This is a genomic window from Anaerococcus sp. HMSC065G05, assembly GCF_001812365.1.
Taxonomy (GTDB): Bacteria; Bacillota; Clostridia; order Tissierellales; family Peptoniphilaceae; genus Anaerococcus; species Anaerococcus vaginalis.
Window position 1 is genome coordinate 27,352 of the sequence record NZ_KV808719.1, and the last position, 53,687, is coordinate 81,038.

Sequence of the window (53,687 nt, forward strand, 5' to 3'; positions counted from 1 at the left end):
CAAAACATAAGCCATAGGACTTGCTCCCATTGGAAGACCTGGATGGCCACTATTTGCTTTTTCAATTTGTGCTATTGATAAACATCTTATTGCATTTACTGCTTTTAAATCTTTTTTATCAAACATTAATTATTCTCCTCAATTTCTTTGATTTTATTTACTCTTTTAAGATGACGCCCGCCTTCAAATTCTGTTGTAGCAAAAATCTCTACAATCATTTTTGCAACTTCTGAGCCAATTACTCTTGAACCTATGCACAAAACATTACTATTATTGTGCGCTCTGGACATTTTTGCAGAATATGTCTCAGACACGCAAGCTGCTCTTATGCCTTTAAATTTATTGGCAGCAAGGCTCATTCCTATTCCTGTACCACAAATTAAAACAGCAAAATCAGCTTCTTTGTTTAAAACTTTTTCGCATGCAATTTTTGCAAAATCTGAATAATCACAAGATTCTTTTGTAAATGTTCCAACTTTTTCAACCTCGTGTCCAAGCTCTAAAAGTTTTTCTTTTACGCTATCAACTAGATCAATACCGCCATGATCATTTCCTATTATATATTTCATTAAAAACCTCTCTAACTATTTGCTTATAAATAAAGATTATCATTTTATGACTTTACTGTCAATTTAGTAAAAGTTGTTAGAATTATCAAATTAATGGTCTTTGTATAAATTTTATGGTATAATAGTTAGGCAAAAAATATAAAAACAAAGGAGCATCAATGTTCGAATTTAATATAAATGATTATAAATATAAAAATATACATATGATAGGAATTGGTGGAATTTCCATGAGTGGTATTGCTATTTTATTAAATAATAATGGCTATAAGGTTACAGGATCTGACATTTCAATTTCTGAAACAAGCAAACATTTAGATAAAAATGGAATTAAATATACAATTGGACAAAAAAAAGAAAATATTAAAAATCCAGATTTAGTTATATATACAGATGCAATCGCCGAAAATAATGAAGAATTAGTTGCAGCTAGAAAACTTGATATTCCTGTAGTAAGTCGTGGAGTTTTCTTGGGTGGTTTGATGAAAAACTACAAAAATTCTATTGCAGTTTCTGGTTCTCATGGAAAAAGTACAACAACAAGTATGATTTCAAAAATTCTTATGAATTCTACAAAAAATCCTACTATTTTATTGGGTGGAGATCTTGATGAAATCGAAGGAAATGTTCATGTTGGCGATAAGGATATATTAGTTACAGAAGCTTGTGAATATAAAGGAAATATAAGATATTATTACCCTTCAATTGGAATAATTTTAAATATTGACGAAGATCATCTTGATTATTATAAAGACATAAATGACATAGTTGAAACTTTTAAATTTTACTTGAGAAATCAAAGTAAAGATTCAAAAACAATTTTGAATTTAAATGAAGAAAATAATAAATTAGTTATAGATGCAGTTCAAGGAGAATTGATTACCTATGGACAAGATAATCCTGATGCTGATTATAATGCTACAAATATAAGTTTTGATGAAAGTGGTAAGCCTAGATTTGATTTGATAATGAAAAATGGAGATGTTGAACATTTCGAGCTAGCAATTCTTGGAAGACATAATATAAATAATGCTTGTGCATCAATCATTGCTACTTTAGAAAGTGGTGTTGACATAAAAACGATCAAAAAAAATATTCAAGCCTACACTGGTCTTGAAAGAAGAATGCAATTAATAGGAAATGTTAATGATTGCAATATTATTTTAGATTATGGTCACCATCCTTCAGAAATTCAAGTTAATTTAAATGCCTTGGCTGAACACACAAAAGGAAGACTTATTTGTGTATGGCAACCTCATACTTACACTAGGACTAAGAGATTATTTAATGAATTTGTTAAATGTTTTGATGAAGCTGATGAAGTTATAATTACTGATATTTTTGCAGCACGTGAACCATTTGATCCAAGTATATCTAGTAAAGATGTAGTTGATGCTCTAATTAAAACTGGAAAAAGTGCAAAATATATTCCTACATTTAAAAAGGTAAAAGAATACTTATTGTCTGATATTAAAAAAGATGATCAAGTTATAGTTACAGGCAGCGGAGATTCAGATCGTTTAGCTAGAATGATAGCAGGTGTTAGTGAATAAAAGAAATTAAAAAGCAAGTTAAAGAAAATTCTTAATTAAAAGATTTTCTTTAACTTGCTTTTTTTTATGATTTTTATTTTTAATATAAGTATAATAATATCTACTATTAGACCTATTTCCCCCATCTATTAATAGACTTTTGTCCTTTGTTTTTACTAAAACTGAATTTCCTTGACCTACGTCTATATAAGTAATTTCTAATTCATCTAAATTTGTATATGTATTTTCTTTTTTGTTAACAAGCAAAAAAATTAAAATTGCTGACAGGAATACTATTAATAAGTTTTTAAAACTTATTTTCATTAATCTATTCCCACAGATATGGCAATTGCCGCATCAATTTTTAACATTACCGACTTATCAAAAGAACCTAATTTATCTCTTAGCCTTCTTTTATCGATTGTTCTCAGTTGTTCAAGAAGAGCAACGCTATTTTTTGGCAAACCAAATTGATTTGCACTTAAAGACACATGGGTTGGCAATTTTGATTTTTTTAATTGACTTGTAACAGGAACTACTATAATTGTTGGAGAATATTTATTTCCCATATCATTTTGCACAACAATTACAGGTCTTACTCCACCCTGTTCGCTACCTACAACAGGAGAAAGATCTGCATAAAATAAATCTCCTCTTTTAACTTTCATTATTTTCTCCTATAAATTTAGAATTGCATTTATAAATCCTAGGAACTCTTTTTGAAATTGAAGTCATTAATTCATAAGGGATTGTATTAATTTTTTTTGCCTCTTTGTAAATATCTGGATAAATTATAATATAATCTCCTATTTTACAATCAATATCACTTACATCAATCATCATTTGATCCATACAAACTCTTCCAACAACTCTTGCTAGTTTTCCATTTACTAAAACTTCTCCTATATTTGAAAATGCTCTTTTAAATCCATCTGCATAACCTATTGTAACTGTAGCAACTTTCATATCCTTACTAGTAGTAAAGCTTCTGCCATAAGAAATGCTTGTTCCTTTTTTTACATTTTTTACAAAAGAAATTTGTGCTTTAAATTCAAAAGCTTGTTCTAATTTAATTTTTGAAATTTCTTTTATATAATCAGATGGATAAACGCCATACAAAGAAATCCCCACCCTCAACAAGTCTGATTTAAAATCATATTCCATTGATGCAGCAGAATTTGCAATATGAACTAAATTCAAATCAAAATCATCTTTGATTTTGTCTATTATGTATATGAATTTTTTATATTGTTCATTTGTATATGTTAAATCTTTCTCATCAGCTGTTGCAAAATGAGAAAAAGCTCCTATGAAATTTAAATTTTCAAGCTCTTTTAATTTTTTTATTTTTTCTATTTCAAAATCTCTAAATCCAATTCTTGTATGTCCTGTATCAAGCCCAATATGACAATTTATTTTTGAATTTAATTTACTATTTATTTCTTTAGCATAATCTAAATCATAAATTACTACATCAATATTTAATTTGCCACATTCATTATATTTATCTATAGGCAAATATCCTAATATTAAAATAGGAGTTTTAATTCCCTTATCTCTTAAATATTTTGCCTCTTTAAATTGAGCTACAGCTATGTAATCTATGTAATTTTTTATGTAATCTGCAACTTCTAAAGAACCTAGCCCATAAGCATCAGCCTTTAAAACTGCACAAAATTTTGAATTTTGAGATTTTTCTTTTATTGATTTGATGTTATTTAATATTTTGTCTAAATCAACTAATAAATAATTTTCTTCCATCATTAACACCTCATTAATTTGTAGGCTTTTGGTAAATTTTTTATAATATCACTAGCAATTAGTGAATCTTGAGAATTTTCTAAAGAATAAATATCTCCAGCAAGCCCATGAATGTAAACAGACAAAACCGCCGCATCATACGGTTTCATAATAGCTAAATTTGAAAGTAAAATTCCTGTCAAAACATCTCCGCTACCAGCTGTCGCCATTCCATTATTTCCAGATTCATTTATGTAAATATTTACGCCATCTGTAACAATTGTATTTTTTCCTTTCAAAACCAAAACAATATTATGTTTTTTTGCAAATTCAAAAGAAACTTTTACCCTATTATTTTTTATATAAGATAAAGGCAAATTTGAAATTCTAGAAAATTCCATTTCATGTGGAGTTAAAACAATATTTTCTTTCTTATCTATTATTTCAATATTATCTTTCAAAGCATTTAGTCCATCTGCATCAATTAATAGATTTTTATCATAATTTTGGATTATTTTTTCTATTAATTTATAAAGATTATTTCCCTCGCCCATACCAGGACCAATTCCTATTGCATCTTTATTTTTTATTAGTGATAAAATTTTATTGCTTATTTTTTCTGAATAATAAAAATAATCACAATCCACCTCATTTATTATACTTTCTGTAGATTTTATTTGTAAAATATCAGAAATAGATGAAGGACAAATAATATAAGAAAGACCACATCCCGAACGTAAAGATGCACAAGATGACAAATAAACAGAACCAGCCATTCCTTTTTGTCCACCAATTATTGCAACTTTTCCAAAATCTCCCTTGTGTCCATCTTTTGGTCTATCTTTTAATAATTTTTTTACAGATTTATTTATTTCAATATAATTTTCTTTCTTGAAACAAATTGCAATAGCATAATTTCCGTCATGGCTTATACTCAAATTTAATTGTGCTTTATTTTTATCAATAAAAACAATAGGTTTATTATCTATATGTTTGATTTCTATTTTTTTTCTCAATATGTAGGCTAGATTAAAACCACAAGCCTTAATAATAGCTTCTTTTGCTGCAAAAATTCCAGCAAAAGTTTGTAATGAATTTTTCTTTTTTTTAGAATAATGAATTTCATTATCAGTAAATATTTTACTCTCAAAATCTTTTTTTTCTAATTTTTCTTTAAATTTTTCAATATTTACTATGTCAATTCCTATCATTTTCTATTCCTCAATTTTTGAAATGATTCTTCTGCATTTTTAATTATTTCTTTCTCATTTAAATAAACAAATTTTTTATTATCATACACAAGATCACCATTAATTATTACATAAGAAACATCTTTATCAAAAGTTGAATAAGGCAAGGATGAAATCAAATTATTTTGTGGTGTATGGTTAGGATTATTTAAATCAATTAAAATAATATCTGCAAGTTTTCCTTCTTCCAAAGTTCCAATTTTATCATCAAGTCCCAATGCCTTCGCCCCATTTATTGTAGCCATTTTTAAAACATCATAAGCTTTTAAATTTTGAGGATTTTTATATTTTGACACAAGTGATGCTAAAGAAATTTCTTTTATCATTGATAAATTATTATTGCTTGCAGATGAATCTGTACCCATAGCTAAATTTATTTTCTTATTAATCACTCTTGTACAATCTAAAAATCCCGATGAAAGTTTCAAATTACTTGAAGGATTGTGAACTACACTAACATCATATTTTGATAAAATACCTAAATCTTTATCTGATAAATAAACTCCATGAGCTGCTATTGTTTTATTTTCAAAAATTCCACATTCTTCAAAGACTTCAGTTGGACTTTGATTAAATCTTTTCATACAATCTGTGTTTTCTGTTTTTGTTTCAGATAAATGAATATGAACTGGCATCTTATATTTTTTTGCGTATTTATTTATTTCTTTTAGATAATTTTTATCTGTTGTGTAAACCGCGTGAGGTCCAAAAGCTATATTTATTCTTCCATCTTGAGAATTTTCATATTTTTTAAAAAGATCAATATTTTCTTTTATTTTTGTACAGTCTTTATCTTCAAGAGTAAGTCCTCTTGAAATTTGCGCTCGCATTTTTGATTTTTCTAGGGCTTTTATAGTTTGATCTTCAAAATAATACATGTCTGCAAAACTTGTTGTTCCTGTCATAATCATTTCAGCTTGAGATAAGAGTGAGGCCCAATAAACATCTTCTGCAATTAATTTATCTTCCAAAGGCCAAATTTTTTCATTTAGCCAAGTCATTAATTCAACATCATCGCTAAAATTTCTAAATAAACTCATCCCAACATGGGTGTGAGCATTTACAAAACCAGGCATTGCAAGATAATTTTTGCCATCTATTTTTTTATCATAAGAAAAATCAATTTTATCACTTGTAATCTTTTTTATTTTTTCATTTTCTATATAAATATTTCCATTTTTTATTACTTCCCCATCAACCATTGTGAGGATTTTTACATTTTCTATAAGTATATTCATAATAAATAAGAGTAGCTAAAAAGCTTACTCTTATAACTCTCCTATTCTTTCTTTTAATAAGATATTTATTTGTTGTGGATTAGCCTTTCCTTTAGTTTTTTTCATACATTGACCAACTAAAAATCCAAAAGCTCTATCTTTACCATTTTTTATGTCTTCAATTGATTGAGAATTTTCGCTTAAGACTTCTTTAACTACATCTTCTAAGAAATTTTCATCATTAATTTGAAGAAGATTTCTATCTTTAGCAAGTTTTTCTGGATCTTCATTTGATTCAAAAATTTCTCTTAATAATTTTTTTCCAACATTATTGTTAATTTTATTAGACAAAACTAAATTTATTAATTTAGAGAAATTTTCTACAGATAAATTCATTTGATCTGCTTCAATTTCACTTTCATTTAGCCTTCTTGAAAGCTCACTTAGTATCCAATTTGAAACTTCCTTAGGATTTTTTACCAAATCATTTGTTTTTTCAAATAAATTTGCAAGATTTCTATCGTTTGACAAAAGTTTTGCATCATATTCTGAAAGCTTATATTCTTTCATATATCTTTTTGCTTTTGCTTCAGGCAATTCTGGTAAATTTTCTTTTATTTCATTAATAAATTCTTTGCTAAGCTCAATTCTTGGTATATCTGCTTCTATAGAAAATCTATAATCATTAGCAGTTTCTTTAGTTCTCATAGAAATTGTAGTTTGAGAATCGTCATCCCATCTTCTGGTTTCTTTTACTGATTTTTTTCCTTCTTCAAGCATTTTTTTATGTCTATCAGTTTCAAATAAAAGAGCATCTTCGATTGCTTTTATTGAATTTAGATTTTTAATCTCAGATATTGCTGTTTTTTCTCCATTATCAAGATTTTCTAAATTTATGTTTACATCACAACGCATTTGACCTTCTGCCATTATGCAATCTGAAACTTCCAAAAATCTCAAAGTTTGAGATAATTTTTCTACAAATTCTCTAGCTTGCTTAGCAGATTTTAAATCTGGTTCTGTAACAATTTCGATTAGAGGAAGTCCTGCTCTGTTATAATCCATTAGGGTGTTATTACTTTCATCGTGATTAGATTTTGCTGTATCTTCTTCCATGTGAATAGAATTTAGTCTAATTTCATCTCCATCACTTAAAATAATATGTCCACCAACAGCATAAGGCTCGTCTTGTTGGGTTATTTGGTATCCCTTTACAAGGTCTGGATAAAAATATTTTTTTCTATCCATTTTCATTGATTCTCTTATTTCACAATCTAGGGCAAGACCTGCTTTTATAGCATATCTTACAGCTTCTTTATTAATTAAAGGTAATGTTCCTGGGTGTCCTAAGCAAATTGGACAAGTGTTTGTGTTTGGAACGGCTCCAAATTCGTTTTTACAGGAACAAAACATTTTGGTTTTTGTAGATAATTCGACGTGAATTTCTAATCCTATAATAGTTCTAGTTTTCATTTATTTTCCTTTCGAAAGTTTCGCAAGCATTTATTATATCTTTATCCTTAAATCTATCTCCAATAATTTGAATACTTCCAGATATTCCATCTCTAACTGGAATAGAAATTCCGCAAGAACCTGTTAGATTTACACAAACATTAAATATATCTGAAGAAAAATCTTTAAGCGGATTATCTGTATAAACTCCTAATTTAGAAGGTAAATCTACAGTTGTTGGAGTAATGAATAAATCATGATTTTCAAAAATATTCTTAAACTCTTCTATGATTAATGTTCTTAATTTTAAACCTTGTTTATAAATTTTTTGATCATCTTCACTTGATAAATACATAGTTCCAAGTGCAATTCTTCTTTGAACATTTTCTCCAAAACCTTCAGACCTATTTTTTATAAATAATTCTTCAACATTCTTATACTCATCAGTTTGGTGACCATATCTAATTCCATCAAATCTTGAAAGATTGCTTGATACTTCAGAGCTCATTACAACATTATAAACTTCGTTTGCGTATTTAGAATATTTTAAATCTATTGGACAAATTTCTGCACCCAATTCTTTTAAAATATTTATTGCATAATTGTAATCATCTTCTACTTCTTTATCTAAATTATAAATATTAGCTTCATTTTTTATAACCGCAATTTTTTTACCAGAAAAATTAAAATTTTCTTTTTCAAAATTATAAAAATCTAGGCAAGAAGTCATATCTAACTTATCAGGCGATTGACTTGCATTAGCAATTATTCTTAAATCTTCTACATTTTTTGCAAATAATGAAACTTGATCTAAGCTGTTTGCCATAGAAACAACACCATACCTACTCATAAGTGAATATGTAGGTTTATAACCAATGATGCTACAATAACTTGCAGGTTGTCTTACTGACCCACCTGTATCAGTTCCAAGAGAAACTAAAACATCTCCTTTTGCAACACTAACGGCAGAGCCTGATGAAGAACCACCTGGAATTAAACTTTCATCTAAAGGATTTTTTATTGGGCCAAAATATGAAGTTTCTCCAGAGCCTCCCATTGCAAACTCATCCATATTCGTTTTTGCAATAATAATAGCATCTTCTTTTAATAGATTTTCTACAACAGTTGCATTATAAACTGGCTCGAAATCTTCTAACATTTTTGATGCACAAGTTAATTTCATATTTTTATACGAAATATTATCTTTTACACTTACAGGAATTCCAAATAAAGTTCCAATTTTTTCGCCTTTATTTAATTTTTCATCTAAATATTTTGCCCTATCCAAGCTATCTTGTTCATTAAAAGAAATATAAGCATTTAAATTATCATTTTTAATTTTTTCTAATACATTTTTTGTATTTTCATAGACTGAAATTTCTTTATTTATAAATTTATCTATAGTATTTTTAATATCCATAATAGCTCCTTATAATTTCCAATTCAATCTAAAATAACCATATTCTGTATCTTTTGCATTTTTTAGAGCCTCTTGTCTATCTAATGATTTTCCTTCAATATCTTCTCTTAATACAGCATTATGATTATCTAACATTTCAGTCATTTTTACATCTTCACAATCCACATCAAAAATATGGTCAATAAAATCTAAAATTTTATTATATTTATCAGAAATTATATCAATATCTTGATTTGATAAATCAAGATTTGCTAATTTATAAATTCTTATAACTTCATTTTTGTCCATTTATTCCTCCTCTAAATTTTTTAAAAATTCAAATAATTCTTGATTTTCTAAAATTTTTACACCCAATTTTTCTGCTTTTTCTTTTTTACTTCCAGGTTTTTCGCCACACAAAACCAAATCAGTATTTTTTGATACTGAAGAAGTAACATCTCCATTGTTTTCTATAATTAAATTTTTAATATCATTTCTTTTGTAATTTTCTATTGTACCAGTTATAACAATTTTCATTCCATCAAGTGAATTAGATTTTTCGCTAGTGTCAATAGCTTTTATTTTAATTCCTTTAGACAATAAAATATCTAATGATTTTTTGATATTAGGGTCGTTGAAAAAATCAACTATGTCCTCTGCCGTTTTTTCCCCTATATCTTCAATCTCGATTAAGTCCTCTTGCTTACTTTCTCTAAGTTTATCAAAACTTTTATATTTTTCTGCCAAATCTCTTGCAGTTTTTATCCCTACATTTGGAATTCCAATTGCATGGATAAAATGATTTAATTCACAAGATTTGCTATTTTCAATGGCATTTAATAAATTATTGGTCTTTTTTTCTTTAAAAGATTCCAAATTAATCAAATCTTCATAAGTAATATCATAAAGGTCATAGATTTCTTTAATGCCTAATTTATTTATAAATAATTCAATGGTTTTTTCAGACAAACCTTCTATATCCATTGCATCTCTTGATGCAAAATGTACCATTCTAGCTTTTAATTGAGGAGTACATGAAATTGAATTTGGACAAAATATATGAACATTCCCTTCAATTAATTCACTGTGACAATAAGGACATTTATCCGGTTTTTCTATTTCTTTTGTGTTTTCTTGATTTTCATCAACAACTCCCAAAATTTCAGGAATTACATCATTTGATCTTCTAATAAAAACTTTTGAACCAATTTTTACTTTTTTTCTTAAAATATCATCGTAATTATTAAGGGTGGCTCTTTGAACAGTCACTCCAGAAAAGTCAACTGGTTCAAGGATTGCTGACGGTGTAACTTTTCCTGATCGACCTACATTCCACACAACATCTAATAAAGTTGTTGTGTATTCTTCTGGATCATATTTATAAGCAATAGACCATCTTGGAAATTTATTAGTATATCCTAAAACTTCTTGAGTTTTTACATCATTAACCTTAATTACAACACCATCTGTCAAAACATCAATATGATGTCTTTCTTCTTTTATAAAATCAATTTCTTTTACTATATCATCAAATTTTTTTATTACTTTTTTATAAGGATAAACTGGAAGTTTTTGTTCTTTTAAAAATTCTAATTTTTCTTCTTCAGTTTTAAAATCAAGACTATTTGTTGAAATTTGATAAAAATAAGCTTTTAAATTTCTTTTTTTTGTTTGACTTGTATCAAGATTTCTTATTGCGCCTGCCGCAGCATTTCTTGCATTTTTTAAAGGTATTTCATTTTCTTCATTATATTTTTTAAGACTAGACAAGGGCATTACAGCTTCTCCTTGAATTTCTAATAATGATTTTTCTTTTATTTTTGTTGGAATGGTCGGAATAGTTAAAACTTGTTTGGTTACATCTTCTCCTTCTATACCATTTCCTCTTGTAGCTGCAGTTTTTAATAATCCATCTTCATAAGTTAAATTAATGGTTAAACCGTCAAACTTATATTCTGTAATAAATTCTAATTCTTCTAATTTATCTTCATGGGTTTTACTATATTGGTCTCGTAATTTTTTAGTTCTTATAAGCCAATCTTTTAATTGAGTTATATTTTGCGATTTATCTTGGGAATATAACCTTGTAATATGAAAATGCTTTTCAAACTTATCTAATATTGCTCCACCAACTCTTTGGGTTGGAGAAAATTCATTTACATAACCTGTCTTTTTTCTAGATTTAAAAGCTCATCATACAACTTGTCATATTCTCCATCTGAAACTATTGGATTATCTAAGGTATAATAGTGATAATTTAATTCATTTATTTTATCTATTAATTCATCTATTTTAATTTTATCTATATTATCCATTTTTAAATCCTCTTAATTGGAGCATAATCTTGGTTTAGCTTTTTTAATCCTTTTTTATCAAAAGCTACAACAAGCTCATTGCCATCGTCTGATTTTTTCACTTGAACTATCATTCCCTCGCCCCATTTGGTGTGAATAATTTTATCTCCAATTTGAAAATCTTCTTTTGATGATTCTTTTACAGTATTTTTCTTTAGAACACTCTCTCTTGCCTTATCTCTCATATAAGCTTCATTGCTTTTCATTTTTACATAAGGAGAGTAGGCAGGAGTTTTATCTTGGTCAATTTTTTTGATTAGAGATTTCACTTCATTTAAAAATCTTGAAGGCTTATAATATACAGCCTGACCAAATTGCCTTCTAATTTCTGCGCTTGAAAGATATAATTTTTCCATTGCTCTTGTTATTGCAACATAGCAAAGTCTTCTTTCTTCTTCAATATTTCCCTCATCTATAGATCTTTTTGATGGGAATAATCCCTCATCCATTCCAACAACAAAACAAACTTTAAATTCAAGTCCTTTGGCTGAATGAATCGTCATAAGAGAAATAGCATCATCACTATTTTCAGTTTTATCAAGATCTGATAAAAGAGATAAATTTTCTAAATAATCATAGATATTATCTTCCGGATTATTTGACTGATATTCTGCTGCTGAGGAAATAAATTCATTTAAATTATCAATCCTTGACCTATTTTCTACAGAATAAGATTCTTCCAAAGCTTTTATGTATCCACTTTTATCAAGTATTTCTTCTATCAATTCCACAATGTCATAATCTTTATAATTGTCAAAAATTTCTGCTAATGGCTTATAAAATTTTTCACAAGAACTTTTTAATTTTGTAGAAAGATTTGAAAACAAAGACGGATCACAAACAAGTTCTGTTAAAGAAAATCCTAATTTATTAGCTTCTTTTTCTAATTTTTCTACAGTTTTATCGCCTATTCCTTTTTTTGGTTCATTTATTATTCTTTTTAAACTAATATCATCTTTTGGATTTACTAAAATTTTTAGGTAAGAAACTAGGTCTTTTATTTCTTTTCTATCATAGAATTTAAGTCCCCCAACAACCTTATAATCAAGTAAATTTTTCATAAGATATTCTTCAAAAATCCTTGATTGAGCATTCATCCTATATAAAATCGCCATATCTTTTAGCTTATATCCATCATTTAACAAGGAATTTATTTCATCTATAACAAATTTTCCCTCTTCGGATTCTACAGAAGATTTTTTATACAAAACTTCTGAACCATCATTTTTTGATGTCCAAAGATTTTTTTCTTTTCTTTCGTTATTATTTTTGATTAGTTTATTTGCAACATTAATAATATTAGAAGTTGACCTATAATTTTCTTCAAGTTTTATAGTCTTTGCATCCTTAAAGTCTTTTTCAAAGTCCAAAATATTATTAATATCAGCTCCCCTAAAACTATAAATTGATTGGTCTGCATCTCCAACAACTCTAACGTTATTGTGAGCTTTTCCAATAAATTTAATAAACTCATATTGGCTTTTGTTAGTATCTTGGTATTCATCTACAAAAAGATATTCAAATTTATCTTGATAGAATTTCAAAGTATTTGAATCTTCAGCAAATAATTCCAAAGTTTTTAAAATCAAATCATCAAAATCTAAAGAATTGTATTCAAATTTTTTCTTTTCATAATTTTTATAAATATTATAATATTCTTCTTGCTTTGCATAAAAAGTATTAATATTTAAAAATTCTTTTGGACTAATTGATTTATTTTTACAATAGCTTATAAGGTTTAAAGCCTCTTTTGGGCTAATATCATCTTTATAATTTAAATCATTAATAATTTCTTTTACTAATGTTTTTTGATCATTTGTATCGTATATAGTGAAATTATTGTCATATCCTATTTTATTTATATTCATCCTAAGTATTCTTGCACAAATAGAATGAAAAGTACCAATCCATAAGTGAGAAACATCCTCATCTAACAGATCTGATATTCTTTCTTTCATTTCATTGGCAGCCTTATTTGTAAAAGTTATAGCTAAAATATTAACTGGATTTACATTTTTTTCTTTTATTAAATAAGCAATGCTTGTTGTTAATACTCTAGTTTTTCCACTCCCAGCTCCTGCAACAACAAGCAAGGGACCTTTGTCGTGTAAAACTGCCTCTTTTTGTTTATCATTTAAATTAGATAAGTCCATTTTTCACATCCTTTCATCCTAATAATTATACCACAAGAAACAAAGTAATCTAAAGCATAAAAATTTTATAAAAAAATAAATTAATCAGATCAAAGACAATTTTAAAATAAAAAAACGAATCTATCAAATTGATAAATTCGTCTTAATTTCTAAATTTTTTTAATTTATTTTTTATTTTTTTCTTCTTTTAAATTATTTTCAATTAATTTTTCCAAAACTAAATCATATCCATCAGTTCCATAGTGAAGTGATCTATTTACTCTAGAAATTGTTGCTGTTGATGCTCCAGTTTGTTCTTCTATTTCACTATAAGTTTTTCTGATTTTTAATAATTTTGCAACTTGTAGTCTTTGAGAAATTGATTGAAGTTCTCTTGCTGTGCAAGCATCTTCAAAGAAATCGTAGCATTCATCTCTATTTTTTAACATTAAAATAGCATCAAAAAATTCATCTAATTCTTTACTTTGTAATTTTGAATCTGTCATATTTATCTCCTAAAATAATCCCATGATATTACCATCATCATCAATATCTATATCGTATGCTACTGGTCTTTTTGGAAGACCTGGCATTGTTAAAATATTTTGAGTTAGGGCTACTATAAAGCCTGCACCTTGATTTAATCTAATATCATTTATAGTAATCTCATATTCGCTATCTGGATTTAAATTTGTTGGATCATCTGATAAGGAATATTGAGTTTTAGCAATACATATTGGTAATTTATCAGAATTTAAATTGTTAATTCTTTTAATTTCATTTAAAGCTTTTTTAGAATATTTTACTCCACTAGCCCTATAAATTTCTTTTGCTATGATTTCAATTTTTTCTTCAATAGGTAATTTTTCATCATATAAAACTTTAAAATCATTTTCGTTTTTACTTTTTTCTATGATATAATCACAAATTTCAAGACAACCTTCAGAACCTTTGTGGTAAACATCACATTCAAATGCTTTAAGTGATAAGTTTTCTACGAGATTTTTTAGAGTTTCTAATTCTTTATTTGTATCTTGATCAAATTTATTTATAGCTACAACGATATTTTTTGAAAATTTCTTTAGATTTTCAAGATGAATTCTTAAATTATCAAATCCTTTTTTTAGACTTTCAATATTTTCTTCATCAATTTTTTTCAAATCTTGTCCACCATGATATTTTAATGCTCTTATTGTAGCTACAACAACTGTCATATTTGGTTTTAGTCCAGCTTGTCTACATTTAATATCATAGAATTTTTCAGCTCCAAGGTCTGCACCGAATCCTGCTTCTGTTACAGCGAAATCCGCCAAAGATAGTGCAGTTTTTGTAGCAATAATTGAATTACAACCATGAGCTATATTTGCAAATGGCCCACCATGAATGATTGCTGGTGTGTTTTCTAAAGTTTGACATAAATTTGGTTTTAATGCATCTTTCATTAATACACAAACAGGACCTGTTGCTTTTATATCGTCAACCGTTACAGCATTGCCATCTGTGTCATAAGCTACTATCATTTTTGCAACTTTTTTCTTAAAATCGTAAAGATCATTACTTAGACAAAATACTGCCATCATTTCTGTTGCAACAGTTATATCAAACCCATCTTGTCTTGTAACTCCATCAGTTTTTTTGCCCAAACCTACAACAACTTCTCTAAGAGCTCTGTCGTTTAAGTCAACGCATCTTTTCCATAAAATATTATTTAGATCAATATTTTTTTCATTTCCTTGGTAGATATGATTGTCAATCATAGCAGCTACTAAATTAACTGCGCTTGTTATTGCATGAAAATCTCCTGTAAAATGAAGATTTATATCTTCCATAGGAATAACTTGAGAATATCCTGCTCCACAAGCTCCTCCTTTAATTCCAAAAGAAGGTCCCAAAGATGGCTCTCTAAGAACTGAAATAGATTTTTTGCCCAATTTATTTAATCCCATAGATAAGGCAACATTCATAGTAGTTTTTCCCTCACCAAAAGGTGTTGGAGAAATTGCTGTTACTAAAACAAGTTTTGAATCTTTTTTTTCATCAAAGCATGGATTAATTTTGGCTTTGTATTTGCCATATTTTTCATAATCACTAATTTCAAGATAATTTGCTATTTCTTCAATATCTTTTATCTTTGCTTCTCTAGCAATCTCAATATCTTTTTTCATTTAAACTCCTATAATTATAATTACAATACGTTTTGCTTTTCATGTATATTATATCAACTTATTACATTCAGTGCAATAGTCGATTAAAGCGAATTAAAATTTATTTATTTATCTTTTGTTACTCTCTATAATCTTAATGAATGTATTTGCCAAATTTTCATTTCTAGCAAGAAGTGGTCCGTGTAAATAAGATGCAAAACTATTTTTATATCTAAACCCTTCTGTTAAATCCTCACCATTGTTTCCATTGCCTGATACAACACTTGCAAAAGCTTTGTTTTTATCATTTAAAATAGTTATCCCACCGTGGTTTTCGAAACCATGATAAATTTGTCCATTTTGCAAATCTTTAATTTCAATATTTCCAACAAATCTATTTCCATTTTCTTGGTTTTTTGTATAATAATCAAATATTTTTAAGCCTTCAATTTTATTATTGTAAGCATCAAAATAGTATTGTCCCATTAATTGATAGCCACCACAAATTGCCAAAAATAAGCCGTTATTTTCAATATATTTTATTAAATTTTCTTTTTTACTTTCCAAATCTTTTTCTACAATTGATTGCTCATAATCTTGTCCTCCGCCAAAAAAAACAAAATCATATTTTCTATAATCAAATTCATCTTTTAAACTTACTACTTCAATATTTACTTCGTGACCTTTTTTTTGAGCAAAATATTTTAAAGCCATAATATTTCCTACATCACCATAAGTATTTAATAAATTTCCATATAGATGACAAATATTTATAATCATTTAAGTTTTAGTACCTCCCTGAGTCTTAGCATAGCTGTGTAAGTAGAAAGTATATAAATTTTTTCTGTTGGTTCATTTTTTATATTATCAAAAATTTCATTTTCATAGTCTATTTCTACGATTTCTCCACCATAAATATCAGCTATTTCAAGTCTTCTTTTCATATCAGTTTTTCTAGTTCCTGAAACTTTTATGCTTTTAATATTTAATTTTTTAAGTTTTTCATAATAAGAATCATATATCCAAGAAACGTCAGTTCCATCAGCGTAGTTATCATTTAACAAACAATATAAACTAATTGGCTCTTTTTCTAATAGCATTAGATTAATAATTTGATTTAAGCCTGTAGGATTTTTGACAAGATTTATTATCACTTCTTTATTTTCAATCTTAATTATTTCTTGTCTACCAAATACGTGTTCTTGAAATTTTAAGCCTTCATAGATTTTTTCATAAGGGATTTCCAATTCTTTAGCAAGAGCTATTGCACTTAAAGCATTATAAATATTATAAAATCCTCCAATTTGAGTTTCATAAATTTCTCCATTTACTTTAAATTTTGAAAAATTTGCATCCATAGAAATAATCTCTCCAATATTATAAGATAATTTAGGAGAATGAAAATCACATTCTGGACAAGAAAAATCTCCCAAAGAAGAATAATTAACTAATTTATATTTTAAAATAGAATTACATTTTGGACATAAAATTCCATCACTATTAAATTCCGCCTCAAGATTATAAGAATTGGATTTTTTATCATCTTCTCTTATTCCATAATAAATAGGCTCATATTTTTTTAGCTCATCGTATGAAAAAATTGGCAAATCTCCATTGGCAATTATTTTTACATCACTACATTTGCCAAGTCCATCCATAATTTTTTTATAAACATTATAAATTTCTCCAAACCTATCCATTTGGTCTCTAAAAATATTGGTTAAAATAACATAATCTGGTTTTAAAAATTTACTTATCCTAACAAGATTAGCTTCATCTACCTCCAAGATCGCAAGTGCATTTTCATTTTTAGGAATATCCAACAAAACTGTTATTATACCTTGAATCATATTAGAACCAGAATCATTTGTAAAAACATTTTTATAGTGCTTTCTTAAAATATTTGTAACAAAATGAGTTGTCATAGTTTTCCCATTAGTACCAGTCACAAAAATAAATTTGGTATTTTCGCTTAAAGCATCCAAAATATTATTATCTAAATTATAAGCGATTTTCCCTGGCAAGCTTGTAGCTTTATGATTTGTAAGTTTTAGTAAAAATTTACTAAATTTTGCAATTTTAATAATTAATTTATCTTTTATATTCATAAAAAAATTATACACCATCATAATGATAAATTGCAATATTACATTACAAGCATTGATTTTCAAAGGTTTATGAAAAAACCATATTCATAAAATATAACAGAATATAATGGTCTTTGTGACGGTTGTGTGACGGAAATAAAATCACTTAATTTTATAAGATTAATAATTTACGATTTAAGAAAAATTAAAATTTAAGATAACCTAAAGTATGCTATATGCATTATAACGCTTATATTATTTACCACACGAATGATATGAGCGTTTTTATTTGCTAGTGATTAACCCCTAACTTAAATTTAGATCTCAAACTTGGAAATAGTTGCCCCGAACCGTTCCTATATACATAATAATAGAAATCACAGGTGGGGGGTATTTTATTTTTTTCACAATCTCCCCCACTTTATTTTTTTTTAAGTTTTATCTTTTTATTTATTTTAATTAAATTATTTTATTTATTTTATTATCTTTATTACTTATATTAATATAATACTTATATGCTTATTACCTTTATATATTAAATAAATACTTATTACATTTATCTTTATATTATTATTTTATTTAAATACTTATCTTTATTATCTATATAAGCTCCACCTAATCCGCCACCATTAGCAAAAGAAATATAATATATAAAGATGATAATAAAAAAAATACTTGACTTATGTGTAACCATAAGTTATAATAATAAATGAAAGGAGGATAAAAAAAAGAATATGGCAAGAGAAAGGAACGAACTAGAAGAATTGACAAGGCTTGAATTTTTAGGCTTTTTATTATCTATAAAAGAGTTATTAGATAACGATAAAATAAAAGAAGTTAAAAAGCTAATTGATGAGCTAATAAAAGAAGCTAAAAAATAAGCACAAAAAAAAGACAGGGTAAAAGCTAAATAAGTACCCTATCTTTACAAGAATGTAACTAATACCTTGGTAGGTTCTTGCCCCTACCTTGGTAAAATTAATATACCTTAATATAAAAGAAAGGGCAAGAAATGAATGATAAAAAGAAAATGGGAAGACCAACAGACGACCCAAAAAAATACCAAACTAGAATCCGAATGACAGAAGAAGAAAAACAGACTCTTGAATTTTGTGCTGATAAATTAAACAAAACTAAAACCGATATAATTAATATGGGAGTTAAAAAAGTTTTTGAAGAAATAAATAAAAAAGCTTGACTTATGCACTTGCATAATGTATAATATAATTACAATAAGAAATAAAGCTTATTGAATCAGGCAAGAGAAAGGAGAAACATATGGAAGATATGGGAATGACTGACAAGCAATTTAACGGTTTTTTAAGGCAACTAATAAAAAATTTAAAAACAGCCAACGAAAACAAAAACGAAGAAGAAAAAACTAAAGAAATAAAAGAAATAATCGAAGATTTACAAAAGACAATCGAAGACTAAAAAAGACCCCTTTAAAAGAGGTCGACCAAAAATTAAACGGTAGGTCTTGCCCCCTACCCTTTAATTAATTATATATAAAAGGCAAGAGAAAGGCAAGGAAAAAATTATTAATAAAAAATTAGGTAGACCACCAAAAAATAAAAGTACAAGAAACAATCAAATTACTTTAAGACTTACGAAAGAAGAAAAAGATTTGATTGGAAAAGTATCAGAACGCTTAAAACTTAGCCGAACAGATACAATAATAAAAGCAATAAAAGAATTAGAAAAAAGTTTTAAAAAGGCTTGACAAAAATAAAAAAATATTACTATATAAAAGAAAGTCGATAGACTGTAAAAAAAGGAAAAGTAAATAAAAAAGATGTACCGTGCTGGCACACGATACACCTTAATAAAAATAAAGTAGTTTGACCGCCACTTTATAAGAGTATAAAAAGATAAGCTCTTTTTGTATACCCTTATTTTATATCCTACTACTTTATAACAAAAATGCAAAAATAAAGAGAGGAAAAAGAAAATGACAGAATTAATTAAAATAAATGACATAATTACAATAGATGAACTTGGCGACTTATTATTAAAAGAATACAAATTTAACTTGTTTGAGCAAGATTGGGAAAATCTGTTATTTAATGATAAAAATGTAGCTATAGATATAGACGATTATACTTTTATTTTATACAGTTTTGAAATAGTAGAAAAAGCAGAAGAAAAAATAGAAACCTTAATAAAAATTACAAATATCGAAGAAATTTAATAAAAGGAGTGAGAAAATGACAACACTAACAACTAATTACCCATATAACAACATAGTAGGAAAAAATTACGATAAAAACCTAACAACCAAAGAAATATCCAAAGAAGTAAAAAAGCAAGCAAAAAAATTATATCCAGAAATAAAAATAAGTGCAAGAAGCGAATATAATGCAATATGGATAAACATAAAAGTAAAAGAAGAGAATGAAGAAACTAAAGAAATAAGAAACAATATACAAAAATTATTAAACTCTTATAATTACGATAAAGGCGACGCAATGACAGACTACTTTGATAGTAACTTTTACGGATTTGTAAAACTAGAATTAATATAAAAAAGGAAAAAAATATGAAAATTTACGACAATTACAATAATTACACATACGCAAAAGGAAACACAGAAGAAGAATTAATACAAGATTGGAACGAAAAAGCAGAAGAAAACTTTAGCTGGATTTTAGAAGATTTAGGAAATTTTAACGAAAAAGAAGACGAAAATATAAAAAAATTTTTTGAAGAATGTACACAAGAGCAAGAAAATTTAATAGGAATAGAACTTATAATAAAAGAAATAAATAAGATAGAAGTAAATAAGATTAAAATTTATAAATAAAAAGATTAAAATATAAAACGGGTAGGATTAAACCCCTACCCTATTATAATGAAAATATATAAAGGGAGATATAAAAAATGCAAACACAAGAAAAATTAAAAAGAGATTTAAAAGACTGTACAAGCTTTAAAGATATAGATATATTAATACAAGATTATATAAAAGAGGATAAAGCAAAAGACAAAAAAGAAGCATATAATAATTATAAGGATTCAATTTATAAAATCCTAAAAGAAAAATAAACCATAAAATAAAAGCACTCTAACAGTGCTTTTTTATATTTACTTGCAAAAACATACGCTCTAATTTGTGTTTTAAAGCAAGTTAAAAATTAATCAAGGATAAAAAAATAATTAATATAATAAAGTTAAAAACATAAAAATTAAATATATAGATGTGATTATAAATTTTGTATTAAAAATATTGGGGAAAATTGCCTGATGTTTTTCTAAAAATTTATGGGAAATTTAAAATTAATTAAAATGATAAAATTAAAAAATAATTAAATAAAATTAAAATAATAAAATAAAAATCAAATAATATAATAATGAATAAGATAATAAAATAATCATCATAAGAAACTTGACTTAATTAAAAACAACCATTATAATTAAATTAATAAAAGCATTTTTAATTATTAACGTGAAACGTATTGAAATACTAAAAATGAAAATAATTATTTGATTAATAACGTAAGACGTATTGAAATGTTAAAAAAGAAAAATATTTCATTGATTATCAACATTTGATGTATTGAAATGTTAAAAATTAAAATGTTTCATTGATTAATAACATAAGATGTATTTAAACGTTTCGTTGATTAATAATATAAAATGTTTTAAAACAAAAAGGACTATTGATTTAGTCCTCTTTTTTTTATCTTCATTCATAAGCCAAAATGAGTTTTATGATATTTGATAAGCCAAAATTAGTTTTCCTCATAAGCCAAATTGTGATAAGCCAAATCACCAGTTATAAACCTTGCAATCAAGCCAATACTTTATATTTTAGCCTATAAGCTAATCAAATAATTAAGTATACCAATAGTATTCCTTAAAAAATAACTTCCACTTTAAAATATAGCTTTATTGCTCTAATTTACTTTCCAACGCTTCTACAATTATATCTTTCATACTTTCGCCAGTTTTTTCACTTACTTCTTTTAATCTATTATATAAATTTCCTGGAATTAATAAACTAAATGCAATATTACCTTCTTCTTCAAGTTCAAAATATTTTTCATAATCATCAGCATCAAGGTTTCTTTCAACCCATTTTTTCGCTTCATCTAAAGTTAAAGGTGTTATCTTGGAGCTACCAGTCCAGTTACTATTTCCAGAAGGGACTGCATAACTTGACATTGCACCACCTGAACCATATAAGAAAAATTTCCCTGTTTTTTTTCTATAAAGTTTTTCACATTCGTATTGAAACTCACCGTATCTGTGTCCATTAGTCCATTCTCCAACAAGTTCTGCTGTTTCTGTGTCGTATCTTTTACCATTAATAACCTTATTCATTGTTTTTCTCCTTGTTTTTTAATCATTGTTTATTTCCTTTTGTTAATTATATAATACCATATTATATTTACATTGTCAATATATACAACATAAATATAATAAATAAGCCAATTTATATAAAACAAACAACAAACATAAAATATACAAAAAAAGCCACCCAATGAATAGGTAGCTTAAAGGTATTGCCTTAATTTTATTATACTTTAACAAAAAAATCCCACCATAAAAGGCGGGAAATTTTAAATATCTTTCGTGCTATTCGGATACATATATTATACCGCAAATAAAAAAAAGACCACCAGCCAAAAGCCAGTGGTCAATGTAGAAATTCGGTAACACTATATATTGTCTACCTGTCATTAATATTATACTATTTTCGTCTATCAACTTCATCTTCAATCCCGTCGGATATATATTTATCTAAATCCCCAAGGGCTTCATTCAGAAGTTGTTTCCCCTCATCTCCAAGGACTTTTAAAACTGTTTCAAAAACCTCATCTTTTACTTTTTTACCATAAGATGCTGTGAAAGTCCCATCTTCTTTTGCATTATTAACTACAACTTGATTAGCTGCCCCTACAGCTCTTCTTATTATCCTATCTAACCTATCTAAAGCAAAGCTTATTTTTTCATTTTTTATTTCTTTTGTACATTCTTTACTATAATTAAGAAAAGTAATTATGCTATATACAATCAAAACTGCTAGCATACCTATTATAAATATTTTTAAGTTATTATCCATATTATCTCCTTTTTCTAAACTAAAAAAGCGACTACTTATGTAATCGCTTAGTATCTGCACCTTTAGGTACAAATGGGAAATAAATTGTTATATTTATTATACCCTATTATACGCTAATTACACCCTAAAATTTAATCCAAGGTGTAGTATCTCCACTTAATCTCCTAAAAGCAACATATCTCCTCTTACCAGAGCTTGCTCCAATGTAGGATATCCATCTATAACCATCACCCTCCCAGACTTGGTCATAATGTATTGGTTTATTTTTTTGATATTGTGCAACAATCTCTGCCCTTGTGTTTGGTGCTGACCTAACATTACAAACATCTTGTGTAACTCCAGTCCAGTTTTCGAATTTTATAAATTTTGGACTTGTATTATTAGAACTTGTACAAGAACTTGCACTTACTTTTTTAACTTCTGGATAAATTTGGTTTCCCTCATAATCGTAAACCTTATATCCGTTTTTCTTTGCCAAATCTATGGCAGAATCCAAACCCTTAAAAGCTCCTTTTTGACTTTTACTATCACTCCAAGTTTTTCTAACCCTATAAAGATTAGATGTACTTGTAGATTTTCCACCTTTTAATCTTTTGTTTACTTCTTGTGCAATATAAGTAAATTTACTAGCAAGATATGGACCAGGACAAGATGTTTGAGCATACCATTTGTGCATTTGTAAAACTCCATCTGTGCCACCAGTATAGGTACAATTTTTAATTCCATTACGTCTACATATATCTGTAACTAAATCTATAAGAGTATTCAAAACTCTATCCGATACAAGCCAATTACCACCATATTGACAGTTAGAAACTTCTATTGTTACAGCACGGTTATCGCACCATGAGCTAGAAGTTGTCCACGCTCTGTTTACTTCATCTACAACTAGCACTACCTTGTTATCATTTCCTATTCCATAATTACAAGACGCTTTCCTAGATGTAGATTTAAAAACACTACCAATACCAGCTGCAGTTAAAACACCCGCTGTATGGTGTATAGCTATTTTTGTAATTCGATTTTCCCTTTTTCCACTATGATTAGGACTGTAACTTACTAAATTTACTAAACTACTATTACTCATTTATACCTCCTTGTGAAGTTTCTTGTGAAATTCATTTATTGAGATTTCAACACTTTTACTATTTCGTGTTAATTTATGTGTACTAAAAAAGGACTAGATTTTACCTAGTCCCCTATCGTTTTAAACTTCTCACTTCTTCCTTTATTTCCTCTGCCATTGCCTTTGTTGCTAATTCCTTTGTTGTAGACTGTAATAAGTCAATCTTATCATCAATCCTATCCACCCTAGAATTTAAATCATCAAAGCTTTGCTTGGTGTCGCAAGAATGTTTATTCAAACTTGTTTCGTGCAAATCCAACCTTGACGTGTTTTTTGCAATTATTTCCGTTAGTTTATCGTTTATCTCATTACTTCTTTCAAATTGCTTGTCCTGGTTTTTTTGCCAAGCTTTTCTGTCTGAAATGTAGAAATATAAAAATAAACCTGCTATTACTATTAATATTCCATATTCACTTATTGCTTTTGCTAATTCAAACACAATTATCTCACTTCCTTTCGGATTTTTTATATAAAAAAAGAGAGCCTTTGCTCCCTTGATTATTCAGCTAGAAAACCCAATCCAAGTTTTTCTAACTCCACCCTAACCTTGTCCTTTAATGGTGTAGGCACATTTTTAAATTCAAGTAAACCCACAGTTATCCTATAAGCCAAAAATTCAACTATTTTCATTCTTTCACCCCCTTTCTACACTTCATACATTTTAAGTATTATTTCTTGTAACAAATCTTCAGTAGAGTTTTGAGCCTTTGTAATTAGGTCAATCTCTTGTTGTTTTAATTCTAAATACTCATGTAAAGAAAATTGCACTTCATCATAAATATAAAGTTCAGATTTTTCTTCCTCGCCCGTTTCGCTTTTATCTTCATAAACTCTAACATTAGAATGAATGTATACAGTATCTTTTCCTATAATAAGATCTTTGCTAGCTTCCTTTGAGCCAATTACATCTTTTAACTTTTTCATATAACAACCTTTCTTTTTAAAGGAACATTAAGCGTGCGGATAATTGTGTATGAGGTCTACTAGTAAAACTCAACATGCAATTGAAAGCACCCGAATAAGTTTTACTAGAAATACCACCACCAAAAAACATATTTTTTCCGCTTCTTGTACTAGAATTATCACAATAATATGAAGATGAACTACCAGTAAATGTTTTTCCGATAAATCCTAATTCACTCGTACCAAATACTTGTGACAAATAACCCGATTTTTCAGTACCTTTTTCTCCAGTATCAAGATAACTGTTATATGAATCATCAAATTTATCTGTGGTTGTAAGTAAAGTACAGGAAGAATCAGAATATATGCCATCTATAGCCCAAAATCTATTACCCCAAAAATCTTCCAAATATTGAAATCTCATTCTTTCAGTGAAAGACTGTGTACCATAATCAATACCCCTGCTATTTGTCACACCAGTTGTATTTGTGCCACCAGCACCACCATCCGTTAGACCTTTACCAATAGCGGTTTGTGAATCAAGATTGCCATATTTCAGTACATACATAGCTTGCAAAAAGGTTAATTGATAAAACCCCGATATTTCATAACCATTACCTACAGCCTGACCAAGTTGTCTAAAACTATTAAAGCCTTTATTTGTAACAGGTTCTACATTTGTAATTGACCTTAATTTACCACTCTCTTCATATCCTAGATAAGCACCAAGGTAAAAAGCATCTCTTGGACTATCACCTCTAGAGTGTGCATAGTATTTAAAATCAGGATCATTAGTCTTATTTGTCATAGATACATAAACTTTTTCTCCCACTGTTTTTATCCTAAGCCCTTTTCTAGGAAATCTTACCATGACATCCCCGTCTTCAGGTTTTAAATCATTCAGTTCAGAATCTTCAAGTTCTCTAACTTCCTTACCATCCTTAAACAAGACTAATTGACTTTGGAAAAAATCATCCCATTCAGGACTTCCCTTTTCCATCATCTTTGCGTCATCTTCATAAGTAATACAAGTTAAAGGATTAGAATTTGATTGGTCTATTACAGCTGTCATTATCTTAGGAGGAATAGCATCAGGATGATATTTTGTAATTATATTCAATAGATTCTTCCCCTGTTCAGCCGACAAAGCCTTATCACTACCTCCAGTTGTTAAATCGTCTACTACATCAACTTGTAGTGATTTTTTCTGTTCCTCTGTTAGTTCATCAAACTTAACACTTCCATCTTGACCTTTCTTAACAATAACTTTCTTACCATCACTAAAGGTTATTTCCGTATTTCCATCATCAAGAATCTTATTAGATGATACATTCACACTCTTACCATCTTGTATTTGCATACTCTTGCCATCAGTGAATTTAACGGTAGTAGTGAGTCCACTCTTTGTTATAGAAGAAGTTGTAGTAGAATCTCCTTTATCCCCTTTTAAACCGGTCTTACCACGGTTTATTTTAGCAGTGGTTTGATCATTAAAAGTAATTAAAGTATTACCTTCACTATCATAATCAGTCTTTAAAACCCTACTAGCTTCTCCTGTATCTCCTTTTTTTCCAGTGTCTCCTTTATCTCCAGTGTCTCCTTTATCTCCTTTAGGTCCACGATTAATCTTAGCTGTAGACTTATCATTAAAGGTAATTAAAGTATTACCATCATTGTCAACCTTACTTTCAATAACCCTACTAGCCTCGCCAGTGTCTCCTTTATCTCCTTTAAGACTTGCTTTTTGTTCATAAGTCAAATCCTCCCATCTCAAAGGATCTCCTTTATCTCCCTTTATTGATAGTTTTTCTTGTGGACTCAATTCTTTAAAAGATAATTCAGCCCTTGCCTTAACTCCAGTAGATTGACCACCTATAATCCAAAATCCATTCTTATCAATTGTAGGCGTATCTCCATCTTTAATATTAATCTTATGTCCGTCAGAAAAAGTTATTTCAGTATTTCCATTTTCTTTCTTTACATTGGATATTTTCATTTTTAATTCTTCAAGATTATTAGCAAGCCTTCCAACTTCAACAGCCAATGTATGATCATCATAAGAATTTACCAATATTTTATAATCACTCATCAAACCACCTCACTAATAAGTCACATCTTTATTTACAATAAGACTTCCTAATACTAAAGTTTTACGATTACCATTAGAATTTCCATCTGATAATTCAATATCAATAGCATAAGTTCCATAAAGATTTTTCATTTGACTAGAACTAAATTTAATCACATATTTTCCACTACCAGAAACAGAACAAGAAGAACTTATTTTCTCACTTGCATCTTCATTTCTTCTTATGGTTGAAGTTAATGTTCTTGCATTATTCATTGGTATTTTGTCTATAAATATATATAAATTGAAATCATCTCCCCTGGTTGTTTCAAAAATATATTTACTATCATTGTTAATCATGATTATTCACCCTTGCTAACCACACTGTGCTCTTCCAATATCTCAAATTTCCATTTTTTTCCTATAGCTTTGCTCAAATTTTCTTGAGATAATTTAAAAGCCTTAGCATCTTCAATAGTTTTGAATTTATAAATATTATTCATCTCACCTATCCAATAAATATTTCCAGAATATTCATCAATTTGAGCTAAATCTTCTCGACCTTCTTCACTTGTTCTGCATACAAGATATTTCTTTTCATCACAAATAAATTTACTCATCTTTTCCCTCCTCAAAATCAATTATTGCTTCCAAATAAAAAACGTCTTGCATGGATAACTTCAACTCTTCCAATTCAGACGCTTTTATCTTTTCAATATCTATTTCATTTTCCATATTTAAAACTTCGCTTACTTCTTTTTTATCATCTTCTTTACCTTTCAAACTTTCTCGAATGATAATAACCTCATCCTCAATTTTTTTCTTTATCTTATAAAGTTTGAAAGCAAGTTTAGAAGACATTTTATTTTCAAACAAGTTATTTAATATTCCATTCACATTATATATTTCTTTATTTCTTAATTTCATGTTTCATCCTTTTATTATTTATCGTATCAACGTGGATTTAGTATTTCAGGGCTGTATAAAACAGCATCATATATTCTAACACTTTGACCACTTCCTACAGCTCTGATAACAATACCATAATCATCAAAATCTATAAAGGTATTTCCAGTACTAAAAGAAAAATTACTGGCGTGCACAATCATGCCATTTGAATTAACATATATTGATCCGACAAGACTTGAACCCTTATAAAACCTTAATTCACCATTTTCCAATACAGTTTTTCCATAATTATCATAAGTAGTAAAAGTCCCTGTCAAGTTCACATTTCCGTCAAGATTAATCTTACTAGCTTTTATCTTAATGCTTTCAGCCGATTGGTTAATAGCCGATATTATTCCATCTTTAGAAACCTTACTTGAAATTTCATTAGCAGTTTGACTGATTTTTGATTCAGCGTTAGAAATCCTACTTCCTAAACTTGAAACAGAATTAGAAACACTAGAAACCTTGCTTTCAATTAAGTTTGCAGTTTGTGTTTTTGTTGAATAATTATTTTGTACATATGATCTTAAACTTGAATCCTTACTATCAATCTTATCATTCACAATCTTAATTTGACTTGAAACACTACTTGTAATAGAACTTTCAGTTTGACTGATTTTTGATTTCAAATCCCCTATTGTTTTAAGATTATTACTATTATAAGTTTCAATTTTCCCATCAAGACTTACCCTTGTATTTTCAACAACATTAGAAAGCCCTTCCATTTTTGCATTAATAGTAGATTCAAATTTTCCTTGACCAACTTTAAAATCTTGACTTACTATATCTACTTTCTTATCAACAGTTTCAATTTTAACTCCTATATCATTAAAACCCTTATCGGTTCTATCTGATAAGATGGAATGCTGATTTTCAAGATTATTTATATTATGATTGATGTTTTGTATTTGATAATTATTAGACAAGTCAATATCAGTATTTCTTAAATGTAGTGTTCCACCATCCCAATACATAGAATAATCATTAGAATTTTTTCCTATTAAAAACGTACCATCTTCAAGATTAAAAAACACCTTACCACCTCTTAGAACACCAGCACGAATTAAATTAGCAGTAAAACCATCTCCATCACCAAAAGTTTCATAAGCAAAAGAACCATCAGCGTTTTTGTGATTAGCTATAGCAATTTTACCACCTTTAAGATTAATTGCTTGTGTTGGATTACCCTCTTTCGGTGCATTAAGGATAAGTAAACCCTCTCCTTCTTCTGCATAAACCCAACCGCCAGTTTCATTGAGTTCATTATTAAACTTTTCAAGGATTTTTTGCATATAAGAGCTTTTAACTCCATTAGCAAGTTTATCAAGTTCTTTATTAAATTTATTCCTATCATTTTCAAATGTGGATTTCAATTTTTCATAAGCAACAAGATTATCAGATAAGTCTTTAATAAAATTTCCTAGTACAATCTCACTATCTTCAATCTCTTCAATAGGATTGTCTTTTATAGAAATAACCCTTGTTTGAACCCTTGTGTCAATTTCCTTGTCAATCACATAAACAGTATCTCCAAGGTCAACTCCTTCTCCAATATATCCATCATATCTTGATATATCTTCGACTTTAAGTTCATAAGTGATTTTAGGTTTAGAAACTTCTTTAAGTCTTTCTTTTGTTAGCCTTAATAACTCATGTTTATCCTCACAATCAGAAAAATCAGCTTGTCCAAATATATGTTTCCTTTCTTTACCAAGTCCATATTTAAGCCTTGCTTCATTGTCTTCAACATAAGTTTTTCCAGCATTTATTTCAGAAAAATCAATCTTTCTACCATAGTCCCCACCACCTATTTTATTATCATTTCTAGATGGTGTACCGTCTTCTTTTACAATTTCTTCTCCCTTACCATAACCATGTAAAGCAGTACATAAATCTTTAATAGATGTAGTTTTCTTTATACTTCCTATATCTTTCTTATATGTAAATCTTTTGCCAACATCACGACCTATTCTTTTTCTTAAATCAATATACCTATGTATTATTCCTATCTTATCGACAACAATTCTTACATTTATTTCAGCTCCATACACATCAAGTATTTTCCATAAACAAGACTTAACACTTTCTCTATAAAGATTAAAAGATTTTTTAGGAAAATCATCAACATATCCAACTTCAAACCTTGTTCTTTCAAGTAGTCTTCTTAAAACACTAGAACAAGTCGCATTTCTAGGTTTCAAATCATCAATAAAATACCAATACAACTCACTTGTAGAATCTTCACAATAAACAGAATAAGTAACATCATTATTTTCATGATTTTTAAAATAATCAAAAATTATATACTCATTCCATAAACCTTTTTTATCTTTAAACAATGTTCTTTGTCCATACTCAACTTCTTTAGATGTTTCAAACTCTAAATTATTAAGTCCATTAAGTTCTCTCTTTCTTTCAATCTTATTGTATTTTAAAGAAGCTATAAGTTTTTCATCTCTGTCATATAACATTAACATTTACATCACCTATCATATAAGTATCTTTCGTAAAACTCTAAACTTACGGGATTAGTAGCCTTTATAATATCTCCATTTCTTATCTCAAAAAAATCAGAATAAGGATTTAACCTATCCATTGCTCTATTTCCTTTAAAAGTAACAATTTCTTTCTCACAATCAATAACAAAATTTTGACTTGTACCAGAAAGAATTTCAATAAATTCTCCCGTTCTAACGTTTGTTATTTTGTTAGAAGAACCAGTAAAAGTAAAAATCCCCTTGATAGGTAAAACAGAATTTAAAGAAATTTCCTTGCTTGTAAAATTCTTATAATAATCATTCCTATATTCACTCCTACCTAGACCACTTGGTACTTTAAAAACTAGATCCATATAAGCACGTTCATTTCTAAACTTTTCATAAGAATTTACACCAACAAGAACAGCATCATACCAAACCCTATTTCTTCTATAATTTAATGGAGATAACTTCTTACTATACATCATCTCCATTAAATCAAAAATCATATCATCAATTTTTCGTCTTACACTATTATAAAGTCTAATAGAAATGGTAATAGTAAGAGGTTCAAATAAAGAAGTTTTATATAAAACCCCATCTCTACCATTTATATCTTTTTCAATAATATTCATAGGAGTCAAAAAAGGTCTGTCAATCTTTTCAATAATACCAAACTTACCAAATTCAACTCCATTAAAAATTAAACTATTTTCAAAAAGTCTAGCCAAGACCAACACCCCTTTTCTTACTTTCAATTAGTCTGTATAACTTTCTTGCAATCTTTTCAATATCTTCTTCTTCACGAACATTAAAAGTATTACCTGTAATAGTAACTCCGTTGTTACCTCCACCAGCTTTAATCATTGCATTAGCCACAATTCCATCAAGTTTTTCAATAGGTAAAACAGCTTCTGCTCCTGCTTCTCCTACTCCATGAAAACCACTACCAGTTGCAAATAATGTAGGTCTAGTGAAAATAGCACCTTTTTTGTGCCATGAAATTCCACTTGGAATAGAAAAATCCATACCCAAAACACTATGAGTTTCCCAATGAATTACAGGACTAGGTATTCTTGGCATAGGTAAAGTAAAATCAAACATATCTTTAACATGTTCAACAATTCCATTAATAGTATCAGCTATTAGATCCCATAACCCTGTTGCTCTATCAGTCCATTTTTTTATCATTCCATTGATAAAACCTTCGATGATTTCCTTACCTTTTCTTTTCACTGTAGATTTAAGTTCATCAAGTTTTCTTTGAGCATTTTCCAGATGATCTAATAAATCCCTTCTCATATTACCAAAAAATGTTTTAGTGCTAGTCCAGCCATTTTCAAAACTTGTTTTAACACTATCCCAAGCAGTTTCCCACTTAGTTTTTACTTGCCCGGTTTCCCAGTCAACTTCATTAACATGTTCTCCAGCTTGAGCCTTCGCTTCACTAACTATCTTTTCATGTCTTTCTTCAGCTTTTGCAATAGTTTCATCTCTAGTAGTTTTAGCATCATCTTTGATTTTTTGGGCAAGTTTTGCACTTTCAGCACTTCCATCCGCTTCAAGTTGTGCTGCTATTCTTAAACGCTCATTATATTCTTCTTCGGCTTTTGCTATAGTTTCATCTCTTGTTTTTATAGAATCTTCAACTAACTTACCAGCCTGTTGAGCTGATAATTCTCCAGCCTGATCTTTCATTCTTTGACGGATTATATAATATTCTTCCTCACTTTCAGAAAGAATCCTAATACCATCATCTTTCATTTGATATTGAATTGTTGCTATTTCGTATTGTTCTTGTTCAGTTAGAGTTCTTTTTTCATTCTTAGCAGTTTCAAGAATCTGCCTTACTCTTGCTTGACCTTCTTCCGTTTTTTGTTTTATACCATCATAAGTACTTCCAACTTTATTGATAAGATTGATTGTTTCCTCATCTTGAATAGTTCCCATGTCGGTATACATTTGTGTTAAAGAATCAATAGCAGGTTGTTTGCTCTCATCAATCTTTTTGGATATTTGACCGCCCATATTTTCAAAATTACCTGCAATACTATCAACCGTTTCTTGACTTACAACTTCCCCTGTTGCCTTTAAACTTGTTAAAGACCTTTCAGTCTCATCACTTAATTCAAGGAATCCACCAACAGCTTTTTTAGTTCCTTCGCTGACCTTATCTCCAAATATATCAGTTTGGATTGCACTTTCACTCATGTGTTTATTTAAAGCAATAAGTACACCAACACCTGCTAAAATTCCAGCAATAACAAGTCCATGAGGTGGTACTAATAATGGTCCCAAAGCTCCAAGTCCTTTTGCAAATAAACCAGCAGTAGTTGCACTTGTTCCAAATCCAGCATTAAGTGCTGCAAGCTCTCCTGATACACTAGCTACAAATCCTGCTACACTACCTAAACTTGTAAGCAGTCGACCAACAACTCCGACAATTGGTCCAACAGCAGCAAGTCCTAATAAAGCTTTCACAAACATTTCAATTGTCTTAGGATTCATATTTTCAGCCTTTTCAGCTAAACCTTTCAACCAATCAACAACATCTCTTAAAACAGGAATCAATACTTTACCAACTTTAAGTCCTAAAGCTATAAATTCATTTTTAAGGATTTTTAATTGATTGCCAGTGGTTTTACTAAAGATTTCAACTTCTTTTTGTAAAGCAACATTAGATTCAAAAGCCTTTGTCGAATCATCCATTGCCTTACCTGCTAAACCAGCAGAACCTGCCAAACGTTGTAAAGTGTCGACATCTTGTCTACCACTTACACCTAATTCTTTAAAGACTCCGCCTAAATCTTTACCTTCGGATTGCATTCTAGACAAACCTTTAATAAACAAATCAATTGCTTCTTTAGGATTAGATTTCCATTTATTGGCAAATTCTTCAGCACTAATCCCCGATACATCAGCTAAAGTTTTTAATTTATCACTAGCATTTTTAGTATCAGTAACCATAACTTTCAAATCATCAGCAGTCATTCCAACAGCTTCGCCTATTTCATCTAAAGCTGCTTTTCCATCACTACCACCTTTTTGTATAGCATTTTTAACATCATCAACGGTATATCCCGTTCCTTCAAGCATATCGTTCAATACCGATATTCTTTCATTAGTAGACAATACAGCACTATTCATCATCATCATGATTCTTGAAAATGATGTACCACCACGTTCAGCCTTTAAACCAACTGAACTTAAAGCGGTTGCTATACCCATTATTTGAGCTTCTGTTAATCCTGCAATCTTACCTTGTGCAGCAAGCCTTAAACCCATTTGTACAATTTCATTTTCACTTGTAGCATAATTATTACCAAGTTCAACGATAGCAGAACCAAGATTTGAAATCTTATCTTGAGTTAGTCCAGTTATGTTCATAAACCTTGCCAAATCTTTCGCACCTTCTTCGGCGGTAAGGTTTGTCGCAATAGTTAAATCAGAAATAACCTTAGAAAATTCAGCAATATTTTCTTTCTTAATACCAAGTTGTCCTGCCATTTCCCCAATGTTTGCAAGCTCTTTAGCAGTAACAGGTGTAGTTTTACTCATACTCACAAATGTATCTTCCATTTGCCTCAATTCAGTATCAGTCATATCAGTAGTCTTACGAACTCCAGCCATAGCATTTTCAAGACTTATTGCTTCCTTTGTTGCAAGAGTCATAGCTCCTGTGATTGGTAGAGTAACTCTTCTTGTCATCCAATCCCCAGCATTTTTAAGACTATTACCAACACTTGAAAATTTTTCACTTGCATTTTTAAGTTTTATACTTGTAATATCACTTTCTTTAGCAAGTTTTCTCATTTCTTCTTTTGCGTTTATTATCTCTGTTCTTAACTTGGCATACTTTTGTGTGTATTCATCTTTTGAATAATTCCCTTTATTAAATTCTTTAACAAGTTCGCTTTGAGCTTGCCTACATAAATCGATTTTTTTCTTAGTTTCATATATAGAATCTGACAATAAATCTTGCTGATTTTTAACAAGACCAATATTTTTCGGATCAAGTTTTAAAGCTTTATTTACATCACTTAATAAATCCTTATTCTTTTTAAGACTTTCATCAACCTTGCTAATTTTTGCCCTTAATTCTTCAAAAGTGCTTGATTTTTTTCTTAATTCATCAAAAGATTTAGAAAATTTCTTTAAATCATTTTCAGTAGCTTTTATATCTCTTTGAAGGGCAAATAAAGCTTCTTCTCCGATTTTTCCTTCGTTAAATTCTTTTACCGCCACTGTGTAAGCTGCTTTTAATTCTTTTAATTTCTTTTCACTCACTTCTATTTGTTTACTTAAAGTAGCAAAAGCTTGGGTATAAAGTCCTTTATCATCAGGTCTAACCTTTAAAAGTCTGTTAATATCTTTCATCTGTCTTTCAAGACTTCGACCTTTACTGTAGGCTTCATTCATAGCTTTTTCAAACTTTGTCATATCAGCACTAAATTCAATTGTTATACCTCTGACTTTTCTAGCCATAAATTACACCTCCAAACTTTTAAAAATTATCAAAGTCCGCTTGTGTAGCAAGACGGACTTTTCTTTTTTTCTTTCCATTTCCATTCACTTTTCCTTGGTATTCGTTGTAGGATAAGATATAATCGACCAAATTACCAGGTGTCATTTGACTAATCATTTCAAAATCCATCTTGCACATAAGACCACTTTGAAACAGTAAATCTGTATCTACTCTTGTTTCTTTGTTTTCCTTTGAATCTTCACTTCCGTATTCTTCTTCGTCAATTTTTTTTTACTTCCTAAAGACTCCATAAGAGCTGGTATAAATTCTTTCATCACATCTATAATTGGAAATTCTTCAAAACTTGAGTACCAAGATATGGGATCTTCTATTTCGTTATTTCCACACTTAGCAAAAGCCCAAATGAAATTTAAAATATCGACCATTTCAAAACCAAAAGTATTTTGTAAACTTTCCCCAAGCATTTCATAAAACTCTGCTGTTTCTACCTTTTTCTTTTGTAAGACACTAAAATCAAGACCTGTCATAATTTCCCCAATCATAGGGACAATTTTATTCATAGCGTCATAACCAAATTGATTTTTAAATATATAAAAAGCGGCAAGAGTGAACTTAAAGTCCACCTTCTTGCCATTAATTTCTATTGTTTTTTGCAATTTTAACTCCTAACCTTATTGTCCAGTACTTTCACTTGTTATCTTTCCTTCATACACATTGTCATAAAATGTATCGTATCCAGTTTGACCTTCATAGAGTTTTGCCTTAATTCTTCCATCATTACTTCTAGCAATAGCTTTTATTGATAAAGTATCCGTTTGAGGTTCTTTAGTTTCTCCAATTGTTGAATGTTCAGCACTTGGTCTTGATGCAGTAACTTTGTATAAAATATTTCTTGTAGCCTTTACATCACCTTGAAACTCAAAAGCCATAGCAAAAGGTTTTATTTTATCATTAATTGATTCAATTATTGCCCCATTGTCATCTTTTTGTTGACCCAATATTCCAACAATAAATTCATCTGTGATTTTAGCTATCTCCAAATCTCCAGAATAACCATTGTTTGAAAATGTGCTGTAATATGGTATATCATCAGCATAGAAAGTATTCTCATCTCCTTCGATTGATAATGATAAATTTACAGCTCCAGGTAACTTAATAACTTTTCCATAAGTAATTTTTGTATCATTTTCATCTTCAATTGGGAATATGTGTACGTTTCTTAAACCAAATTTAACTTTGTTTTCATTTGCCATATTTATATCTCCTTAATTTTTTGTATTAAAAAAGTGTCTTACTTTCGTAAAACACTAATTTTATAATCTATTCTTTTTTAAGTATTAAATGCTGTAATAAATCACAAACATATTTTCATCTTCGATAAATATATCTGATGACTTATCCCACATTATATTTTCCCTATCAAATCTTTCTTCGATAGCTTTTTCCATTTCTTCATTTTTATAGATAAAATAATATTCAATTGTGTAATCATAAACACTATAATAAACTTTATCTTCTGCATTAAAATTTGAACTACCCTTACCACGATAAACTAAAAATGGAGGTTCACTCTTTTTAATAGTCCCATGGTCTATCTCAAGTTCAAAATCTTTAAATATTTCCATTGGATTTTTTGTCATTTTTCTAATTTCCTAATAACATTTTGTTCAAAATAATCAGCAGTATCTTTTTCAGTTCTTTCAATATGAGGAATTGCTTCAGCTCTTCCATAAGTTCCAAACTGATTTTTAACAACGTGTCCGTTTTCAAGTAAATGAGTTAGAGTTGGTTCATTCACATTGTGTAAAGTGTGTTTCATTATAAAACCACCTACATATTCTTTTTCATCTCTCCAACCACTTGCATAACGCTTTTTACCAGTCCTATTACTTTTTCTATTCCTATCTCTTGGACTTCTTTTTTTAATAAGCTTTAATCCGTATTCACTAGACTGATCTGCTACTTCTTCTATTTTTTTTCTAGTTTCCAAAGTTTCATCTTTTAAAATTTCCTTTAATTGTTCTGATAAACTTTTCAATTTTCATCACTTCCAAAGATTTTTTTAACTTGTTCTCTTATTTCAGTTTTGGGTATTCCATATTGTTCTTCAAGCACTATTTCAACATCATCACGACCTGGTTTGTAAGCTCCAATTATTTTTTTCTCATTACGACCAAGCATAAGTGATGATGGAGAATAAGTTCTTATAAGTTTAAATAACTTGACTTCATCATTGTCGACAAAATCTTTTAAGTCTTTTTCAAGATCCATACTTTTACCAATAATCATGTATTGAGCACCTTCATATTGACTAGTTTTCATAGTTATAACCTTTGATGGTTTATATCTATTGTTTTTTCCAAGGTAAAACTCTTCACGACCAATATCTCTCACATGGCAAAAGGATTGACTTATAGAAGATTTATCAAAAATAAAATGAGTATTTCCAAACTTATCTTTTTCCTCTTTAGTTTTATTAAATAAAATAACTATATCATCATAGGTCATTTTATTCTCCTTCTATATCATTAGACTTATTAATATAAAAATTTCTCAACCTATATTCAAGATGTTTAGGAAAACCCTCAATAGAATCACGGTTGGAATATCTAAAACTTGCCATATCAACAATAAGCATAAATATATCCATATCATCAAGATTGACACTTATTCCATGTTGTTTTTCAAGTTCTTTTATCACACCTTCAACAATTGCTTTAATGTACTCATCTTGAACACTATTTAAAATTCCCTCCCTTTGTTTTACCAAAGTTGTGAGGGAATCTATTTTTTCAGCGTTTTTCATTTTATATTAATTAAGCTCCAGTAGGTGTAGTTGTTGGAGCAGCAAATTTACATCTTGCAAAAGCTTTAGGATTTATAACTTTACCGTCATATCTTCCTCTAATTTTATAACCAATATTTTCTTCAATCCATTGAAGTCTATCATTAGTATCAAAAGTCATATCTTTTCTAATACCAAGTATATATTGGTTAAAATCTCCTACTACAATTTCATCATCAGGAATTACATTTGATGTTTCAATTCTAGTTCCATCTGGTAGAGTATTTCCCATTCCATATACAAGTTTTCCATTAGAATCTTTTCCCCATGTTTCAGGATAAATCCATTTATAAAGTGTTTTTCTATTTCCAGCAACTGTGATAGTTCCTTGTGGAGCATTATGTTCATAGAATAAAACATCTATATCGCCTATAACACCCAAAAGTTCCAATATACTTGTAACTTTCTTTGTAGTTTTAACAGCACTTGTAATTCCTTCAGGTTGTTTTTCAGCCGCACCCTTACCATTGTAGATTGCTTCGTCTAAAGCTTGTGCAATAGCCTTAGCAAATTCATTTATAATATAATCGGCAATTGTAATTGAGTGATGTTTATTTTCATTTACATCTTGTACGAATGATTCACATAAGAATAAATATCCACCAAGCTTAAAGTTATCAAGTTCAACAGAATTTAATTCTCCTAGTGTTGTTTCCTTTAATGGTTCACATTTTTCAGTCCAATACATTTTTGGAGTACCAGCGTTCATTATAATTCTAGCTTTACCAACTAAATTTAATTTTCTAACAACATTGTATAAAGAACCATAGTCCCCTATTCTTTGGTTTATTTCATAATAAACATCATCAGGAATCATAAGACCAGCAGTATCTTTAGTCATTCCAGCAAGAGCAGCATCTCTTTTAAAATATAAGTTAGTAACATTTCTGAAAAACTCTACGTTCTCATCTTTTTCAAGTATTCTTCCTACTCTTTGTCTTTTATTCATATCAGCATAATTCATATTAGATAAATTCATATAACCACCTCTTTTTTCAACTTCTTTCTTTTCAATTTTTCTTTCTTCATTCGTTTCTTCTGTTTCTTCTTCGACGGTATCTTCTTCAAGTTCAGACATAGATTTTTCAATTTCTTCAATCTCATCTTCAAGATTTTTCTTCTCTTCCAATTTTTCTTTCTTTTCACTTTCAAGCTTGTCGATTTCTTCATTAACAGCTTCGTGTTCTTCATCAGTAGAGTTTTCATCTAACTCACTGATTGTTTCTTCAAGTTCGACTTCTCTTGTTTTAAATTCTTCAAGGTTTTCATTCACTTTTTCTAATTTGGCTTTTCTTTCTTCAAGCTTTTTCTTAAGCATTAAGATTTTTAACTTCATTCAATTTCTCCTTTAATTTAGACTTTCTAAATTCTTCACGTTTCTTTTCAAAATCTTTTTTCCTAGCACTTATAGATGTGTTTTCATAAGCAGGAAAAGCAACAACACTAACTTCGATAAGGTCACATTTTTTAACAGTAAATAGAGTTCCGTTATCTCTACTTTCGCTTTCTTCATCAGTTGGAATAAAACCAAATGAACACTTATCAACATCGCCCCTTTTTACTTTTTGGTATAAAGAAAGGGCTTCTGGATCATTTCTATTAATCAAAATAGAACCCCATAAGCCCTTGTCGTCGCTTTTAAGCGTAAGTGTTTTATTTTTTGTTCGACCTAACACCTTTTCCATATCGTGTCCTATCAAAGCTCTTATATCTTTTTCAAGCTCTCCATCAAAAGCGTGTCGGTCAATTTTTTCATATACTCCATCCCAAAGCATAGTTTCGTCGTCATACACTACAAAATATCCTTCGATTCTTAATTCCTTGTTATCTTCTTTTTCACGAAAATTAATCTTGTTCGTTCTGTACTGAATTTTCTTCTCCATCCTTACCTCCTTTCTCATCATCAGAATCTTTATCAGAACCTTTCAACTTTTCTTGGTCTCCACTCTTATCTACAGGAATATAATTTTCCAAAATCAACAGTTCATCTAAACCATCAAGTGGACTCATTCCCATGACATCACGAACTTCATTACCAGTAACTATTCCATGTTCAAATAAATCCATATACAAGCTGCCTAAAGTGTCAAGGTCATAAGAAAGCATGGATTTTCTATTAAAAACAAAATAAGAGTTGTCATCGATTAATAATTTTCGAGTCAACTCTTGTTCAATAGCTTTACAAATAACGGCTATTTTCGTTCTTATGAAATTGTTATATTCATCCTTATCAAACTGACCTACCCCTAGTAAAAATGCTGGCAAACCAAGAATAGATGCTACAGTTTGCTTATCTATTTCAACCCTTTCATTAATTCCAATATCATTTAAGGTAAGAGGTCTCATTTGTTCGACACTCATCATAGTAGGTATTATCCAAGGTTGACCGTTTTTCGCTCTTTTTATAAATCTTTTTTCAATCTCATCACGACCTTTTGATGATTTTAAATCGCTTGGCAAAGAATCAACACTAATGATTACAGTAGGTAACATTTGATTTTCCAAAAAGTCATGCACAGTTGACCTTGCTTGACCTAATCCATCCATTAAATCTTTAAGTAAAATTTCTTGTCCCTCTCCTATCCATGGCTTTTTAAGATTTGGATTATACCTAAAGTGTAAAACCTCATCTGGTTTATATATCTTGTTGTCTTTGTTAAGTCTTATATAATAAGTCCTATTGTTTTTAAGATTTCTCTCATCATCAACAATGGAATATTCTCCATAAGGAATTGTTTCAAATTCAACAAAAAGTCCATTTTTTGTATGAGGAATTATAAGAGCATTTCCGTATATCATCATCTCTTGTACAACCCAAGAAATTAAAAGTTGCCTATTCATCTTTAAAGACGGTTCAATATCAACAAACCTCGAAAGACCATTCTTAATTCTCACATCTCCATTTTTAGTATTTTTCATAAGTTGAATACTCATAGAAGATATAATTTCAGCAATCTTTTCAATACCACCCTTAATTTCAGGACTGTCAGCCATCGACCTATAACCGTAAGGTAAATACCTAACATATTCGTCACAATCAACTCTCCAAGCAGCTAAGGCTTGAAGTTCTTCCTTTTTTCCATCAACATAAGGGTATTCTTTCTCCCTTTTAAAAAAATCTAAAAATCCAATATTAATCACCTACTTTCTTATTAATCCAATCTATGTAAGTTTTCTCATAACTTCCGACTTCCCAAACATACCAGGCGTAAGCTACAGCTTTCATAGTTTTGTATTTTTCAAAATTACCATTTCTTGCACAATTTATTCTGTAAGAAAAAACATAAATTCTTTTAGGAGGATATTTCTTAAAAAACTCATATCTATTTACGCTTTCCAAGAATGTAAGTTTTAAGAAACAAGCAATTTTTATTCCTTTATCACTAACTTGAATTAAATGTTCTATAATTTCTTTAGCGTTTTTATAAGGTGGGTTTGTAATTATATCCAAATTGTTTTTCTCAATATCTAAAGCATTTTTTATCACTGTGTTAGGATAAGATCTGTCTATGATGTCAAAACCTTTAACTGAAAAACCATAATCATTAAGTCTATAAGCTAAATGACCGCCACCAACGCAAGGCTCTAAAATATCTTTCTTAAAATCTTCAAACCTTAATAATTCATCTATTGCTTTAGGATCAGTAGCATAATAATCGTTGGTTTCACTATTCTTATTTCTTGTATTTGTAGTTCTTAGATTCAACATTAATTACCTATTTTCTTTAAACAATTGCATAAAAATAGCAGCTAATACATCTACTACGATTGCATTACCTGCCTGCTTATATAACTGGCTGTTACTATTTACTTTTTGAGCCTTATAGAAATCTTCATCATCAATTCCCATTAATCGCCAATATTCTAAAGGTGTAAGTTTTCTTATTCTTAAATCACCTGTAACAACACCTCTGTTATCATCACAAGTTAAGGTTTGTGATTTATCTTTTTGAACCCTACCTCTTCTGTTTTTATAATTAGGACAAATTAGATCTATACCATCTCTACTATAAGCTTCAAGATAACCTTTCTTTGTACCATTTTTAATTGGTATACAAGGTTGTAATCCACCACCTTGACAAGTTAGTAAAGTGGGACTTATTCCATTTGAATCAAAAACCCTATATCTATCAGGATTATATCTTTTATCACTTTTCAACTTATGAGTTTGAATTATTTTTAAAGTATTTCCCGAACCTCCACTTGCCTTAACAGTCCTACTTATAGATTCTTCACTATATATATTTTGTTCAAAGTGCCACCCATACCCTGTTTTCCCTTTTAAAGGGTTGATAATCTTAGGTTCAACAACCACATTTCCTGATGATTGATAATTTACAATACCTCGATCTCTTGCCGTTATACAATTAGCAATGTCTTTAGACGTTGGGTTTTTAACACTTCCATCATAAACTGATTTTTCTTTTATATCATCATCTTTGATTATCTTTACAAGTTGCTTAATCCTATCATTGGATAAATAATATTTTTCATCTACTTCCTCTTCTAAAACATCTTTTAATCTTGTTTTAAGTGTTTGTTTTTCAGGAAATTTATATTCTTTATTGCCTAATATTGATACACAGAACACTCTTTCTCTATTTTGAGGGACTCCATAATCTTTAGCATTAAGAACTTTCCAATGATTTTTATATCCTATATCTTCTAAAATTTTTAACCAGTTATTAAATCCCACTATGTTCTTTTTAAAAGTTAAAGCCTTTACGTTTTCCATTAAAAGATATTTAGGCTTTTTATTTCTAATTATTCTTTCACATTCCCAAAGAAGAGAACTTCTTGTATCACTGCCCTTATCAAATCCAGCTTGCTTTCCAGCCATTGATATATCTTGGCAAGGAAAAGAATATGTAAATAAATCAAAATCTGGTAGTTTATCAGAATCAATTTTACTTATATCGCCATAGTTATTTACTTTTCCATGTATTTCTTCATAACTTTTTAAAGCGAATTTATCAACTTCACTTATACCTACTACTTCATAATCAACACCTATTCTTTTTAAAGCCATAGCTTGTGTCCCTACTCCAGCAAAAGCCTCAAATACTCTTATCATTTTATCTCCTAATAACACCCTTGTTCACATTTCTATATCTTGGTTTTCTATTTAACTTTTTAAATTCCTCATCTGTAAGTATTCTTTTCATAGCTACAAAATACTTTTTATTCTTAGGATAAAGATTAGCGTCAATCAATTTTCTGCACCTATCAGCGTCTTTATAAGAATAAAAATGAGCATGCTGTTCATACAGTCCATGCTCCCTTTTAAGTAGATATGCTCTTTCCATTTGAGGAAAATATTTTATACTTAGTTTCATATTTATTTTTCTATTATTTCATCCAGTCTTCCCAAACCTCTTTATTAGATAAATCATTAATTAACCTAACTTCGGCAAATACACTTGCATCAAATAAGTCTATCCTTAAATTAGGTAGGATTTTTTCGTATTGAATCATATCATCAGTTTTTTCAACTCCATGCACGTTATCTACACAATATTCATAAGCACTTGAATGTAGATAATACAACTCCCCACTTAATGCTTTTCTTTCAATTCTTCTAAATCCTTTAGACTTATTAATATATAATTGAGGTTCATCTACAATTTTAAAGCTCTTATCTTTCATCATAAGATAAAATTCATCAGCAAATTTCCTATCAAAACCAATTTGTTTTATTCTAAAACCACGATCTCTCATATCTACAAACCAATTTACTATATCGGCATAATTGACAACATCAGTATTTGTCATAGTTAAATTTCCATCATCTAACCAACCAAAAAGAGGTATCTGGTCTTCATCAGCTTTTATATAAGCTCTTGTTATAGGAAAAAAAGCATGAGTGATAATTATATCAACTCCCTTATAAGTTCCAACAAGGGCTGCCGCTGTCAAATCGTGCATTTTCGATAAATCAGCTCCACCATACCAATCTATATCAAGCTCAATCAACTCATCTATAGTCCAATCATATTTACTATCACTTGACCTAAATGTTTCAAGATTGAAATATGATTTTAAACTTGATGTATAAACGTTAAGGTCTTTTGCTAAAAACTCTTTTCTTGTTTGAGGGTCATTTTGAGCTTTCATTGCATCGGACATAATATCTTCAGGTCTTATAGATACACCAAAATTAGGGCTAGCCATCTCATGAATTTTAGGATTGGTAAAATCTACACTTCCATCTTCGTTTTGGTCTGCTTTTGTGATAAATACAAATTGCTTATCATCTTCAATTTCATATTTTCCAGTTTTTTCACTCTTATTTATAACTTTTTGACAATATACTAATCTGTTATAACAAAATGAATTCATATTATCGCCGGCAGTCGTTATACCAATTATAAGTTTGTTAGTATAAGCTCTAGTTGCCTTTTTCATTCTGTCATATTTACTGGCATTTTTATATTCGTGTAACTCATCCATGATTATATAGTTAGCATTCAAAGAATCCCTATCAACAAGAGCTTCTATAGAAAGTGATCCTTTTTTAAATTCCCTTTTGATAGAGTGTTCGTTGTTGTTATCAAGTATTTTAAAGTTTTCCTTTTCGCCCCAAGCCTTAATATTAGAAACAATAAAATTAAAAGCTTGTAGTGCTTGTTTTATTACAGCACCTACAATGTAAACTTGTGAATTGTTAGCCATATCAAGTATTCCAAGAGCAAAAGCAAGAGCAGCAGAAAAAGAAGTTTTTCCATTTTTTCTTGGTATCATAATAAAAGCTTCTTGGTATCTTCTGTTATTTGTTCCTTTCCAATAAAACCCAAGAAGATTATATACTATAAACTTTTGCCAAGGTTCAAGTTTCAAATTATTTCCAGCTAATGGTTTACCATCAAGACTTTCTCCTTGTATATGTTCAAAAAGATTTTCTATTATTCCTATTACAAAATTAGCTTCTTTTGTCCTAAAAACAAACTTAGGATTTTTTTTATCATCAATATACCTTTGACAAATTTGTTTTAATTCTTTACAAGCTATTTTTTTACCTTTTACTATATCTTTTACATATTTATTTACCTCTCTTAAATTTTCATTTTTCAACCTTATCACCCATTACTTAACTTGAATAGGACTTCTTCAACTTTTGAAACTTTTCCATCATCTTTGTCAAAGCTGGATTGTCTTAATTTTTTAAGTCCACTTGGTGTAAGTCCTAATTCTTTTGAATAAGATAAAATATCCATTCTTAATTTTTCCATAGATTGATATAGAGGATTTTTTACAATATTTGTTTGACCGTTTTTGTTTGTATGTTCCACAACCATCTGACAGCCGTCTTTGACCCATTCATTTCTTGCCATTTCATAATCATTTAATAGTCCATCAAGAATGTTTATACTCATATAAAAGGATTCATCATAAGTTCCGATTCCCTTCATACATTCAACTATTTCATTTTCCAAATATCCTCACCTCAAATCTTTTTTGTAATTCTTTTCCCTCATTAGTAAGTTCATCACTTTTTCTATCATGCATTTTATTGTGTGCCTTGTTGGATAAACTTATCAAATTATCAGGATTATAAAATAATTCAGGATATTCACTTGCAGGATATATATGATGGACTGTATTTGCATCTACACTTTTTCCATATCTTATAGAGTCTTGACACATATACTTATCCCTCATAAGCACATACTCCCTTAGCTTTCTCCATCTTTTACTTTTGTATTTTTTATATAAATTATTTTTCTTATATTTATCAAATTTATCTTTCATTCACACACTCTTTCCACCCACAAACTATTTAAATCAGCGTGTATTTTCCCAGCATGCTTTAAGTAAAATAAATTTAGTACCCTTTATTAGCTAAAGCCCATAAAACTTAAAGCACCTATCCTTATGTAAAATTAGACAAACAAAAACGACTATATTTCTATAGTCGTTTTCGTTATTTTATAAGAAGAAAAATTAATGGAGGAAGTAATTAGCATCCATCTATTTTTAGGAGGTCAAAAATGACCATAAATCAAAACTTTAAGAGAAACACACCTCTTTTTAACCACTTCCACACTACTATAATACCACCTTTTTCATACAAAAGTTTCCACGATTTTTCCACACTTTAATAATCTCCAAATAAACTTAATGAAAAATGTTCTAATGTTTTATTAGCAAGCTTATAAATCTTGCTTGTAGAATAATGATATTTATTTTTAAGATAATCTAACTTGTCATACTTGTAAGGTTTTCCATATATTTCAAATATAATTTCCCATTCCATTTGAGATATGCCTTCCTTACAAATATCTATATCCTTTATAATCTTTTCATTTTCCTTAATATTTGTTTTATATAAATCTATTTCAGCCAATATATTCAAAAGTTTATCTTTATCTTTCACACCTCCAAAAGGTGGTTTTTCTTCATATTGGCAGATTATCTGTCCTTCTTTTTTACCTTCAAGTTCTTCAATATGTTTTTTAGCATTTTCAATATAATTCTTTGCATAGACATATCTTTTTAACTTATCTTTTACTAACGCTACATATAAATCTTGCATTAATTCTCCTTGTACATTACATAAATTTCTCTCTCATTTTTTTATCCTTTTATTATCAATAAAATCTAGTAAATATTCTAAAATTAAAAATACATAGTGAACAATTTTAACAAATATTCTTAGTAAACTATTTATAACTTTATTAAAAATAAATCTAATTCAGCATAACCTCCTAAATATTTTCCAACAGTTTTACTCAAAGGTATTTCATATAGTTTATAGATATATCTAGTATCATCATAGTCGTCATAATCATAATCCTCATCATAATCATCATAACAACAATGAATACAATTATAGTTTATATCCTCGTTTTTATCTTCTGTATGCTTATTTTTATATTCACATTCTAATTCTTTAAGTTTTTTGTTAGCTTCCTTTCTATCTGTAAATATTCTGACTAAAGTAACATAATCTCCAAAGCCATCACTAGCTCCATCATCATTTTGAATAATTACATAAACCTTATCCATACTAAACCCTTTCTATTTCTTATTCGACCAACATTTTGATAACATTATAATCATTATAAATTTTTCCATTTAATCCATTCTTTACCCTATTTCTTATAGTGCATGAGCTTACATTAAGCTTTAAAGCAAGATCATTATAAGAAAAACCACGGGCTATAAAATTTCCATTTTTATCTCTAGCATCATAATAATATTTTTTATTATGATTAATTTTTGTATTTTTTTGTTTTTCAAAATCAACATACCAAGAATTCTTAGGTCTATTGTTTTTTCTTTTTTGAATTTCCTTATCACTTACATTCATTTTTTCTGCTAATCTACCAAGTGAATAAGCTTGATGTATAATATCTCCAAACTTTGTTTTAGCATAATATACATACCTAACATAATTTTCAGATTTTTCTTTTTCCTTATTAGCTTTTCTTATACATTCATTTTTACAAGCTTTGTATTTAGGTAAAATATAAACTTTTAAAAGCTCATTTTTATTCATTCGTTTTAACTCATTTACCTTTGGAAAATAATAAGAGCCTTGAAAATAAAGTCCATTACGCTTAATATTAGTATCTCTTATCATTCCTCCACCATTAATACAATAAAATATAGATTCGTCAGACAAATCTTTATAAAAAGATTTTAATTTCCCTTCAAATACACATTTATTATCTATAAAAAATTCATTATATTTTTCAAACCTACCTTTATCATAAGAATTCATATCAAATCAACTTCCTAAATAGGCTTTTGTTTGACTTATAACATCATAAGTTATAGCACTTGTAGAATCCATGTGAACATTTATATTTAAATCCTTACATTGTTTATTTAGAAATTTTATATTATAAGATTCATTATCAAGATATTCAACACTTTCAATCTCCCTTCCAGTTAAATCTCCAACAAGTTCTTTTACAAAACCTATCTTGTCGATTCTCTCTTTCTTAGTCTTTGCTTTTAAAGCACCGTCAAAATAATCTTTCAAATTAAATCCTCACTTTTTATCTTTTAACTTTTCCATTTTTTCAAAAATATAATCAACTGTAGATTGAATTTCTTTTTTACTCATTTTACTAATATCTTCTATTTCATAATTTTTAGTTAAAGCTATAAGATACATTTCTTTTTTATTAGGTATTAAAATTGTTGAAATTACTATAATAATCCACAATATAGAAAACTTTAAACTTGTATTTTTCAGTTTTTTCTCAAATCTTTTTCGCTCATCTCCATTTAAAAAAACTAACTCATCAGAATACCAAAGTATTACCAAACCTACTACCGTTGGAATTAAAACAAGTAAAATAAAATTAACTATTTTAATCCCACTCAAAACTGAAATCAAATAAATAATTTTTCCCATTTACAAATCCTCACTCTTAACAAAAGTCCCGTTGATAGTTTTTCCACGCCTATCCTTAATCTTTTCATACGCCATCTCCAAACATGCAACAGGGTCGATTCCTAAATCCTCACATAAAATAATCAAAGTTACAAAAATATCTCCCATTTCAAGTTTCATATCTTTTACTAAATTCTCTCTTAAAAAGACCCAATTATCAAATTCTGTCTTAAACTCGAAAACTTCCTCAATAAATTTCATAAATTGTTTTTCTGCATTTTCTTCATGGAGCAAATCCTTATCATCTGCCCATTCCAAAACTAAGTATTTTAATTCTTCAAAACTTTTATTGTTCATTCTCTAACCTCTCATTTTCTTCTTTAAATCTTCGCATATTATGCATAAGGTGACATTTCTCCAATCATGTTATATATTAAAGACTTATCAAGATTATATATTTCTATACATCTTCTAATTAAGATTGGTATGTCTCTCTTAAAAATTTTTACTTCATGCTCATATTCAACATTTTTAATATCACTATGAAAATACAATGTTGCACAGACGTCTTGAGAATGAAAATTCAGAAGATCAAATCCTGTATAGTTATCTTCGGAATAAAAATCAATACATGCCAAATAGTAGATTAATTTTTCTATTTTCATTCCATCAGCCCTAATTTCACTTATCATTTTTTCGTTTAAAGCTATTTTGTTGTTATCCTTATCAACACATCCGACATAATCTGCACTTACATAATATTTGATAGGAAAATCCTCTTTGAAAACCTCACAAGGAAGTTCGTCATAACTTATTTTTATTTTCAATCTTTCACCTCAATCATTTCAAAATCTTTCAAATCATTCTCCTTCGGGGTTACGATCTTTTCACAAACTAAAGCAACACAATCTTCTAGGTCTAATCCCAAAACAGCACAAACAATTAGTAGATTGTTTAAAATTTCATAAATAGAATCTTTATGGTAATAATCTATACGTACGATACTATCATTTTCAAGACGATAACCACTATGAAACAATCCACTCACAGATTTTGCTTGATAACCACGATCGTAATCGTCAAGGTTTTCATTTTCTCTAATTTCATCAACAACATCTGTTATATCAACTTTATTTTTATCAAGACTTAACATGTTTCCAATAACAACAGTCACAAACACACCACCTACACCATCAATGATTCTTGGGTTATCACCTTTTAATATTCCAATAGATAACTCCGCTATTTTCTCTAAGGTCTTCCTCACTTGCCAATAATCAGTCCAAACTTTATCTAGACCATGATCAATACCCCACTCTTCAATTAGTTTAATTGATTCTTTTATTGTCATCTAAAATCCCCTTTACCTTTAATTGTATCAGCTCTTAACTTCACATTTAGATTCAAGGTTAAGCTCTCTAACACACCGTTGTCCGAAGGCTCCCATACAACTTCCCCTATATAAACCAAATTATAAAAGTATCTACCCGCATAGCTTAACTCAACAGGATAAATTGCATACGTTTTAAAGTCATCATATATCTTAACCTTTAATTGATTTCCATACAAACGTTGACCCTGCTTAATTGCCATTAGAATCTTGTTGAGTATATCATAGTCAATTTTTAAAGAATTATCTGGTACTAAATCCACATTTTCTGTTTTCAGACCATAAACATAATATTTCATTCTTCCACCGCTCAATCACACCATGCAAGTGTTAAATGCACATTTCCGTCTTCATCAAGAGCAGATAGTTCCTTAATTAATTCTTTTACTTTCATACTAAATCCTCACAATTTCTTCCAAATGCAAATAATGTTCAAAATCAAAATCCACTTTAAAATCAAATTCATATTCTATGTCGTTTTCTTTATCATAAAAATCAGCTAAAATATCATATTCTCCATCAAGAGCAGATAGTTCCTTAATTAAATCTTTTACTTTCATTCTTCTATAACTCCATTTTCCTTTAAATCCAATCATCAAATAATTCTACTATCTTAAGTATTATTAAAGCTGCAATCCACACATAAGTCACCAACAATACTGGTATTACAAGTATAAGTGTAATTAAAACCATAATATCAACACTAGTCACTTGGTTATTCTTCAACCTCCCTATAATTCCAATCATCCCAAAAATCCAACCTATTTTTCAAAACATAAATAACAATCTCCAAAAATAAAGAACAATCATTAATATTTAAAAACTTACTCATATTTATAATCCAAAAATCTGACCCCTTGCCTAAAAATAACCTCATATCGGGATAGATCATCAGCCTTAACATACTTTCTACCAAATATATCTTTCATATTTGCCCAAATATTCCAAGGAATAAAAAAATACCTGTCCTTAATTCCAATACAAACACCAGCAAGACCACCTAGCCTACTTTTAATCTCCAATACTTCGGCTTGCTTATCTGAAACCACACTTTGTTTCATTCTATCGCTTGTAGTGTACTTAGCTTCAAAGCAAATCGACCTACCACCATCAAGAGTTCCCTCAAAATCAGGATTAGCGTTTTTAGTAAACTGCCCTTCAAATCGACCAGCCTTTTTAAGCCTAATAACCCTAAAAGGTTCATCAATTTTAGCAATATCAGCCTTGCCCTCATCCCTATAATACTTACAAGCCAAATCAATTAATTTCTCAAAATTTTTACCAAAACCATTTGACTGCAAAGACTTAAAACTTTGGAGATTAGTCATCCTCAACCTCATCTAAATCAATTTCAATTAGCTTATAATCATCAATACAATCCCCAAATAATGCATCTTTAGCAACTTTTGCAAGAGCTTTTGTCTTATATTTATATAATATCTTTATACACTCGCTTGACCAATCATAGATCATATATATTTTTGACTTTTCTTCTTCCCTTTCATCAATTGGTGTTTTTGCATATTCAATAATTAGGTCAAACAGTTTATCTTGGTTTTTCCATTCAACATCTACAAAACAGAAAGATTTAATAACATACATTCGTTTAGTAGATACTTTAGCAACGGTAAGTCCTTGACTCATAATCTCTATTTGTGAATAAACTTTACGAACATTATATCCTAATTCCTCAACTCTTTTAATAAATTCCTTAGTTTTCATACAAACTCTTTCTCCTATAACTGTTCAATTTCCTTGATTGCTTTTTCTTTAATTTTTAAAATAGCTTCCTTTTCTCTTTCGTCATAGTTTTTAAACCATTTTTCTTTAAACTCTTTTAAAGTTTTTCTATATTTTTCTTCTCCATAATCAGCCGACAACCACCATTCCAAATCATGTGTTAGTTCAGCAAAATCCTTGACAAACTCATTCATAACCTCATCACACATTTCGCCAACTAAATTATTTTCAATGGTGTAGCAAATATAACTTAAAGAACCTCCACTCATTTTTCTACCTCCACAACTTCAATTTTATATTTTTTAATACATTTACTTTTCTTTTGACTTCTCATCTTAGAGTAAATAGTTATTTCAGGCTTACCAGAATCCATAGCCAATTCCTTAATAGTCCTGCCAACAGCTATAGGAAATTCTAACTCATCCGCTGTTACAATAAAATATAATCTTTCCATAACTTACCTAAAAAGGAATATTATCATCCTCAATCTCCACAAAGTCATCATCAAAATAATCATCAATATTAGTTATATTGTTATAAGCCTTAGACTTATTATCTCCACTAGACTTTGTATCCAAAAATCTTACCCTATCAGCTCTTACATCAGTTGTATAAACCATCTTTCCGTCTTTATCCTTATATGAACCAGTTTGAATTTTACCAACAATAGCACACAATGAGCCTTTTTGGAGATACTTTGAACAAACTTCTCCCATCTTGCCCCATACAACTATTCTTGGAAAATCTGCCGTAGGATAATTATTTGCAATAGCTTCTTCTCTTTTTTCTTTGCTCATTTCCCTATCTACTGCAAGGGTAAAAGAACAAACAGCCATACTAGATTTTGTATACCTAAGCTCAGGATCTCTTGTAAGTCTACCTACTAGAGTTAAATTATTAATCATTTATTTTTCCCCATTCATAATTTTTTTTCCAACTCATCTACAGCCTTATTAAATTTCCCAAGACAAGTCTTTCCCACAGGTTCAATTAATGGTAGATTAACAAAATTATCTTTATCTCCAAATTTTTTCCTTGTCTTTTTCAAATATGTTTCAATACTTGCTTGAATAAATCCAATTTCTATAGGATTAAATTCTATACTAACAACAATATCTCTTACATCATTCACTTTCTTTTTCATCCGTTTCCTCCACTTCTTTAACGCAAAGCCCTATTTCTCTTAAATCAAATTGATAATCTCCAAAAGAAATTATTGACCTTTTCTCATCTTGCCTTATACTTACATAAATCTTTTTAGGTCTTCCAAAACCCTTAAATAAATTATCAAAAAATCTCTTAGTTTTAATCTTTAACAAAATATCTCCTATCTCAAAACCTATAAACTATAATTCCAATAAAAGCCAAGGCTGACAATTGCCCAAATACTAATCCAAAATCAAACTTAGAAAAATCTAGCTTTCTTTTCCCAAGTCTTTTAAAGCCAAAATAGAAAAGGTCACAAACAACCAGCATAATAACTAATCTTTTAATAAGCAAAGGCACTATAAACCCTCCACGTAATTTTTAAAATCTCCAGAATATTCAATATCATCAAATACTTCTTCTTCTCCATCCCTATTTATAATCTCCAAATGTGCATATCCATCTACAACTTCAACCCTACAAATCCTAAAAAAAATCAGTGTTCAGATATATAGTTGAATCATCTATACTTTTAATTTTTATAAACATTTCTTCCTCCTAATCCAAAAAATCCAATTGTCCATCATCAATCTTGCCAATTTTTATAAACTTATCTGAAAGCTCTATAGCCATATTATCTGTATCACTAGCCCCCTTATCAGAAAAAGACTTTTTCAAGTTTGATTTAACGCTAAAATTAATAATAGGTTTTACAAAAGGTTTTATCTCAAAATCATTACCTTCTCTTGGTATCTTTATCTCATCTTCAACAGTAGATAAGGAAATTTTTATATCTATATCTCCAGAATAAAATTCCCCCTTTAAAATTTTTACCATCACTACATTTAAATGGCTGTCACAAGTTGCAAGAAAGTCCTCAAACAAATTTGGGTTTAAAATACTAAATCTTTCCATCTTTTTCTCCTAACATAATCTCTTTCTCAATTTTAAATATATAGACCACCCAGTAAAATCATTGTAAGTAGCCACTATTCCATTATCTTTATCGGTAATCTTGTAACCCTTATATATCTTCTCCCACCTTTTTGTATCATAAGGATCAAGAGCATACTCTATTAATCTTTTCCTAGAATACTTGTGGTCATTCGTTCTTATATATGGTCTTTCCAAATTTTTACTACAAGACCACCTTCTTCTATAGGTACAATGCCTAGCTAAATAATTTGCTAAACCCAAAATACCCGTATTCACATCTTCTTGTATTCTTTTACTATTAGCATAACCAATAGTATCTCCAATCTTTTCTCCCTT

73 protein-coding genes and 1 pseudogene (1 of these 74 running past the window's edge) are annotated in these 53,687 nt (G+C 28.8%); 8 read left to right on the forward strand and 66 right to left on the reverse strand.

Annotated features, from left to right (window positions below; all coding sequences use genetic code 11):
* Both HMPREF2852_RS10290 and rpiB read right to left on the reverse strand, forming a co-directional pair.
* A partial coding sequence (locus HMPREF2852_RS10290; RefSeq protein ID WP_186821930.1) for a hypothetical protein occupies nt 1-126 on the reverse strand: 126 nt, incomplete at its 3' end.
* Entirely contained in the window at nt 126-569 is a 444-nt protein-coding gene (gene rpiB / locus HMPREF2852_RS06300; protein WP_070606737.1) for a ribose 5-phosphate isomerase B, read from the reverse strand. The genes rpiB and HMPREF2852_RS10290, both read right to left, overlap by 1 nt.
* A 158-nt stretch (nt 570-727) precedes the next feature.
* On the opposite strand from rpiB, the gene murC reads away from it, so the two are divergent.
* Complete coding sequence (murC, locus tag HMPREF2852_RS06305; protein WP_070606738.1) at nt 728-2,119, forward strand: UDP-N-acetylmuramate--L-alanine ligase; 1,392 nt, start codon at nt 728-730, stop codon at nt 2,117-2,119.
* An 18-nt stretch (nt 2,120-2,137) separates the two neighbouring features.
* Here the strand turns inward: murC and HMPREF2852_RS06310 are convergent, their stop codons facing one another.
* The 14 genes and pseudogenes from HMPREF2852_RS06310 to HMPREF2852_RS06375 all read right to left on the reverse strand — a co-directional run bounded on the left by HMPREF2852_RS06310 (nt 2,138) and on the right by HMPREF2852_RS06375 (nt 17,894).
* The gene (locus HMPREF2852_RS06310) at nt 2,138-2,365 is read right to left on the reverse strand and encodes an MBL fold metallo-hydrolase (protein ID WP_261668195.1); all 228 of its coding nucleotides are present in this window, start codon (nt 2,363-2,365) and stop codon (nt 2,138-2,140) included.
* Nucleotides 2,366-2,421: 56 nt separating this feature from the next.
* Nucleotides 2,422-2,766 (reverse strand): type II toxin-antitoxin system PemK/MazF family toxin, encoded by a 345-nt coding sequence (locus HMPREF2852_RS06315; RefSeq protein WP_019117646.1) that lies wholly within the window; start codon nt 2,764-2,766, stop codon nt 2,422-2,424.
* Nucleotides 2,756-3,859, reverse strand: a complete 1,104-nt coding sequence (alr, locus tag HMPREF2852_RS06320) for an alanine racemase (RefSeq protein WP_070607096.1) — start codon at nt 3,857-3,859, stop codon at nt 2,756-2,758. Before alr ends, HMPREF2852_RS06315 begins: the two co-directional genes overlap by 11 nt.
* A gap of 2 nt (nt 3,860-3,861) precedes the next feature.
* Nucleotides 3,862-5,049, reverse strand: coding sequence for an NAD(P)H-hydrate dehydratase (locus HMPREF2852_RS06325; protein ID WP_070606744.1), 1,188 nt, complete (start codon nt 5,047-5,049; stop codon nt 3,862-3,864).
* Nucleotides 5,046-6,326: an amidohydrolase gene (locus HMPREF2852_RS06330; RefSeq protein WP_070606746.1), complete on the reverse strand. Its 1,281-nt coding sequence runs from the start codon at nt 6,324-6,326 to the stop codon at nt 5,046-5,048. Before HMPREF2852_RS06330 ends, HMPREF2852_RS06325 begins: the two co-directional genes overlap by 4 nt.
* 30 nt (nt 6,327-6,356) lie before the next feature.
* Nucleotides 6,357-7,778 carry an Asp-tRNA(Asn)/Glu-tRNA(Gln) amidotransferase subunit GatB gene (gene gatB / locus HMPREF2852_RS06335; RefSeq protein WP_070606750.1) on the reverse strand — a complete coding sequence of 474 codons (1,422 nt, stop codon included), beginning with the start codon at nt 7,776-7,778 and terminating at the stop codon, nt 6,357-6,359.
* On the reverse strand, nt 7,768-9,177 hold the full coding sequence (gatA, locus tag HMPREF2852_RS06340) for an Asp-tRNA(Asn)/Glu-tRNA(Gln) amidotransferase subunit GatA (protein WP_070606754.1): 1,410 nt from the start codon (nt 9,175-9,177) through the stop codon (nt 7,768-7,770). The genes gatB and gatA overlap by 11 nt, the downstream gene beginning before the upstream one ends.
* Before the next feature lie 9 nt (nt 9,178-9,186).
* Nucleotides 9,187-9,465 carry an Asp-tRNA(Asn)/Glu-tRNA(Gln) amidotransferase subunit GatC gene (gene gatC / locus HMPREF2852_RS06345; protein WP_070606757.1) on the reverse strand — a complete coding sequence of 93 codons (279 nt, stop codon included), beginning with the start codon at nt 9,463-9,465 and terminating at the stop codon, nt 9,187-9,189.
* A pseudogene (ligA, locus tag HMPREF2852_RS06350) lies at nt 9,466-11,471 on the reverse strand (NAD-dependent DNA ligase LigA).
* Between the two features lie 2 nt (nt 11,472-11,473).
* The gene (locus tag HMPREF2852_RS06355) at nt 11,474-13,663 is read right to left on the reverse strand and encodes an ATP-dependent helicase (protein ID WP_070606760.1); all 2,190 of its coding nucleotides are present in this window, start codon (nt 13,661-13,663) and stop codon (nt 11,474-11,476) included.
* A gap of 164 nt (nt 13,664-13,827) precedes the next feature.
* Nucleotides 13,828-14,148, reverse strand: a complete 321-nt coding sequence (locus HMPREF2852_RS06360; RefSeq protein WP_004838856.1) for a YerC/YecD family TrpR-related protein — start codon at nt 14,146-14,148, stop codon at nt 13,828-13,830.
* 9 nt (nt 14,149-14,157) lie between these two features.
* Nucleotides 14,158-15,807 (reverse strand): formate--tetrahydrofolate ligase, encoded by a 1,650-nt coding sequence (locus HMPREF2852_RS06365; RefSeq protein ID WP_070606763.1) that lies wholly within the window; start codon nt 15,805-15,807, stop codon nt 14,158-14,160.
* A gap of 108 nt (nt 15,808-15,915) precedes the next feature.
* Entirely contained in the window at nt 15,916-16,566 is a 651-nt protein-coding gene (locus tag HMPREF2852_RS06370) for a type 1 glutamine amidotransferase (protein ID WP_070606766.1), read from the reverse strand.
* Nucleotides 16,563-17,894: a Mur ligase family protein gene (locus HMPREF2852_RS06375; protein WP_070606769.1), complete on the reverse strand. Its 1,332-nt coding sequence runs from the start codon at nt 17,892-17,894 to the stop codon at nt 16,563-16,565. Before HMPREF2852_RS06375 ends, HMPREF2852_RS06370 begins: the two co-directional genes overlap by 4 nt.
* Nucleotides 17,895-18,607: 713 nt before the next feature.
* Here HMPREF2852_RS06375 and HMPREF2852_RS09820 point away from each other — a divergent pair.
* From HMPREF2852_RS09820 to HMPREF2852_RS09830, 7 genes are all read left to right on the forward strand, one after another.
* On the forward strand, nt 18,608-18,754 hold the full coding sequence (locus HMPREF2852_RS09820; RefSeq protein WP_186821931.1) for a hypothetical protein: 147 nt from the start codon (nt 18,608-18,610) through the stop codon (nt 18,752-18,754).
* A 131-nt stretch (nt 18,755-18,885) separates the two neighbouring features.
* Nucleotides 18,886-19,071: a hypothetical protein gene (locus tag HMPREF2852_RS06380; protein ID WP_070606772.1), complete on the forward strand. Its 186-nt coding sequence runs from the start codon at nt 18,886-18,888 to the stop codon at nt 19,069-19,071.
* A gap of 80 nt (nt 19,072-19,151) precedes the next feature.
* Complete coding sequence (locus HMPREF2852_RS09825) at nt 19,152-19,307, forward strand: hypothetical protein (protein ID WP_186821932.1); 156 nt, start codon at nt 19,152-19,154, stop codon at nt 19,305-19,307.
* A 517-nt stretch (nt 19,308-19,824) separates the two neighbouring features.
* A complete protein-coding gene (locus HMPREF2852_RS06385) occupies nt 19,825-20,064 on the forward strand; it encodes a hypothetical protein (protein ID WP_070606776.1) in 240 nt (79 codons plus the stop codon).
* Nucleotides 20,065-20,080: 16 nt separating this feature from the next.
* Entirely contained in the window at nt 20,081-20,398 is a 318-nt protein-coding gene (locus HMPREF2852_RS06390; protein WP_070606778.1) for an LPD29 domain-containing protein, read from the forward strand.
* A 14-nt stretch (nt 20,399-20,412) separates the two neighbouring features.
* Entirely contained in the window at nt 20,413-20,676 is a 264-nt protein-coding gene (locus tag HMPREF2852_RS06395; RefSeq protein WP_070606781.1) for a hypothetical protein, read from the forward strand.
* A 77-nt stretch (nt 20,677-20,753) separates the two neighbouring features.
* Nucleotides 20,754-20,918 carry a hypothetical protein gene (locus tag HMPREF2852_RS09830; protein WP_186821933.1) on the forward strand — a complete coding sequence of 55 codons (165 nt, stop codon included), beginning with the start codon at nt 20,754-20,756 and terminating at the stop codon, nt 20,916-20,918.
* Between the two features lie 843 nt (nt 20,919-21,761).
* Here the strand turns inward: HMPREF2852_RS09830 and HMPREF2852_RS06400 are convergent.
* The 50 genes from HMPREF2852_RS06400 to HMPREF2852_RS06630 form a co-directional block, all read right to left on the reverse strand.
* A complete protein-coding gene (locus tag HMPREF2852_RS06400; protein WP_070606784.1) occupies nt 21,762-22,196 on the reverse strand; it encodes a hypothetical protein in 435 nt (144 codons plus the stop codon).
* A gap of 370 nt (nt 22,197-22,566) precedes the next feature.
* On the reverse strand, nt 22,567-22,938 hold the full coding sequence (locus HMPREF2852_RS06405; RefSeq protein WP_070606786.1) for a hypothetical protein: 372 nt from the start codon (nt 22,936-22,938) through the stop codon (nt 22,567-22,569).
* 124 nt (nt 22,939-23,062) lie between these two features.
* Nucleotides 23,063-24,025 (reverse strand): N-acetylmuramoyl-L-alanine amidase, encoded by a 963-nt coding sequence (locus tag HMPREF2852_RS06410; RefSeq protein ID WP_070606789.1) that lies wholly within the window; start codon nt 24,023-24,025, stop codon nt 23,063-23,065.
* Nucleotides 24,026-24,137: 112 nt separating this feature from the next.
* On the reverse strand, nt 24,138-24,503 hold the full coding sequence (locus HMPREF2852_RS06415; RefSeq protein ID WP_070606792.1) for a hypothetical protein: 366 nt from the start codon (nt 24,501-24,503) through the stop codon (nt 24,138-24,140).
* A gap of 59 nt (nt 24,504-24,562) precedes the next feature.
* Nucleotides 24,563-24,694: a hypothetical protein gene (locus HMPREF2852_RS10130; protein WP_261668198.1), complete on the reverse strand. Its 132-nt coding sequence runs from the start codon at nt 24,692-24,694 to the stop codon at nt 24,563-24,565.
* A 15-nt stretch (nt 24,695-24,709) separates the two neighbouring features.
* Complete coding sequence (locus tag HMPREF2852_RS06420; RefSeq protein ID WP_070606794.1) at nt 24,710-24,988, reverse strand: hypothetical protein; 279 nt, start codon at nt 24,986-24,988, stop codon at nt 24,710-24,712.
* A gap of 16 nt (nt 24,989-25,004) precedes the next feature.
* Entirely contained in the window at nt 25,005-27,056 is a 2,052-nt protein-coding gene (locus tag HMPREF2852_RS06425) for a hypothetical protein (protein ID WP_070606797.1), read from the reverse strand.
* 12 nt (nt 27,057-27,068) lie between these two features.
* Complete coding sequence (locus HMPREF2852_RS06430; RefSeq protein ID WP_070606800.1) at nt 27,069-27,395, reverse strand: hypothetical protein; 327 nt, start codon at nt 27,393-27,395, stop codon at nt 27,069-27,071.
* Between the two features lie 2 nt (nt 27,396-27,397).
* On the reverse strand, nt 27,398-27,655 hold the full coding sequence (locus HMPREF2852_RS06435) for a hypothetical protein (protein WP_070606803.1): 258 nt from the start codon (nt 27,653-27,655) through the stop codon (nt 27,398-27,400).
* Nucleotides 27,648-27,962, reverse strand: coding sequence for a hypothetical protein (locus HMPREF2852_RS06440; RefSeq protein WP_070606806.1), 315 nt, complete (start codon nt 27,960-27,962; stop codon nt 27,648-27,650). Before HMPREF2852_RS06440 ends, HMPREF2852_RS06435 begins: the two co-directional genes overlap by 8 nt.
* Before the next feature lie 26 nt (nt 27,963-27,988).
* Nucleotides 27,989-30,463 (reverse strand): phage tail spike protein, encoded by a 2,475-nt coding sequence (locus tag HMPREF2852_RS06445; protein WP_070606808.1) that lies wholly within the window; start codon nt 30,461-30,463, stop codon nt 27,989-27,991.
* Nucleotides 30,464-30,468: 5 nt separating this feature from the next.
* Entirely contained in the window at nt 30,469-31,194 is a 726-nt protein-coding gene (locus HMPREF2852_RS06450; RefSeq protein ID WP_070606810.1) for a distal tail protein Dit, read from the reverse strand.
* Nucleotides 31,187-34,948: a phage tail tape measure protein gene (locus HMPREF2852_RS06455; RefSeq protein ID WP_070606813.1), complete on the reverse strand. Its 3,762-nt coding sequence runs from the start codon at nt 34,946-34,948 to the stop codon at nt 31,187-31,189. Before HMPREF2852_RS06455 ends, HMPREF2852_RS06450 begins: the two co-directional genes overlap by 8 nt.
* A 19-nt stretch (nt 34,949-34,967) precedes the next feature.
* Entirely contained in the window at nt 34,968-35,126 is a 159-nt protein-coding gene (locus HMPREF2852_RS09835) for a hypothetical protein (protein WP_186821934.1), read from the reverse strand.
* 29 nt (nt 35,127-35,155) lie between these two features.
* Nucleotides 35,156-35,605 carry a hypothetical protein gene (locus HMPREF2852_RS06460; protein ID WP_070606816.1) on the reverse strand — a complete coding sequence of 150 codons (450 nt, stop codon included), beginning with the start codon at nt 35,603-35,605 and terminating at the stop codon, nt 35,156-35,158.
* Between the two features lie 15 nt (nt 35,606-35,620).
* The gene (locus HMPREF2852_RS06465) at nt 35,621-36,202 is read right to left on the reverse strand and encodes a major tail protein (protein ID WP_070606819.1); all 582 of its coding nucleotides are present in this window, start codon (nt 36,200-36,202) and stop codon (nt 35,621-35,623) included.
* Nucleotides 36,203-36,286: 84 nt separating this feature from the next.
* Nucleotides 36,287-36,589 (reverse strand): hypothetical protein, encoded by a 303-nt coding sequence (locus HMPREF2852_RS06470; protein ID WP_070606822.1) that lies wholly within the window; start codon nt 36,587-36,589, stop codon nt 36,287-36,289.
* Entirely contained in the window at nt 36,586-36,987 is a 402-nt protein-coding gene (locus HMPREF2852_RS06475; protein ID WP_070606825.1) for a hypothetical protein, read from the reverse strand. The genes HMPREF2852_RS06470 and HMPREF2852_RS06475 overlap by 4 nt, the downstream gene beginning before the upstream one ends.
* Nucleotides 36,984-37,457 (reverse strand): hypothetical protein, encoded by a 474-nt coding sequence (locus HMPREF2852_RS06480; RefSeq protein ID WP_070606828.1) that lies wholly within the window; start codon nt 37,455-37,457, stop codon nt 36,984-36,986. The genes HMPREF2852_RS06475 and HMPREF2852_RS06480 overlap by 4 nt, the downstream gene beginning before the upstream one ends.
* A 1-nt stretch (nt 37,458) precedes the next feature.
* Entirely contained in the window at nt 37,459-37,755 is a 297-nt protein-coding gene (locus tag HMPREF2852_RS06485) for a hypothetical protein (RefSeq protein WP_070606831.1), read from the reverse strand.
* 10 nt (nt 37,756-37,765) lie between these two features.
* Entirely contained in the window at nt 37,766-39,130 is a 1,365-nt protein-coding gene (locus HMPREF2852_RS06490; RefSeq protein ID WP_070606834.1) for a phage major capsid protein, read from the reverse strand.
* Entirely contained in the window at nt 39,105-39,677 is a 573-nt protein-coding gene (locus HMPREF2852_RS06495) for an HK97 family phage prohead protease (RefSeq protein WP_222563213.1), read from the reverse strand. Before HMPREF2852_RS06495 ends, HMPREF2852_RS06490 begins: the two co-directional genes overlap by 26 nt.
* Nucleotides 39,640-40,935, reverse strand: a complete 1,296-nt coding sequence (locus HMPREF2852_RS06500) for a phage portal protein (RefSeq protein ID WP_083306973.1) — start codon at nt 40,933-40,935, stop codon at nt 39,640-39,642. Before HMPREF2852_RS06500 ends, HMPREF2852_RS06495 begins: the two co-directional genes overlap by 38 nt.
* Entirely contained in the window at nt 40,928-41,500 is a 573-nt protein-coding gene (locus HMPREF2852_RS06505) for an NAD(P)-dependent oxidoreductase (RefSeq protein ID WP_148130558.1), read from the reverse strand. Before HMPREF2852_RS06505 ends, HMPREF2852_RS06500 begins: the two co-directional genes overlap by 8 nt.
* A 6-nt stretch (nt 41,501-41,506) precedes the next feature.
* Nucleotides 41,507-42,868 carry a DNA cytosine methyltransferase gene (locus tag HMPREF2852_RS06510; protein ID WP_070606844.1) on the reverse strand — a complete coding sequence of 454 codons (1,362 nt, stop codon included), beginning with the start codon at nt 42,866-42,868 and terminating at the stop codon, nt 41,507-41,509.
* Between the two features lies 1 nt (nt 42,869).
* Complete coding sequence (locus HMPREF2852_RS06515) at nt 42,870-43,130, reverse strand: hypothetical protein (RefSeq protein WP_070606847.1); 261 nt, start codon at nt 43,128-43,130, stop codon at nt 42,870-42,872.
* A gap of 13 nt (nt 43,131-43,143) precedes the next feature.
* Nucleotides 43,144-44,865, reverse strand: coding sequence for a terminase large subunit (locus tag HMPREF2852_RS06520; protein ID WP_222563214.1), 1,722 nt, complete (start codon nt 44,863-44,865; stop codon nt 43,144-43,146).
* Nucleotides 44,866-44,870: 5 nt separating this feature from the next.
* Entirely contained in the window at nt 44,871-45,227 is a 357-nt protein-coding gene (locus HMPREF2852_RS06525) for a P27 family phage terminase small subunit (RefSeq protein ID WP_070606854.1), read from the reverse strand.
* Nucleotides 45,217-45,543 (reverse strand): HNH endonuclease, encoded by a 327-nt coding sequence (locus tag HMPREF2852_RS06530; protein ID WP_070606857.1) that lies wholly within the window; start codon nt 45,541-45,543, stop codon nt 45,217-45,219. Before HMPREF2852_RS06530 ends, HMPREF2852_RS06525 begins: the two co-directional genes overlap by 11 nt.
* 346 nt (nt 45,544-45,889) lie before the next feature.
* Nucleotides 45,890-46,327 (reverse strand): hypothetical protein, encoded by a 438-nt coding sequence (locus HMPREF2852_RS06535; protein ID WP_070606861.1) that lies wholly within the window; start codon nt 46,325-46,327, stop codon nt 45,890-45,892.
* A gap of 131 nt (nt 46,328-46,458) precedes the next feature.
* Nucleotides 46,459-46,800, reverse strand: coding sequence for a hypothetical protein (locus tag HMPREF2852_RS06540; protein WP_070606864.1), 342 nt, complete (start codon nt 46,798-46,800; stop codon nt 46,459-46,461).
* 19 nt (nt 46,801-46,819) lie between these two features.
* Nucleotides 46,820-47,518: a hypothetical protein gene (locus tag HMPREF2852_RS06545; RefSeq protein WP_070606870.1), complete on the reverse strand. Its 699-nt coding sequence runs from the start codon at nt 47,516-47,518 to the stop codon at nt 46,820-46,822.
* Between the two features lie 6 nt (nt 47,519-47,524).
* On the reverse strand, nt 47,525-47,782 hold the full coding sequence (locus tag HMPREF2852_RS06550) for a hypothetical protein (RefSeq protein ID WP_070606873.1): 258 nt from the start codon (nt 47,780-47,782) through the stop codon (nt 47,525-47,527).
* 9 nt (nt 47,783-47,791) lie between these two features.
* The gene (locus tag HMPREF2852_RS06555; protein ID WP_070606876.1) at nt 47,792-48,160 is read right to left on the reverse strand and encodes a hypothetical protein; all 369 of its coding nucleotides are present in this window, start codon (nt 48,158-48,160) and stop codon (nt 47,792-47,794) included.
* Entirely contained in the window at nt 48,161-48,496 is a 336-nt protein-coding gene (locus HMPREF2852_RS06560; protein WP_070606879.1) for a MazG-like family protein, read from the reverse strand.
* Nucleotides 48,497-48,534: 38 nt separating this feature from the next.
* Complete coding sequence (locus HMPREF2852_RS06565; protein ID WP_070606882.1) at nt 48,535-48,966, reverse strand: hypothetical protein; 432 nt, start codon at nt 48,964-48,966, stop codon at nt 48,535-48,537.
* Entirely contained in the window at nt 48,963-49,490 is a 528-nt protein-coding gene (locus tag HMPREF2852_RS06570; protein WP_070606885.1) for a nucleoside triphosphate pyrophosphohydrolase family protein, read from the reverse strand. Before HMPREF2852_RS06570 ends, HMPREF2852_RS06565 begins: the two co-directional genes overlap by 4 nt.
* The gene (locus HMPREF2852_RS06575; protein WP_070606888.1) at nt 49,487-49,828 is read right to left on the reverse strand and encodes a hypothetical protein; all 342 of its coding nucleotides are present in this window, start codon (nt 49,826-49,828) and stop codon (nt 49,487-49,489) included. The genes HMPREF2852_RS06570 and HMPREF2852_RS06575 overlap by 4 nt, the downstream gene beginning before the upstream one ends.
* Nucleotides 49,829-49,924: 96 nt before the next feature.
* Entirely contained in the window at nt 49,925-50,089 is a 165-nt protein-coding gene (locus HMPREF2852_RS09840; protein WP_186821935.1) for a hypothetical protein, read from the reverse strand.
* Between the two features lie 22 nt (nt 50,090-50,111).
* A complete protein-coding gene (locus tag HMPREF2852_RS10135; protein WP_261668200.1) occupies nt 50,112-50,240 on the reverse strand; it encodes a hypothetical protein in 129 nt (42 codons plus the stop codon).
* Between the two features lie 113 nt (nt 50,241-50,353).
* Entirely contained in the window at nt 50,354-50,857 is a 504-nt protein-coding gene (locus HMPREF2852_RS06585) for a Holliday junction resolvase RecU (protein WP_070606894.1), read from the reverse strand.
* Nucleotides 50,850-51,251, reverse strand: coding sequence for a hypothetical protein (locus HMPREF2852_RS06590; RefSeq protein WP_070606897.1), 402 nt, complete (start codon nt 51,249-51,251; stop codon nt 50,850-50,852). Before HMPREF2852_RS06590 ends, HMPREF2852_RS06585 begins: the two co-directional genes overlap by 8 nt.
* Nucleotides 51,252-51,265: 14 nt before the next feature.
* Complete coding sequence (locus tag HMPREF2852_RS06595) at nt 51,266-51,538, reverse strand: hypothetical protein (RefSeq protein WP_070606899.1); 273 nt, start codon at nt 51,536-51,538, stop codon at nt 51,266-51,268.
* Complete coding sequence (locus HMPREF2852_RS06600; protein ID WP_070606902.1) at nt 51,535-51,723, reverse strand: hypothetical protein; 189 nt, start codon at nt 51,721-51,723, stop codon at nt 51,535-51,537. Before HMPREF2852_RS06600 ends, HMPREF2852_RS06595 begins: the two co-directional genes overlap by 4 nt.
* A gap of 7 nt (nt 51,724-51,730) precedes the next feature.
* On the reverse strand, nt 51,731-52,174 hold the full coding sequence (locus tag HMPREF2852_RS06605) for a single-stranded DNA-binding protein (RefSeq protein ID WP_083306974.1): 444 nt from the start codon (nt 52,172-52,174) through the stop codon (nt 51,731-51,733).
* Nucleotides 52,175-52,188: 14 nt separating this feature from the next.
* Nucleotides 52,189-52,413: a hypothetical protein gene (locus tag HMPREF2852_RS06610; RefSeq protein ID WP_261668202.1), complete on the reverse strand. Its 225-nt coding sequence runs from the start codon at nt 52,411-52,413 to the stop codon at nt 52,189-52,191.
* Entirely contained in the window at nt 52,394-52,588 is a 195-nt protein-coding gene (locus tag HMPREF2852_RS06615) for a hypothetical protein (protein WP_070606905.1), read from the reverse strand. The genes HMPREF2852_RS06610 and HMPREF2852_RS06615 overlap by 20 nt, the downstream gene beginning before the upstream one ends.
* Before the next feature lie 13 nt (nt 52,589-52,601).
* Complete coding sequence (locus HMPREF2852_RS09865; RefSeq protein ID WP_222563216.1) at nt 52,602-52,769, reverse strand: hypothetical protein; 168 nt, start codon at nt 52,767-52,769, stop codon at nt 52,602-52,604.
* A 204-nt stretch (nt 52,770-52,973) separates the two neighbouring features.
* Nucleotides 52,974-53,330, reverse strand: a complete 357-nt coding sequence (locus HMPREF2852_RS06625; RefSeq protein ID WP_070606908.1) for a hypothetical protein — start codon at nt 53,328-53,330, stop codon at nt 52,974-52,976.
* Between the two features lie 9 nt (nt 53,331-53,339).
* On the reverse strand, nt 53,340-53,687 hold the end of the coding sequence (locus tag HMPREF2852_RS06630; RefSeq protein ID WP_070606912.1) for a rolling circle replication-associated protein. 468 nt of this gene lie beyond the right edge of the window; 348 of the gene's 816 nt are visible here — the last part of the coding sequence; its start codon lies off the right edge, out of view; the stop codon is at nt 53,340-53,342.

What these genes read in the sequence shown, in the direction of transcription:
- HMPREF2852_RS09835 (WP_186821934.1), bottom strand. Translation starts at nt 35,126, where the DNA reads ATGTGCAAGATGGATTTTGAAATGATTAGTCAAATGACACCTGGTAAT.
- HMPREF2852_RS06540 (WP_070606864.1), bottom strand. Translation starts at nt 46,800, where the DNA reads ATGGATAAGGTTTATGTAATTATTCAAAATGATGATGGAGCTAGTGAT.
- HMPREF2852_RS06480 (WP_070606828.1), bottom strand. Translation starts at nt 37,457, where the DNA reads ATGACCTATGATGATATAGTTATTTTATTTAATAAAACTAAAGAGGAA.
- gatC (WP_070606757.1), bottom strand. Translation starts at nt 9,465, where the DNA reads ATGGACAAAAATGAAGTTATAAGAATTTATAAATTAGCAAATCTTGAT.
- HMPREF2852_RS06530 (WP_070606857.1), bottom strand. Translation starts at nt 45,543, where the DNA reads ATGAAAGATAAATTTGATAAATATAAGAAAAATAATTTATATAAAAAA.
- HMPREF2852_RS10130 (WP_261668198.1), bottom strand. Translation starts at nt 24,694, where the DNA reads ATGAAAATAGTTGAATTTTTGGCTTATAGGATAACTGTGGGTTTACTT.
- HMPREF2852_RS06490 (WP_070606834.1), bottom strand. Translation starts at nt 39,130, where the DNA reads ATGAAGTTAAAAATCTTAATGCTTAAGAAAAAGCTTGAAGAAAGAAAA.
- HMPREF2852_RS06380 (WP_070606772.1), top strand. Translation starts at nt 18,886, where the DNA reads ATGAATGATAAAAAGAAAATGGGAAGACCAACAGACGACCCAAAAAAA.
- HMPREF2852_RS06575 (WP_070606888.1), bottom strand. Translation starts at nt 49,828, where the DNA reads ATGAAATATTATGTTTATGGTCTGAAAACAGAAAATGTGGATTTAGTA.
- HMPREF2852_RS06625 (WP_070606908.1), bottom strand. Translation starts at nt 53,330, where the DNA reads ATGGAAAGATTTAGTATTTTAAACCCAAATTTGTTTGAGGACTTTCTT.
- HMPREF2852_RS06605 (WP_083306974.1), bottom strand. Translation starts at nt 52,174, where the DNA reads ATGATTAATAATTTAACTCTAGTAGGTAGACTTACAAGAGATCCTGAG.
- HMPREF2852_RS06545 (WP_070606870.1), bottom strand. Translation starts at nt 47,518, where the DNA reads ATGAATTCTTATGATAAAGGTAGGTTTGAAAAATATAATGAATTTTTT.
- HMPREF2852_RS06395 (WP_070606781.1), top strand. Translation starts at nt 20,413, where the DNA reads ATGAAAATTTACGACAATTACAATAATTACACATACGCAAAAGGAAAC.
- HMPREF2852_RS06570 (WP_070606885.1), bottom strand. Translation starts at nt 49,490, where the DNA reads ATGACAATAAAAGAATCAATTAAACTAATTGAAGAGTGGGGTATTGAT.
- HMPREF2852_RS06590 (WP_070606897.1), bottom strand. Translation starts at nt 51,251, where the DNA reads ATGAAAACTAAGGAATTTATTAAAAGAGTTGAGGAATTAGGATATAAT.
- HMPREF2852_RS09820 (WP_186821931.1), top strand. Translation starts at nt 18,608, where the DNA reads ATGGCAAGAGAAAGGAACGAACTAGAAGAATTGACAAGGCTTGAATTT.
- HMPREF2852_RS06355 (WP_070606760.1), bottom strand. Translation starts at nt 13,663, where the DNA reads ATGGACTTATCTAATTTAAATGATAAACAAAAAGAGGCAGTTTTACAC.
- HMPREF2852_RS06390 (WP_070606778.1), top strand. Translation starts at nt 20,081, where the DNA reads ATGACAACACTAACAACTAATTACCCATATAACAACATAGTAGGAAAA.
- HMPREF2852_RS06595 (WP_070606899.1), bottom strand. Translation starts at nt 51,538, where the DNA reads ATGAGTGGAGGTTCTTTAAGTTATATTTGCTACACCATTGAAAATAAT.
- HMPREF2852_RS06440 (WP_070606806.1), bottom strand. Translation starts at nt 27,962, where the DNA reads ATGAAATTAAGAAATAAAGAAATATATAATGTGAATGGAATATTAAAT.
- HMPREF2852_RS06560 (WP_070606879.1), bottom strand. Translation starts at nt 48,496, where the DNA reads ATGAACAATAAAAGTTTTGAAGAATTAAAATACTTAGTTTTGGAATGG.
- rpiB (WP_070606737.1), bottom strand. Translation starts at nt 569, where the DNA reads ATGAAATATATAATAGGAAATGATCATGGCGGTATTGATCTAGTTGAT.
- alr (WP_070607096.1), bottom strand. Translation starts at nt 3,859, where the DNA reads ATGGAAGAAAATTATTTATTAGTTGATTTAGACAAAATATTAAATAAC.
- HMPREF2852_RS09830 (WP_186821933.1), top strand. Translation starts at nt 20,754, where the DNA reads ATGCAAACACAAGAAAAATTAAAAAGAGATTTAAAAGACTGTACAAGC.
- HMPREF2852_RS06535 (WP_070606861.1), bottom strand. Translation starts at nt 46,327, where the DNA reads ATGCAAGATTTATATGTAGCGTTAGTAAAAGATAAGTTAAAAAGATAT.
- HMPREF2852_RS06405 (WP_070606786.1), bottom strand. Translation starts at nt 22,938, where the DNA reads ATGGATAATAACTTAAAAATATTTATAATAGGTATGCTAGCAGTTTTG.
- HMPREF2852_RS06425 (WP_070606797.1), bottom strand. Translation starts at nt 27,056, where the DNA reads ATGAGTGATTATAAAATATTGGTAAATTCTTATGATGATCATACATTG.
- HMPREF2852_RS06370 (WP_070606766.1), bottom strand. Translation starts at nt 16,566, where the DNA reads ATGATTATAAATATTTGTCATCTATATGGAAATTTATTAAATACTTAT.
- HMPREF2852_RS06510 (WP_070606844.1), bottom strand. Translation starts at nt 42,868, where the DNA reads ATGATAAGAGTATTTGAGGCTTTTGCTGGAGTAGGGACACAAGCTATG.
- HMPREF2852_RS06400 (WP_070606784.1), bottom strand. Translation starts at nt 22,196, where the DNA reads ATGAATAAGGTTATTAATGGTAAAAGATACGACACAGAAACAGCAGAA.
- HMPREF2852_RS06470 (WP_070606822.1), bottom strand. Translation starts at nt 36,589, where the DNA reads ATGACAAAAAATCCAATGGAAATATTTAAAGATTTTGAACTTGAGATA.
- HMPREF2852_RS06430 (WP_070606800.1), bottom strand. Translation starts at nt 27,395, where the DNA reads ATGATTAACAATGATAGTAAATATATTTTTGAAACAACCAGGGGAGAT.
- HMPREF2852_RS06465 (WP_070606819.1), bottom strand. Translation starts at nt 36,202, where the DNA reads ATGGCAAATGAAAACAAAGTTAAATTTGGTTTAAGAAACGTACACATA.
- HMPREF2852_RS06610 (WP_261668202.1), bottom strand. Translation starts at nt 52,413, where the DNA reads ATGAAAAAGAAAGTGAATGATGTAAGAGATATTGTTGTTAGTATAGAA.
- HMPREF2852_RS06410 (WP_070606789.1), bottom strand. Translation starts at nt 24,025, where the DNA reads ATGAGTAATAGTAGTTTAGTAAATTTAGTAAGTTACAGTCCTAATCAT.
- HMPREF2852_RS06420 (WP_070606794.1), bottom strand. Translation starts at nt 24,988, where the DNA reads ATGAAAAAGTTAAAAGATGTAATTGGCTCAAAGGAAGCTAGCAAAGAT.
- HMPREF2852_RS06600 (WP_070606902.1), bottom strand. Translation starts at nt 51,723, where the DNA reads ATGGAAAGATTATATTTTATTGTAACAGCGGATGAGTTAGAATTTCCT.
- HMPREF2852_RS09825 (WP_186821932.1), top strand. Translation starts at nt 19,152, where the DNA reads ATGGAAGATATGGGAATGACTGACAAGCAATTTAACGGTTTTTTAAGG.
- HMPREF2852_RS06495 (WP_222563213.1), bottom strand. Translation starts at nt 39,677, where the DNA reads ATGGAGAAGAAAATTCAGTACAGAACGAACAAGATTAATTTTCGTGAA.
- murC (WP_070606738.1), top strand. Translation starts at nt 728, where the DNA reads ATGTTCGAATTTAATATAAATGATTATAAATATAAAAATATACATATG.
- HMPREF2852_RS06330 (WP_070606746.1), bottom strand. Translation starts at nt 6,326, where the DNA reads ATGAATATACTTATAGAAAATGTAAAAATCCTCACAATGGTTGATGGG.
- HMPREF2852_RS06375 (WP_070606769.1), bottom strand. Translation starts at nt 17,894, where the DNA reads ATGAATATAAAAGATAAATTAATTATTAAAATTGCAAAATTTAGTAAA.
- HMPREF2852_RS06325 (WP_070606744.1), bottom strand. Translation starts at nt 5,049, where the DNA reads ATGATAGGAATTGACATAGTAAATATTGAAAAATTTAAAGAAAAATTA.
- HMPREF2852_RS06360 (WP_004838856.1), bottom strand. Translation starts at nt 14,148, where the DNA reads ATGACAGATTCAAAATTACAAAGTAAAGAATTAGATGAATTTTTTGAT.
- HMPREF2852_RS06485 (WP_070606831.1), bottom strand. Translation starts at nt 37,755, where the DNA reads ATGAAAAACGCTGAAAAAATAGATTCCCTCACAACTTTGGTAAAACAA.
- HMPREF2852_RS06315 (WP_019117646.1), bottom strand. Translation starts at nt 2,766, where the DNA reads ATGAAAGTTAAAAGAGGAGATTTATTTTATGCAGATCTTTCTCCTGTT.
- gatA (WP_070606754.1), bottom strand. Translation starts at nt 9,177, where the DNA reads ATGGATATTAAAAATACTATAGATAAATTTATAAATAAAGAAATTTCA.
- HMPREF2852_RS06555 (WP_070606876.1), bottom strand. Translation starts at nt 48,160, where the DNA reads ATGGGAAAAATTATTTATTTGATTTCAGTTTTGAGTGGGATTAAAATA.
- HMPREF2852_RS06585 (WP_070606894.1), bottom strand. Translation starts at nt 50,857, where the DNA reads ATGACTAATCTCCAAAGTTTTAAGTCTTTGCAGTCAAATGGTTTTGGT.
- gatB (WP_070606750.1), bottom strand. Translation starts at nt 7,778, where the DNA reads ATGAAAACTAGAACTATTATAGGATTAGAAATTCACGTCGAATTATCT.
- HMPREF2852_RS09840 (WP_186821935.1), bottom strand. Translation starts at nt 50,089, where the DNA reads ATGAAAGTAAAAGATTTAATTAAGGAACTATCTGCTCTTGATGGAGAA.
- HMPREF2852_RS06385 (WP_070606776.1), top strand. Translation starts at nt 19,825, where the DNA reads ATGACAGAATTAATTAAAATAAATGACATAATTACAATAGATGAACTT.
- HMPREF2852_RS06455 (WP_070606813.1), bottom strand. Translation starts at nt 34,948, where the DNA reads ATGGCTAGAAAAGTCAGAGGTATAACAATTGAATTTAGTGCTGATATG.
- HMPREF2852_RS06365 (WP_070606763.1), bottom strand. Translation starts at nt 15,807, where the DNA reads ATGAAAAAAGATATTGAGATTGCTAGAGAAGCAAAGATAAAAGATATT.
- HMPREF2852_RS06515 (WP_070606847.1), bottom strand. Translation starts at nt 43,130, where the DNA reads ATGAAACTAAGTATAAAATATTTTCCTCAAATGGAAAGAGCATATCTA.
- HMPREF2852_RS06435 (WP_070606803.1), bottom strand. Translation starts at nt 27,655, where the DNA reads ATGAGTAAATTTATTTGTGATGAAAAGAAATATCTTGTATGCAGAACA.
- HMPREF2852_RS06445 (WP_070606808.1), bottom strand. Translation starts at nt 30,463, where the DNA reads ATGTTAATGTTATATGACAGAGATGAAAAACTTATAGCTTCTTTAAAA.